Below are 56,090 nucleotides of genomic sequence, written 5' to 3'. Positions count from 1 at the left end.
GACCGGCGCGATGATGATCTCGCCGCTGCCCGGGGTCACCCACACCAAGCCCGGTTCGGCCATGCGTCCGTTGCCCGGCATCAGCGCGAAGATCGTCGACGACGACGCCAACCCGGTGGCGCCCGGCGAGCAGGGCTACCTCGTCCTCGACAAGCCGTGGCCGTCGATGCTGCGCGGGGTGTGGGGTGACGACGACCGCTTCCGCGAGACCTACTGGTCGCGTTTCGCCGACCAGGGCTGGTACTTCGCGGGCGACGGCGCCCGCTACGACGACGACGGCGCCCTGTGGGTGCTCGGACGTATCGACGACGTCATGAACGTGTCCGGACACCGCATCTCGACCTCGGAGGTCGAGTCCGCCCTCGTCGGACACTCCGGTGTCGCCGAGGCCGCCGTCATCGGCGCCGCCGACGACACCACCGGTCAGGGCATCGTCGCGTTCGTCATCCTGCGCAGCGGCGTCGCCGACCGTGGCGACGAACTGATCGACGAGCTCAAAGCACATGTGTCGAAGGACATCTCGCCGATCGCGAAGCCACGCGAGATCATCGTCGTACCCGAACTGCCGAAGACCCGCAGCGGGAAGATCATGCGGCGCCTGCTGAAGGACGTCGCGGAGGGACGTGAACTCGGGGACACCTCGACACTCGTCGACCCGACGGTGTTCGAGAACATCCGCCGCCGCAACGGCTGATCCGGCGGCCGCCGGGGAGTCAGCGCACGCGTACAGACGACGTTAAGATGGGTCCCGGTGTGCCGGGAAGTCTGGTCGGCGTCCATGCCGTCGACCCCGGAAGACCTCCATGACACTCCCCACCGCTCTCTCACGCCTGTCGCCGCCAGGCCCCGGCGAGTTCGCCCGGTATCTCCGCACCGAGACGTTCGGCGGTGTGGTGCTCCTCATCGCCGCCGCGGCGGCACTGTTGTGGGCCAACTCGCCGTGGTCACAGGCGTATGTGGACCTACGCGACGCCCACATCGGCATCGAGGCGATCGGTCTCGACCTCACCGTCGGACACTGGGCGCAGGAGGCGGTGCTGGCCGTCTTCTTCTTCGTCGCCGGGCTCGAGCTCAAGCGTGAGATCGTGGTGGGCGAGCTGTCGAGCGCACGTCAGGCCGCGCTCCCGGTGCTCGCGGCGGCCGGCGGGGTCATCGTTCCCATCGGGATCTTCCTCGCGATCGCGCACGGGGCCCCGGGCGCCGACCGCGCGTGGGCGATCCCGGCCGCCACCGACATCGCTTTCGCGCTCGGTGTGCTGGCCCTCGTCGGGTCGCGGATCCCCTCGAGTGCACGGGTGTTCCTGCTCGCGCTGGCCGTCGTGGACGACCTGATCGCGATCGTCATCATCGCCGCGGTGTTCACCGACTCGATCAACTGGGTCGCCCTCGGCATCGCCGTGATCGTCTGCGCCGCCTACGCATTCGCACAGCGGTCCCGCATCACCACACCACTGCTCTACGTCCCGCTGGCAATCGCCGCGTGGATCGCGGTGTACGAGGCCGGCATCCACGCGACCATCGCGGGCGTCGCGCTGGGGCTGCTCACCCGCGTGCGTCGCGATCCCGACGAGCACGCCGCCCCCGGTGAGCGACTCGAACACCGGGTGCAACCGTTCTCGGCTGCCGTCTGCGTCCCCCTCTTCGCCCTGTTCGCCGCGGGCGTCCCCCTCACCGCATCCGCCCTCGGCGACCTCGCGGGCGATCGCATCGCGATCGGGATCATGGTCGGTCTGGTCGTCGGCAAGACCCTCGGCATCTTCGGTATCTCGTTCGTCGCCATCCGGATGCGCTGGGTGGCGCGGCCCGACGGCCTGTCGCTGCGGGACATGTTGGCGGTGTCCGTCCTCGGCGGCATCGGCTTCACGGTGAGCCTCCTGATCTCCGAACTGGCACTCCCGCCCGGTGAGGCCGACGCGGCGAAGGCAGCGGTGCTGATCTCGTCGATGGCGGCATCACTGCTCGGTGCGGCGGCCCTCGTCCGTCGTGGGCGTGTCCGTGCGGCGTCGGCGCAGGACCAGCAGGATGCCGATCCCGACGACCAGAGCCCAGAACGCGGCGCCGACGCCGAGGAACGTCGCGCCTGACGCGGCGGTGAGGACCGTGGCCACCGCCGCGGTCGTCTCGTGCGGGCGGGCGGCGCCGGTGTCGCCGCCGGGACCGATCGCGGCCGTGAGTGCGGCACCGAGCGTCCCGAGCAGGGCGACACCGGCAACGGCCTGCACGACACCGTCCGGCGCGAGGGCGACCAGCGTCGCCGCCGCGGCGGACGCCACCCCGAGGACGAGGTAGACGCCGCCGGCACTGACCGACGCGACCCAGCGACGCGACCGGTCCGGGTGCACGTCCGGACCGGCCGCGAGCGCCGCGGAGATGGCGGCGAGGTTCAGCGCGTGCACCCCGACGGTCGCTCCGATCACCGTCGCCCCGCCGGTCACGCCCATCGCCGGTCGCCACGGCACCTGGTAGCCGAACGCGCGCATGATCGCGACACCCGGGATGTTCTGCGCCGCCATGGTCGCGACGAACAGCGGCAGCGCGATGCCGGTGATCGCGGCGAGCGAGAAGTGCGGCGCCACCCACTCCAGGCGGGGGACGAGGGCATCCGCGTCGACGGCGGTACCGGTGCGCGCGATCTGCACGCCGATCACCACCGCGGCGGCGAGGAACGCCGTCGGGACCGCCCACCGCGGTGCGAACCGCATCAGCACGAGCCACACGGCCAGGACGGGCGCCACGGCCAGGGGGTGGTCCGCGAGCGCCCGGACCGGCGCGAGACACAGCGGTACCAGGACACCGGCGAGCATCGCCTGGGCGATCCGGGTCGGGATCGCGCGGACGAGTGCGGCGAGAGCGGGCACGAATCCCGTCGCGGCCAGCAACACCCCGGACACCAGGAACGCCCCGACGGCAGCCGGCCACCCGCCGACCGCTCCCCCAGCGCCCGCGAGGACCGCCGCGCCGGGTGTCGACCAGGCGAACGTCAGCGGGATCCGGTGGCGCAGACCCATGCCGATCATCACCAGTCCCTGTAGGACACATGCGGCGACGAGACCCGAGGCCGCCTGTGCGGGCGAGGCACCGACCGCACGCAGACCGGTGAGGACCACGGCGAACGAACTCGAGAACCCGACCAACGCGCACACCACACCCGCCGCGACCAGCCCGGCCTGGTCGCGACGTACGCCCGTACTCCCTGTCACACCCCACACCGTTCCGCAAACAGAACGTTCCGTCAACAGAACGACTGTGACAGGGTGGTCCGGGTGAGCGGGAGTCCGGCGTCGGCGGCCGACGTGGGGCGGCGGGTCCGAGACCTGCGCGTCCGACGTGGCCTCAGCCTGTCCGAACTGGCGCGCCGGGCGGGGATCGGCAAGGGGTCGCTCTCCGAGATCGAGTCCGGCCGACGCAACCCGACGATCGAGACCCTCTACGCACTGTGCGGCCCGATGGCGGTCCCGATGACCGCCCTCGTCGGCGACGACCCCGCGCCGCCCGGCCGACATCCGCGGACGCGCAGCGGCGGGATGACGTCGGTGACCCTCGACGTGCGGCATCACCACGGGCGCACCGTCGAGGTCTTCCGGCTGGAGTTCGCCGCCGGCGCCGACCACGCCTCGCCGGCGCACGGGCCCGGGGTGACCGAACACATCACCGTGGTCGCCGGCACCGTGACCGTCGGTCCGGTCGATTCCCCGACGACCGTCGGCGTCGGCGAATCGGCCTCGTTCCCGAGCGACACCACGCACCGCTACCGCGCCGGTGACGACCCCGCCGAGGCCGTCCTCGTCATCGTGACCCCTGGCGACCACGAACTGCCCGGGGCGGACATGGCACGATGAGCACTGCCCGGCGGTACGACCCCGCCGACGGACGACACCGATGAAGGGATCCCCGTGAGCCTGGACGACCGCGCACCCCATGCCGGCGATCGAGCCGTGTCCTCCATCCCGCTGAGCGATCCGCACGATCCCGCGACGCAGTCGATCGGCGGCCTGGTCAAGGACGCGACGTCACACATGTCGACGCTGGTCCGCGCCGAGGTGGAGCTCGCGAAGGCCGAGATCGTCGGGGAGGCGAAGAAGGCCGCCATCGGTGCCGCGCTGTTCATCGTCGCCGCGGTCATCGCCCTGTACTCGAGCTTCTTCCTGTTCTTCTTCCTGGCCGAGCTGCTCGACGTGTGGCTCCCGCGGTGGGCCGCGTTCGCCATCGTGTTCGGCATCCTCGTCGTGATCACCGTGATCGCCGCGATCGTCGGCTGGGTCTTCTTCAAGCGGGTCCGTGGACCGAAGAAGACGATCGAGACGGTGAAGGCCGTCCCGTCGGTGGTCCCCGGCGCCGGCAAGGGCGCCCCGGCAGATCTGCCCGGCGGGACGGGCGTCGCCCCGCGTCGCTGACCGCGACACCTGCGCTCCACCCGACGACATGCCCGCTCCCGACCCGTCCAGCGTGCGGATCGAGGGTCCGTGGATCGACCTCGACGTCCGGGCGAACGGCATCCGTTTCCACGCCGTCGAATGCGGTCCGTCGCGACTCGACCGCCCGCTGGTCCTCCTCCTGCACGGCTTCGGCGAGTTCTGGTGGAGCTGGCGCCACCAGCTCGCCGCACTCGACGCCGCCGGCTACCGAGCCGTCGCCGTCGACCTGCGCGGCTACGGCGACTCCGACAAGCCGCCGCGCGGGTACGACGGCTGGACACTCGCCGGCGACACCAACGCCCTGATCCGCGCCCTCGGCCACACCCGCGCATCCCTCGTCGGACACGCCGACGGCGGACTGGTCTGCTGGGCGACCGCCACGCTGCACCCCCGTGCGGTCGACTCCATCGCCACGCTGTCCTCACCGCACCCGCGGGCACTGCGTCGCGCCGTGCTCCGGGACAGCGCGCAGCGCAGCGCGTTCCTCGTCGACTTCCTCGGCAACCAGTTGCCCCGTCGAGCCGAGAAGACGCTCACCCGGGACGACGGCGCGTTCATCGCACGCATGTTCACCGAACGCTCGACGAGCGCGTGGCAGCGCACGCCGGAGTTCGTCGACGTGGTGCGGCGCAACCGGTCCGCGATCCAGATCCCCGGTGCGGCGCACTGCAGCCTCGAGTACCGACGGTGGGCGTTCCGCTCGCAGTTCCGCCGCGACGGGGTGACCTTCATGCACCTGATGAACCGGCGGCTCGGCATCCCGGTGCTGGCGCTGCGCGGTCAGGAGGACCACTACATCGGGGCGGACGCCGTCGCGACGGCGCGGTACTACGCGTCCCGACTCAGCTACGTCGAGGTCCCCGACGCCGCGCACTACGCCCACCAGGAGAACCCGACGGGCTGCTCGGAGCTGCTGGTCGATCACCTCGCGTCCGTCGACCGCTGACCGCGGTCGTCAGGAGTGGACGCAGGACTCCGTGTCGACCGGTGCGGTGAGGTCCTCCGAGCGCGCGAGGTCGTCGGAGACCTGCTTCGCGGTCAGCACGAACCCGGTCTCGCTGGTGGTGTCCTCCGCCGCACCGAACACGACGCCGAGCACCTTCCCGCCGGTGTCGATCAGCGGTCCGCCGGAGTTGCCCTGCCGGATGGAGCCGCGGACGGTGTAGACCTCACGACGCACCTGGCTCTCGCGGTAGATGTCGGGCCCGGAGAGGTCGACGACCTCCCGCACCCGCTCCGGGCTCGCGGTGAACGGGCCGGCCTCGGGGTAGCCGAGCGCGATCGCGTCGTCGCCGCTGGACGCCGGACGATCGGCGAACTGCAGTGCCGGCGCGGTCAACCCGGGGACGTCGAGGATGGCGATGTCGGTGGACGGGTCGAAGAGGACGACCGTCGCGTCGAGGGTCCCGTCGTCCTCGGACTCCACGCGCAGGGTGCGTGTACCGGCGACGACGTGCGCGTTGGTCATCACCCGTTCCGGGGACACGACGAAACCGCTGCCCTCCAACGCCTGGTTGCAGCTCGGCGCGACACCCTCGATCTTCACGACACTCGGCCGTACGGACGCGACGACGGGCAGTGTGGTGAGCCCCTGGTCCGGGGGGTCGACGGAGACGATCGGGGTGCGCCCGAACGGCCCGATGACCTGCGGGAGACCGGAGTCGTCGAGAAGTGCGCTGAAGTCGCTGGGCAGATTCCGCAGCCATTGCGGGGCCACGTCGTCGACGCCGCCGAGGACCTGCGATCCCCGCACCGCCGAGGCGATGGCCGGTTCCGCGGAACTGCTCACCGGGATGGCGAGCAGCCACGCGGCGACGAGGACGGCGACCGCCTGCAGCACGGACCCGATGACGCTGTCGATGCGGCGGACACCGACCGACCGGATCACCCCGCGCGCCGCCCGACCGAGCACCATCCCCGCGGCCTCACCGATCAGCACCAGCACGACGAGCAGCACCACTCCGACGAGCAGTCGCCACCGGCGATCGTCGATGTGCCCGATGATGCTGGGTGCCAACATGATCCCGGCGACCGCACCGAGTACGACGCCGACGAACGCGAGCGCGGACGCGACCGCCCCCTGACGGAACCCGGACCCGGCGGCGAGCAGGGCGATGACGACGACGACGATGTCGACCCAGGTGGAGCCGCTCATCCCTGCCCCGCCTTCGCCAGTTCGTCGTTGAGGTCACGGATGTCGTCGAGGTCCCAGGGCCGGGTCCATCCGGCGGCGTCGAACAGCGCGGCGAGCAGTCCGCCGGTGAACCCCCAGACGAGCATGCCCTCCACGGCGAACGCCGGACCCCGGTAGACGCGCCCACCCATGACCGAGCGCTGCACCTGGAAGCGGTTCGCCGGGTCGAGCAGGTCGGCGATCGACACGTGGATCACCCGGGTGGTCTCCGCGGTGTCGACGACACGGACGGATGTCGGTGTGGGGGTCCACGCGAGCACCGGGACGACGTCGAACCCCGACGGCGGGACGGGGAACGACCGCAGCCGCGCGACCGGTGTGACCTCCGCGGGCACGAGCCCGGTCTCCTCGGTCGCCTCCCGCAGCGCGGTGCCGATCGGGTAGTCGTCACCGGGATCCCGGGCTCCCCCGGGGAACGCGACCTGGCCGGCGTGGTTGCGCAGCGTGGTCGCGCGCTGGGTGAGCAGGACCGTCGCGTCGGAGGGCGGCATCCCGCCCGCGCCGTCGGATCCGGTCACGACGATGAGCACGGCCGCCGGCCTGCGGGCCGGCTTCAGTGCGGCGAGCAGTCGGGTGCGGTCACCGCCGCGGTTCTCGACCGCGGACGTCACGGCGTCGACATCCGCGGCGAGCGGTCGCAGCCAGGACGGAACGGTCTCCAGGGGGACGAGGGGGCCCGGGACGTCCCCCGCCCCGCCGACCGGTGACCCGGTCGGCGTCGTCGGGCCGCTCACACGCGCACACCGAGGTCGTCGGCGACGGCGTCGGCGACGGCCTGTTCGTTCTCGAACACCGTCGGCAGGACCTTCGCGACCGTGCCGTCGGCGCGGACCAGCACCGTCACCGGGAAGACGCGGGGGATGCCCAGTGCGGCCGCGACCCGCGCCTGCGAGTCGACGACGGAGGGCAGTCGCACCCCGATCTCGGTGAGCAGGGCGAGCGCCAGCACCGGGTTCTCCGACCCCTCCTTGGCCTGCACGGCCAGGACGGACACCGCGGAGCCGGCGCGGTTCGCGAACGACTCGATGGTCGGCAGTTCCCGTCGACACGGCAGGCACCACGGGGCCCAGAAGTTGACCAGCATCGGCCGGCCGGCGGTGGCCGCACCGAGATCGACCTCGCCGGGTGCGCCGAGGCAGGGGACGGTGACCCCCCGCAGCACCGACGACGCCGGCGCGGGTCCGGTACCCGTCGGGCAGGGTGCGAGCCCGGCCCGCTGCCGTGCCTCGTCGAGGTCGTCCGGGCTGATCGACGCCGTCGCGCCGGGGATCGGACCGGCGGACTGCGCGGTCCCGCCGGCGTCGAGAGCGGTGTCCGAGCCGCCGCGCGGCCAGATGGCGACGATGAGTGCGACGACCACGACGAGCAGGACCGCCGACCATCGAGCCGACGCGGGGATCCGCGACAAGCGTGAGGACACGGGGCTCACACCCCGGCCAGGGCGAGCAGGTGCTCGGTCTCGGGGCCCTTCACCAGTGCCGACGCGACCTGTGGGTCGGTGGGACCCTCCCCGAACGACGGGCAGTCGGCGGCCAGGACGCAGACACCGCACGCCGGCTTCTTCGCATGGCACACCCGACGCCCGTGGAAGATCACGCGGTGCGACAGGTCGGTCCACTGCTTGCGCTCGATGAGGTCCCCGACGGCGTGCTCGACCTTCACCGGGTCGGTCTCCTCGGTCCACCGCCACCGCCGGACGAGACGACCGAAGTGCGTGTCGACGGTGATACCGGGGACGCCGAACGCGTTGCCCAGCACGACGTTCGCCGTCTTGCGACCAAAGCCCGGCAGCGTGACGAGATCCTCGAGGCGTCCGGGCACCTCACCGTCGAAGCGTTCGAGGAGAGCCTGGGCCAGGCCCTGGATCGACGCGGCCTTGTTCCGGTAGAAGCCGGTGCTGCGGATCATCTCCTCCAGCTCGGTGCGATCGGCGGAGGCATACGCGGCCGCGTCCGGGTACCGCTGGAAGAGTGCCGGGGTGACCATGTTGACCCGCACGTCGGTGCACTGCGCGGAGAGGATGGTCGCCACCGACAGTTCGAGCGGCGTCGTGAAGTCCAACTCGCAGTAGACGTGCGGGAAGGCGACCTGCAGGGCCCTGTCCATGCGGCGGGCCCGGCGCACGAGTCCCGTGCGCGTCTCGGTGCCACGATCGGCCGCGGTACGACGCCGGGGTCGTCCCCCGCGTGCGGGCGCAGGGATCTGACCGTCCGGCTCGTTCACGGCGACCAGCGTACTGAGGGCTCCTGAAGTGGTCTTCAGGAGCGCACCGCGAGGTAACACTTGTGTTCCGGCGACCGTTTTCGTTGCGCCGCCGAGACCTGCGTCGTGTTCACTGCAAGCCATGCACGGACTGGCCGTACTGCTCTTCCCGGCGGTGCTCATGCTGTTCGCCCTCGCCATGGAGCGCATGGAGAACGAGGTCGACCAGCACAGCGTGCACCGCGAGGAGGTGGAGGAGTTCCTCGCCGGAGCCGCCACCCCCGACGCCCTGCCCACGCCCGCCGACGACGAACTCGCGGGTCGCCGCGACACCATCGAGTTCGACGTCCCGTCGTCGTTCGGACACGCCGTCGAGGTCCCGGTCCACCGCGCGGGCTGATCGCCACACACCCACCGCGTCGGGTTCACCGCCTCCCCGGGCTGTTTGGTCGTAGACTTCACATGCCCGCGAGTGACACAGTCAACACTTCGCGGCGACGGGCGTGCGACGACACCGCCGCCGAACGCGATGAAAGGGACGTACGTGGAGGAAGTACTCGCCAGGGCCGGCATCTTCCAAGGGGTCGAGCCCAGTGCGGTGGCCGCGCTCACCAAGCAGCTGCAGCCCGTCGACTTCCCGCGCGGCCACGTCATCTTCAACGAGGGCGAGCCGGGTGACCGGCTCTACATCATCCTCAGCGGCAAGGTGAAGGTCGGACGCCGTTCCGCCGACGGTCGCGAGAACCTGCTGACGATCATGGGCCCGTCGGACATGTTCGGTGAGCTGTCGATCTTCGACCCCGGCCCCCGGACGTCGTCGGCGACGACGGTCACCGAGGTGCGCACCGTGTCGATGGACCGCGACGCGCTGCGAGCGTGGATCGCGGATCGCCCCGAGATCGCGGAGCAGCTGCTGCGCGTCCTGGCGCGGCGCCTGCGTCGCACCAACAACAACCTCGCCGATCTCATCTTCACCGACGTCCCGGGTCGCGTGGCCAAGCAGCTGTTGCAGCTCGCGCAGCGTTTCGGCACGCAGGAGGCGGGCGCCCTGCGCGTCACGCACGACCTCACCCAGGAGGAGATCGCCCAGCTGGTCGGCGCCTCCCGCGAGACCGTGAACAAGGCACTGGCGGACTTCGCCCAGCGCGGATGGCTGCGACTCGAGGGCAAGAGCGTCCTCATCGCCGACTCCGAGCGTCTGGCCCGTCGCGCCCGCTGACGCCACGCCGGACCGGGTGACAGCGGTGTCCGGCGTGTGGATCCGTGACGCCTCGGCCACGGAGATCGCCGCGGCGATCCGTGCCGGTGAGGTCACCTCGCGGCAGGTGGTGCGGTTCCACGTCGACCGGCTGCGCGCCGGCTCGGCACTCACCTCCGTCGTCGCCGATCGGTACGACGCCGCTCTCGACGAGGCCGACGCCGTCGACGCTCGGATCGCGGCCGGCGAGTCACCCGGCGGTCCGTTGGCCGGGGTGCCGTGCACGGTCAAGGAGTCGATCCCGGTCGTCGGGATGCCGCACACCGCGGGGCTCGCGAGCCGTCGGTGCATCGTCACGACCGACGACGCACTCGCGGTGCGTCGACTACGCGACGCCGGGGCGATCGTCCTCGGCGTCACCAACACCGCCGAACTGTGCCTGGGCATCGAGAGCACCAACAGCGTCCACGGACGGACCCGTAATCCGTACGACGAGCGTCGGGTGTCGGGAGGGTCGTCGGGCGGCGAGGGCGCCGCGATCGGCAGTGGCGGCAGCCCGTTCGGACTCGGTGGCGACACCGGCGGGTCGATCCGGATCCCGTCGTTCTACTGCGGGGTGTTCGGGCACAAGCCCTCCCCCGGCCTGGTGCCCGCGAACGAGAGCGTGCCGTCGCTCGCCGGTGACGCCGAGCTCGACACCCTGGAGACGTTGGGGCCCATGGCCCGTCGCGCGACCGACCTCATGCCGCTGCTGCGGATCCTCGCCGACGACGACGGGACCCGCTGCGGTGACGTCGATTCCGTCGACCTCGCCGGTCTGACGGTGGTGGTCCCGACGCGCTCGTCGTTCGTGCGGCCGATGAACCGCGCCGTGCGCGACGCGCGGGATTCCGCAGGCCGCAGCCTCGCCGACGTCGGGGCCGACGTGCGATGGCAGCCGATGACGGCGATGCGGCGGGTGATCGCGAGCTACCTGATGGAACTGCGGCGCCACGCAGGCATGCCGGTGATGTCGCTGTTCGATTCGCTGTCGGAGACACCGGGTCGCCACCTCACCCCGGCGGTCCTCCGCGCCGACAGCCTCCAGCTGCGATTGGCGATGATCGGCGATCGCATCCCGGAGCTGCTGCCCAAGCCCGGTCGTGACCTCCTCGACCGGTTCGCGCGCGACCTGAAGGACGAGGTGTTCGGCGCCGTCGGCGACGGCGTCATGCTGCACCCGCCGCTCCCGGCCCCCGCGCCGCTGCACCACGGGACCCTGGCGCGCCCATGGCTGTTCGGCGGGGCAGCCATGTTCAACATGCTCGGGATGGCCGTCACCGAGGTACCCCTCGGCTTCGACCACCGCGGTCTGCCCGTCGGCGTGCAGGTGGCCGCCGCGCCCGGCAACGACCACGTCACCATCGCCGTCGCCCACCACCTCGAGTCGGTCTTCGGCGGCTGGGTCGCACCCGAGGACGTCACCCGCGCCTGAGATCTGTCCCGACAGCACCCTCCGACGGCACAACGTCATCGGACCGGCCTGTGGGGACAGATCTCGGCAGCGTCAGGCCTGATCGACGACGGCGACGTCGGAGGCGCGGAACGAATAGCCGTCCTGATGCGCCGGCTCCCAGTCGAACTCGACGCGCTGGTCGCGGACCAGTGAGCGGTAGCCGTCGCCGCGGATCTCGCTGAAGTGGGTCCATGCGCCACCCGGGGTCTCGGGCGCCTCGACGACTCCCCATCCCTCCTCCGGCCGCCACACGACGACGACTCCCGTCGAGCGCCGTAGCGGAGGCCGGGGTGGAACGGGCGGCAGATCGTTCGGGTCGACCTCACGCATGATCGCGACGCCGTCCTCGCGCGTGGCACTCATCCACAGCGCGGACCGGAAGGCACCCGTGGACGGAGAGTCCGGACCGTCACACCGGCACGGCCACACGTCGGTGACCTCGTACCCGTCGCCGTCGTCGTCTCGCCGCCAGTAGAAGTCGACGGGCTCGCCCGCCTCGAGGCCGTGCATCCCCATACCGTCTGGGGAGTCGACGGTGATCGCCTCGCACCGGATCGACCACCCGGACACCACGACTCCGCCCGGGATGTCGGACGAGTCGATGATGCCCTGGCCCTCCTCGAAGTCCCAGGAGCGGATGGTGCCGGTGCTCCTCATGCGGCAGAACCTTAGACGGAGACGGTTGCATCGTCGCCGGGTTTTTCCGAAAGGGGTCGGCGTCAGCCCGCGCCGGGGGTCCATCGGCGTTCGATGTCACCGAAGCGCCAGATCGCGGCGGCGAGAAGCCAACTGGCGACGAACAACCCGACGACGATGTAGCCGACGTACTCCAGATCGATCGCACCGATCCAGGCGAGCGGACCCGATGTGACGCCCAACTTCTCGGCAAGCAGGCCGATCAGCTCGATGCCGCCGATGCCCAGTGCGACCGCCACCGACAGCGCCGTGACGGTGACGTTGTAGAAGATGCGGCGGGCGGGCCGCGCGTGCGCCCAACCGTAGGCGTAGTGCATGACCGCGCCGTCGATGCTGTCGAACAACGACATCCCGGCCGTGAACAGCACCGGCAGCGTGAGGATCGCGTACCAGGGCAGACTGACCGCGGCCGTACCGGCGAGCACGAGCAGCGACACCTCGGTGGCGGTGTCGAACCCCAGCCCGAACAGCAGCCCGACGGGGTACATCTGCCACGGTGCGCGGATCACCCCGAGGAACCGGCCGACGACCCGGTTGATCGCGCCGCGCTCGTTCAGTCGGGCGTCGAGCTGCGCCTCGTCGAACGCGCCGTGCCGCATGTCGCGCACGATCTGCCGGATCCGCAGCAGCACGACGAGATTGAGCACGCCGATCACGATGAGGAACACGCCCGACACGCTCGTGCCGAAAACACCGGTCACCGACTGCAGCGTCGACGACTCGTCGTCGACCTGCGACGCGAGGGCGCGCACTCCGGCTGCCAGCAGCACGCAGAGGCCGAACACGATCGTCGAATGGCCGAGAGAGAACCAGAACCCGACCGTCAGCGGCCGACGCCCGTCGACGACGAGCTTGCGGGTGGTGTTGTCGATGGCGGCGATGTGGTCCGCGTCGAACGCGTGACGCATCCCGAGCGTGTACGCCGTGATCCCCAGCCCGATCCCGAACACCGCACCGCCGGTCATCCGGTGATCCCCCGACGCCACCGCCACCAACGAGGCGAACCCGACGACATGCAACGCGACCACGACCACCGCCATGCCGATCAGCGGCCGCAGATCCGACCGCAGGAACCCGCCTAGGGGTGGGACCGGCGTCTGCACGGTCGTCGTCATGGTTCTCGCTTCCGTCGTCGGCCTGCGAGATTCGTAGCACCTCACGCGTCGTGACGCATGCCGGACGCGGCCACCGCGGCGATACGCTCGGCGCATGCGTATCGCCGTCGTGGGCGCCGGCCCCTGGGCGCTCGAGACCCACTACCCGGCCCTCCTCGCACATCCTGACGTGGAGGTGGTCGGCGGATGGACCCGACGACCGGAGGCTGCGGCCGACCTGCCCGTCGATCGGTTCGACACCGTGGAGGCCATGCTCGACGCGACCGACGCCGTGAGCCTCGCCGTGCCGCCCGACGCGCAGGCGGGGATCGCGCTGCAGGCCATACGAGCGGGCAAGCACGTCATCCTCGACAAGCCGATCGCCGGCTCGGTCGAGCAGGCCGCGGAACTCGCGGACGCCGTCGACACCGCAGGCGTCGCGTCGATCGTCACGTTCACGCGTCGCTTCGCACCCGAGACCCGTGCGTTCCTCACGGCGGCACAGGCCGGTTCGTACGGCGGCGGTCTCGGCCGGTGGGTGTCGGGCGCACTGCTGGGCGGCCGCTACTCGTCGTCGCAGTGGCGCAAGGACGGCGGGGCGCTGCTCGACGTCGGACCGCACGTCGTCGATCTTCTCGACGCGGCACTCGGCGAGATCGTCGAGGTGATCGACGCCCGGCTCGTCCCGGACGATCTGTGGCACATCACGTTCCGACACGAGACCGGTGCGACGTCGGCGGTACAGCTGTCGCTGCGTGTCCCGGCCCGCCCGACGGTGACGGAGTTCTCGGTCCACGGACGCGACGGCGTGGTGACGCTCACCGACCGGTCGACGTCGTCGGTCGACTGCTTCACGACCCTGATCGACGAGTTCCTCGCGTCGGCGCGTGACGGCTCGCGACATGAGTGCGACGTCCACCGCGGCCTGCACATCCAGCGCATCCTGGGCCGCGTCCTCGACGCGGTCGGATGACGACGGACCCCCTGACGGCCTGGGCGCGTCAGGAGGTCCGTCGGTCCGTTGACGCCGACCCGCTCCGGTCGGGGGTCGAGAGCGGGGCGATGTCACCGGCTGTCCGCTGGTGCGAACGAGGACGAACGTATGGTCCGACCCTGACGATCGGATGCGACGAGCCTGTACGGCCGCTGTGCGTTCGGGCGGACGTCACGCCAGATGGTCTCGCGCCGCGCCGAACGCCACCCCGATGCGCCGGATGGCGTCGTCGCGGCCGCGCGTGTTGCGTTGCGACGGATGCGGGGCGGACACCACCGGCAGGAGGGGTCGCCCGGGCGCGGCGGTCAGATACGCCATGTACCCGGCGAGCGCAGGACGCCCGAGGGTGAGCACGACCTCGACAGCCGTCGCGACGGACAGGACCTCCTGCAGCATCGCACCCGCCTCGGCCAGCTCACCGGCGTCGGGAGTGCGGGCCCGGCCGGCGTCGTCGAGCACCGCCCAGGGCACGATGTTCCACTTCAGGCAGTCCGCCCGCGCCGGACCGTGCTCGTCGCGCAGCGACGAGAGCAGGCGGTTGCTGGAGTCCGGGTTATCCTCCGAGCAGAACCCCGTGCCCCCGACCCGCATCGTCCTGGGCGCCGGCGACTCCATCAGGATCAACACCCGCGCGAGGACGCCGCCGTCATCAGGATCGAACCAGGGCACTGCGGGATGAACGCCACGCCAGTCGTCGACCAAGGCGTTCAGGGGTGCGACGTGCCGATCGCGGACACGGGCTCGTTTGTCCTCGATGCGGCCCCTCGCCGCGGCGTCGTCGACCATCCGTCGATGCTGCCACGCGGCATGATCGCTGGCGTGCGCGACGGCACTGCGGCGAGAATGACGGGGTGAACTCCGATGGGCCCACGGAACTTGAGCGGACGTGACGTCGTATGAACGGCAGCGGCGGCCCGTCCCGCTGCTGAAGAAGCGGCTGCCGTCCGGACAGGGGTCCACGGTCCAGCCGAACGTGACCAGCGACGGAGATACGCCCCTCACCGTCCGGTTCTGGGTTCTCGTCGCTCTGGTCGGGGTCGTGTCCGGTGTCGTCGGTAGCGCGCTCATGAAGCTGCTGTTCGCCGTGGAGCATCTGGCGTTCGGTGTCGGCAGCGACGGCCAGGGATTCACTGCAGCGGTCGAACGCGCGAGCGGATGGGAGCGTGCGACCCCGGTCCTCATCGCCGGGGTGATCGGTGGTGTCGGCTGGTATCTGCTGCGGCGATTCACACCCGGGATGTCATCGGAGGCCGATGCCGTGTTGTGGGCCGGCACCGACCGCCTCTCCTTCCGCCGCAGCGCGGGGACATCCGTGCTGTCCGAGGTCGTCATCGGCCTCGGCGCATCTCTGGGTCGCGAGGCCGCCCCGAAGTTGATGGGTGCGGTGGCGGGCGGTCTCATCGGCGAATGGGCTCGACTGACAGACCCCCAACGCCGCCTGCTCATCGCCTGCGGAGGCGGCGCGGGTCTGGCTGCCGTCTACAACGTGCCGCTCGGCGCCGCCCTGTTCACCGCAGAGGTGTTGATCGGATCGGTGACACTGACCACGGTGATGCCCGCGGTGGGATGCTCGGCCGTCGCAGCTGCGGTTGCGTGGGTTTTCCTGTCCGACGAGCCGATCTATCCCGGTGTCGTCGACCACGCCGTCGATGGCCGGCTGCTCGTGTGGGCGGTGATCGGGGGTCCCGTCATCGGCGTGTTGGCTGCCCTCTACATCCGCGTGATCGGCTGGATCTCCTTCCATCAGGCCCGTGGGGCGTGGGTGATCGTGGCGATGCCGGTGGTGTTCGCCGGACTGGCGGGTCTGGCGGTCGTCTATCCGCAGCTCTACGGCAACGGTCGGTCGATCGCTCACGACGCGTTTCTCGGCCTCGGAAGCCTAGGCGTCCTCGCAGCCCTCGCCGTGCTCAAGCCGGTCGTGACAGCCCTCTGCCTCGGGGCGGGCGCGTCCGGTGGCCTGTTCACCCCGGTGCTGTGCACCGGTGCCGCGATCGGCGCGGTCGGTGGGGTGCTGTTCGGACATCTGTGGCCCGGGAGTCCGATGGGCGCCTACGCGATGATCGGGGCGGCCGCCATGATCGGAGCTGCCATGCAGGCACCCTTGGCGGGGCTGGTGCTGGTGGTCGAACTCACCCACAGCGGGTTGCCCATCATGGTGCCCATGATCATCGCGACAGTGCTGGCGACGGCGGTCACCCGCCGCATCGACGGCTACTCGATCTACTCTGCGCGCATCGCGGGTCAGGCGCCCGTCGACCCCGTGCTGTCTCGCCCGTCCGGTGGTGACCCGCGGTGACCGAGGACCGTCGGCTGAGCCCCCGCATGCCCGATCTCGCCGCGCTCGAACTGCTCGCCGCCGTCGCCCGCACCGGCAGTCTCGGTGCTGCCGGACGCGAGTTCGGGATGACGCAGCAGGCGGCCTCGGCACGAGTTCGGTCGATGGAGGCCCAGACCGGCGTCGTACTGGTGCGGCGATCTCCTCGGGGATCGACCCTCACCGAGCACGGGGCCCTGGTCGCCGAGTGGGGCACCGCGGTGCTCGCCGCCGCCCATCGCGTCGACACCGGCCTGGCCGGCATCCGCGGGGAGTCGCGTGACCACCTCACCGTGGTCGCCAGCCAGACGATCGCCGAGCAGCTCCTGCCGCGATGGTTGGTGTCCTCACGCGCGGCCGCCGTCGATGCGGGCCTGACCCCGCCCGAGGTGACCCTCACCGCGAGCAACAGCGACGGCGCCGTCGACGCGGTTCGTGGCGGTCGAGCCGACCTCGGCTTCGTCGAGGCACCGGACGTGCCGTCGGACGTGCGCGACCGGGTGGTCGCCCACGACGAATTGGTGGTGGTCGTCGCGCCGACGCATCCATGGGCCGCGCCCGAGACCACCGTCGACGCGGCGACCCTCGCTCGCACACCCCTCATCACCCGCGAGGCCGGGTCGGGGACTCGGCTGTTCCTCGACGCCGCGCTGCGGACCGTGAACGGCCCGGACCGCACGCCCGTCGCCCCCGCCGCCGAGATGCCGACCGCGTCGGGGGTGCGCGCTGCCGCCGCGGCCGGGACCGGGCCCGCGGTGATCAGTCGACTGGCCGTCGAGGACGACCTCGCGATGGGTCGCCTCGTGTGTGTCCGGACGGCGGGACTCGACCTGCACCGGCCGTTGCGTGCGATCTGGCTGGGAGGGGCGACCCCACCCGCCGGTCCCGCCCGCGATCTCGTGGAGCACATCGGCCACAGCACGCACACGATCCGCAGAACGGGGAGATGATCTGACCATGTGGAACAAGCGCGCCGACACGGTCGTACACGAGACCGAGCCCTACAACGCCGAACCGACGCCCACCGCGCTCGCCGAGGGATTCCTCACCGACGAGGACGTGTTCTACAGCCGCAACCACGGCCCGATCCCCGACATCGATCCGGCCGGGTGGCGGCTCACGGTGGCCGACGGCCACGGGATGAGCCGCTCGTTCTCGCTCGTCGAGCTCCGAGAGGAGTTCGACGAGATCTCCGTCGTCGCGACGTTGCAGTGCGCCGGCAACCGGCGCGCCGGACTCATGGCGGTACGCGAGATCCCCGGCGAGGACCCGTGGACCCAGTGCGCGACGTCGACCGCACGGTGGAACGGCGTGGCCCTGGCCGATCTACTCCGATCGTGCGGCGTCGAGGAGAACACCCCGGGCCACGTCGAGTTCGTCGGCCCCGACGTCTCCGATCTGGCGACACCGCCACAGCGGTACGGCAGCTCGATCGAGCTGACCAAGGCGATGTCGGCGGAGACGCTGCTGGCGTGGGGTATGAACGGGCAACCGCTCCCCCGGGTGCACGGCGGCCCCGTACGCGTGGTCGTGCCCGGTTACATCGGAGCGCGATCCGTCAAGTGGGTCGACGAGATCACGCTGCGAGACAGCCCGTCCGACAACTGGTTCCAACGTGTCGCCTATCGGGTGCTCCCCTCCGACGCCGACCCCGACTCGGCGGGACCGGGCGACGGGATCTCACTCTCGTCGGTCGCGCTCAACTGCGACTTCCTCCATCCCGACCCGACGACGACCATCCACGGGGACGAGGTGCGGGTCGGTGGGTACGCGTTCGCCGGCGACGACCGAGCGGTCTCGCGCGTGCAGGTGTCCACCGACGACGGCGCGACGTGGATCGAGGCGGAACTCGCGGAGTCGCAGGGCCGGTGGGCGTGGCGCCATTGGTCGGCGGTCGTACCGCTCGACGCGCCCGAGGTGGAGCTGTGTGTCCGCGCCTGGGACGGCGCCGCGGCCACGCAACCGGCCTCGGCGGCCGAGCTGTGGAACCCCAAGGGGTACGTGAACAACTCGTGGGGCCGGCTCACCCTGCACCGGCCCCCAGCCACAACCTGAGTTTGTGACCTGACAACGCCGCGGTCTCTACCTGCGCGGATGGCGCGCGCCGAGACTTGTTGCATGACCACCGCCACACGCTCCCATCTGCTGACGACGGCCCGTCCCGCACGCCGAGCCGCGTCCGCGCCGCAGCGGCTGCCCCGCGTGTTCGGCGATCTCGGTCGACCCGGCCAGATGCTCGAGCACATCACCCCCAATTGGTACGCCTCGGTGATGGGGACCGGCATCGTCGCGAACGCGGCCGCCACCCTGCCGCTGCAGGTCACCGGCCTGCACACCTTCGCCACCGTGGTGTGGCTCATCGCCTCGACCGCGCTGGTCGCGCTGACCGTCGCCTTCGCCGCGCACTGGACGCTGCACCGCGGTCACGCCCGCGCCCACGCCGCACACCCGGTGATGTCGCAGTTCTACGGCGCGCCACCCATGGCGATGCTCACCGTCGGGGCCGGGGCCATCACTCTGGGACCGCCACTCATCGGCTCGAGTGCCGCGGTGTGGATCGACGCGGTCCTGTGGACCGCGGGCACACTCACCGGCCTGGCGACCAGCGTGTGGATCCCCTTCCGCATGATCACCACCCACGACCACGACTCGGCCATGGCCCTGCCGGCCTGGCTGATGCCGATCGTCCCCCCGATGGTCTCGGCGTCGACCGGTGCGCTCCTGCTCGACCACGTCCCCGCAGGCCAGCCGCGACTGGCCCTGATCGCGGCCTGCTACGCCATGTTCGGCCTGAGCCTGTTCCTCGGGATGATCACCATGACGATGATCTACTCACGGCTCGTCCACGGCGGGATGCCCGCAGTCCAGGCCGCCCCGACCGTGTGGATCACCCTCGGGATGATCGGCCAGTCGATCACCGCCACCAACCTGCTCGGCACCCACGCGGCAACGGTGTTCGTCGGGAAGCAGGCCATCGTCGCGACCGGACTGCACGTGTTCGGCATCGCCTACGGATTCGCCATGGGCGGCTTCGGGATCCTGATGTTCGCACTCGCCACCATGCTCACCGTGCACGCAGCACGCCGCGGCCTGAGCTTCTCGCTCACCTGGTGGAGCTTCACCTTCCCCGTCGGCACCTGCGTCACCGGCGCGACCGCCCTCGGCACCGCAGCCGGCATCTCGGTGATCCACGCGATGGCGGTCGCCCTGTACGTGGTCCTGCTCGGCGCCTGGGCAACAGTCGCCACCCACACCATCCGCGGGACGATCACAGGACGAGTCTTCCTGCCCGCCTGAGCGGGCATACTGACCGGATCCACAGCGACACCCTGTCGAGAGGACACAGCCATGAGCGAGACCCAGCGTCGCCTCCAGCGTGAGCGGCGGACCGTCCCGGTGATGTGGGCGGCCATCACGATGGCAATGGCCGGGATGGTGACGTCCTGCCTGGCGCTGATGGCCCTGGCGGGCGGCGAGACGGTCTTCTGGGTGGTCATGGCGATCGTCACGGTCGGGCTCTTCGGAGGCGCTTACGGGTTCTACCGCTTCGACCGGAAGACCACGGAGGACCCATCGACCCGTCGCGACATCGTCCGCGCGCGCAGGGCGAAGTATCTCAGCGCGTACGGCCGCGGCAGGAGGGGCAAGGAATCGCGCTAAGGTGTTCACCACGGCGATGGATCCCGCCGGAGCACATGCTCGACCCGCCGGACGGCTGATGGTTCCTACCCAGGTCGATGACGGGTGGGCAGATGGTTCGAGATGACCCCGGGCGGTTCGATTCTCTTCCGATCGATCCCGACTCCGAGGCTCCGCCGGGTCGGCGATTCCACCTGACGGGCGAGGCACTGCTCCTCGTCCTGGTGGGCGGCGCGGTGGGCACAGCTTCGCGCTACGGGGTAGAGCTGCTTCTCCCGCACAGGGGAGTCGGTTGGCCCACCGGCACCTTCGTGATCAACCTGGTCGGCGCTGCCCTCCTGGGCGCCCTGCTGGAATCCCTCACCCGGCTGGGTCCCGATTCCGGATGGCGACGACGAGCGCGCGTGCTCGTCGGGACCGGCGGGTGTGGCGCCTTCACCACCTACAGCACACTGGCTCTCGAGACATCGCTTCTCGCCCGTGACGGTGCGACGGCCACTGCTGCCGGGTATGCGATCGGCAGTGTCATCGGGGGCATCGTCGCCGCCTGGCTCGGCATCGTCCTCGCCGCCTCCGTGGCCCGACGATCGGAGGCCGGGTCGTGACCGTCGTGCTCACCGTCCTCGCCGGCGCCGTCGGTGCGGTCGCACGCTTCGTCGTCGATGCCGAGATGAAATCGCGGTGGAAGTCGACCGTGCCGTGGGCGACGATCGGCATCAACGTCAGCGGATCGTTCGTCCTGGGTGTCCTGGCGGGGGTCGCGATGTTCCACGCCGCGGCACCCGCGTGGCAGACCGTGCTCGGTACCGGTTTCTGCGGCGGCTACACGACATTCAGCACAGCCAGTTTCGAGAGCGTCCGGCTCGTGCAACAGCGGGAGCATTCCGCTGCCGCGATCAACATCGTCCTGACGCTCGGCGCATCGCTGGTCTCCTGCGCAGCAGGCCTGTTCGCGGCGTCCGCGCTGTGAGGACCGATTGGGCATCAGGAAGGACCGCACTGTGAACGGCAACCCACCTCTCGACATCGAACGCCATCGAACCGTGACGAGCGGAACCGGACACGAGAGCACCACGACGTCGTTGGTGGTCGGATGGGACCACGAGTCCGCCAGCGGGTCGGCACTCACGTTCGCGATCGACCTCGCCGCCCGGCTCGACGCCCACCTGCACGTCGTGCACATCGTCGACATCGACGACCTCCCCGTCGACCCTGACTCACCGGATTGGGAGGACGAGGTCCGCCGAGCACTGGACCGACAGGCGCACGACGCGATATCCGCACTCGCCGGCGTCACCAGAGGGTGGACCTATCACTGCGCCCACGGCGACCCCGCACGGCTTCTCACGGAAGTCGCACACGACAGCGCCGCGCTGATGGTCGTCGTGGGATCACCGCACAGTGGCCTGCGCTCCTTCCTGGAGTCGCTCGGGTCTCCGTCGGTCATGCACGACCTGATAGGTCGCCACGACCTCCCCACCCTCGTGGTGCCACGCGACACCGACGAGGATGATCGATGACCCGGCTCATCTTGGTCCGGCACGGACGCACCGTCCTCAACGCCGAGGACAGGCTCCGCGGTCTCGCCGACCCCGAACTCGACGATGTCGGTGTGGCACAGGCGCAATCCGCGGCAGAGCTGATCGTCCGCGCGGCCCCCTCCGCCGTGTGGACGAGTCCGCTGGACCGCGCGGTGCGGACCGGACACATCGTCGCCACGGTGTGTGGCGTCGAGCAGCATTCCGACGCACGGTTGAACGACCGTGACTACGGCCGCTGGACCGGTGTGCTGCGTTCGGAGGTCATCGAACGGTTCGGACAGATCGACTCCGCACCGGGGGTCGAGCCGCGGGCAGACGTCCTCGCGCGGTCATGGCCCGCGGTGGAGGACGCCGCGAGGAGTTCGGACGACGGACCCGTGGTCCTGGTCAGCCACGACGCCGTGTTGCGTCCGATCCTGGAAGCGATTGCCGGCACAGCGATTCCGGAACCGATAGCGCCTGGGTCCTGCCACATCATCGCAGTCGACGGCGGTCGATGGTCGATCGAGGCGTTCGACTGGGGCAGCCCTAGCGGCCACTGAGAGGGCGACCGCTCAGAGGACGACACCACGATCCCCGGCGTGTTCGGCGCCGCCGATGAGCCGACCTCCGCGAACAACAGGCCGCATGTCGGCGTCGAAGTCGTACACCAGCGGAACGCCTGTTGCCACACGGCATCGCGAGAGTTCGGTCTGATCGAGCGTGTCGATGGTGACCATCAGCGCACGCAGCGAATTGCCATGGCCGACGACAACGACAGTCCTGCCCGCCTCGAGGTCGGAGCGCACCTCGTGCTCCCACACACGTCGCGTCCTGACCACGACGTCACCGAGGCTCTCGCTGAGAACCCCCAGTGTGGACAGGCGATCGCACGGCCATCGATCACGTGTCAGGCGGGCGAGATCCACCGCAGTCAACGGTGGTGGTGGCGTGGACAGGGAGTTGCAGAACTCCCCGAACAGCGTGTCCCCGACCTCCGCGTGCACCTGCGACTTCGATCTCCCCGTGAGCGAGCCGTAGTGCCTCTCGTCGAGATCGCGGCGGTGCTCGATCGTGACACCCCCGCCGACCCGGCCGATCTCGCCCACGACCGACGCCGCGGTCTCCGAGCACCTCGCCAGAGTCGACGTGTACACGACCTCGGGGATGATCCCGGCGTCGACCAACGTCCGCCCGAGGTGGCCGGCGTCGACGCGCCCGCGAGCGGAGAGCGACACGTCGAGCCATCCGGTGAACACCCCAGCCGCATTCGCGACACTCTCGCCGTGTCGCGCCAGCACCAACCGAGCGCGCGAACTCCTCAGGAGAGGCACCCGTAGCCGAATGACGGTTCCGACGCGGCGATCTCGAGCAGGCGGTTGTACTTGGACACACGCTCCCCCCTGGCCGGCGCGCCCGACTTCAGCTGGCCGCATCCGCTCGCCACCGCCAGGTCGGCGATGAACGCGTCCGGGGTCTCGCCGGACCGGTGACTGATCATGGCCGCGAAGCCGCGGTCTCGGCACACGGCCAACGCAGCTGACGTCTCGGAGACGGTCCCGATCTGGTTGACCTTGATGAGGGCCGCGTTCGCCACACCCGCGTCGGCTGCGGCAGCGATGGTCTCCGCGTCGGTCACGAAGATGTCGTCACCGACGATCTGGACCGAGTTCCCCAGGCGCTCGGTGAGCAACTTCCAGCCGTCATCATCGCCCTCCGCGCATCCGTCCTCGATCGACCAGATCGGAAAGGCGTCGACCAGATCCGCGTAGAGATCGACGAGGTCGGACGAGGACAACCTCTGTCCGGCCACCTCGTAGGTGTCACCGTCGTGGAAGCCGTTCGCCGCGGGATCGATCGCGATGCACACACCGTCGCGGCCGACCGACAGTCCGGCGGACTCGACGGCTCCCACGAGAAGCCCGCACGCCTCGAGGGGGTCGTCGATCGCCGGCGCGAAACCGCCCTCGTCCCCGAGACCCGAGGACAGCCCGGCACGGCGAAGTTCGGACCGCAACGCCGCGTACACCTCCGCACCCCACCGCAGCCCCTCCGAGTAGTCGGTCGCACCCAGAGGGGCGATCATGAACTCCTGGAAGGCCAGTCCGTTGTCGGCGTGGGCGCCGCCGTTCAGGACGTTGAAGTGGGGGACCGGCAGACAGGGCTGGGTGTCGTCCGGCGAGAGGAACCGGTAGAGCGGGACAGACGCATCACGCGCGAACGCTCTGGCCGCAGCCATCGACACCCCGACGATCGCGTTGGCACCGAGACGCGACTTGTTCGGCGTACCGTCCAACCTGCACAGGGCGCGGTCCACCTGCTGCAGGTCCGACCACTCGCGACTGGTCAGCAGATCGCGGATCTCCGTCTGGACATTTCTCACCGCTGTCGTCACACCGCGGCCTCCGAAACGGTCAAGGTCGCCGTCGCGGACCTCCACGGCCTCTCGCGACCCGGTCGACGCACCGGCGGGCACACCCGCGACGAATCGTCGCCCCGACCCGTCCGTCACCGACACGCTGACGGTGGGTGCCCCACGAGAATCCAGGATCTCGGCTGCGTCGACATGCGTCAGTCTCACGACACGGTCCGATATTCATGCTCGAAGCTGCGCCGCTCGGCGTCGTGGCGCGACCGCTCGTGCGACGTCATCAGATCCGACGGGAGTCCGTGCGCCCTCAGCCGCCCCTCTCGTTGCGGCTTCATGTACGCGACGGTGTAGAAGGTGCCGAGGATGGCACCGAGCGCCAACGTCGCGAGGCGGAGCACCCACGGCCCCGGGAGGAACAACGCCGCGACGAAGAACGGCGAGAACACCAATTCATTCCGCAGTATGTGTCGAACGGCGGCGTGCGGTCCCGTCAGATCGTTGCGCACCCAGTCGATCTGCTCCGGCGGGAGAGTCCTGCCGACGACGTAACCGAGCCACTGCGCGACGCCGGGCCGGTTCATGGTTCCCACGTCGCTCACCTCCTCCTCGACAACGGATGTGCTGACCTCTCGATGGTGCGCGTCGTGCTCGCCTCAGCGGAAGTGGCAAACCGTTGTGCACTGACAAGGTGAGGTTGTGGCCCTGTGACACAGACATTCCCCGACCGATCGGAGGTACGCTCCGGCGAATGGGCACATCGCAGCATCCCGCCTATGGGATCCGCCGCGCAGTATCCGATTTCGCCTCGGTGATCCTGTGCGACAACCCGGGGATGATGGAACTCGACGGCACCAACACGTGGATACTGCAGGCCCCCGGGAGCCGGGAATGTGTCGTCGTCGATCCCGGGCCCCGCCGCCATCGCGACCACCTCTCCGCCGTCGCCGACGCCGGAGAAATCGCACTCGTACTGATCACACACCGCCACGGCGACCACACCGACGCCGTGAAGCGGTTCCGGAAGATGACGAAGGCACCGGTGCGCGCACGCACCGCCGAGTTCTGCCGCGGTGCCGCGCCACTCTCGGACAGGGAGATCATCGAGGTTGCAGGTCTACGGATCACCGTTCTCCTCACACCCGGCCACACGGCCGACTCGACGAGCTTTCTCGTCGAACACATGGCACACGGCGATCCGTCCGTGATCGTCGCCGAGCCACCGAGAGTGCTCGGACGAGCGATGGTCACCGGCGACACCATCCTGGGCGCCGGGACGACCGTCCTCGACCCGACGGACGGGACACTGGAGGATTACCTCCATTCCCTGAACCGACTCATCGTGGAGGGCGACGGTTGCGCCCTCCTCCCCGGCCACGGACCCGATCACCCTGAGCTGATCCCGATCGCCCGCTACTACAAGAAGCATCGGGAGGACCGTCTCGACGAGATCCGCCGTGCGCTGACCGAGATGGGTACGACCCCGGACGCGGCCAAGCCGATGCGGGTCGTGCGCAAGGTCTATCGCGACGTGGACAAGAAGCTCTGGCCTGCGGCCCGCATGTCGGTCAAGGTGCAGCTGACCTATCTGCGCTCGAACTGATCGACGGTGTTCAGTCGGCCGCGACCTCGACGATCAGTTCCACCTCGACGGGTGCGCCGAGGGGCAGTTCGGCGACACCGACAGCCGACCGCGCGTGATGGCCGGCGGTCCCGAAGATCTCGCCGATCAGGTCCGATGCGCCGTTGAGCACACCGGGCTGCCCGGTGAACCCGGGCGCCGACGCGACGAAGCCGACTACCTTGACGACGCGCACGACCGAATCGATGCCGACGAGTCCATGGACCGCGGCGAGTGCGTTCAGCGCGCACAGCCGAGCGGCCTCGGTCGCCTGCTCGGGACGGATGACGCCCTCGGCGCCGTCGGACACCTTGCCGTGCAGGGTCAGCTCACCGTCGGCCATCGGGAGCTGACCGGAGGTGTAGACGAGCGACCCCGTCTGCACCGCGGGGTAGTAGACCCCGAGCGGCGCGACGACCTTGGGCAGCTCGATGCCGAGCTCGGACAGCCGCTGCGACCAGCTCACCGCTCAGCCCTTCGGGCGCTTGAGGTAGGCGACGTGCTGCTCACCGGTCGGGCCGGGAAGAACACTCACCAGTTCCCACCCGTCGGTGCCCCACGTGTCGAGGATCTGCTTCGTGGCGTGGGTCAGCAGGGGGACGGTCGCGTACTCCCAGCGGGTGAGCTCACTCATGGCGCTCACCCTATCCGGCGGGCGTGCCCCGCATCACCCGCCGATCGGTGATCAGCGCACCTCCCGCGTCGATATCCTCGGGGACGTGGTCCCACAACCCGCGACCGATCCGCAACGAGGCGTGACCGATCTCCACAAGGACGTCACCGCGTCCGGTGACGCCTGGCCCGAGAGCGCGCGCACCGCACGTCTGCACTTCGTGTCGGGGAAGGGTGGCACGGGCAAGACGACGCTCGCGTCGGCGCTCGCCCTGGCGCTCGCGAACGAGGGCAAGAAGGTGCTTCTCGTCGAGTGCGAGGGCCGTCAGGGCATCGCCCAACTCTTCGACCTGCCGCCGCTGCCGCCGACCGAGACCAAGATCGCGACCGCCGAGGGCGGAGGACAGGTCCACGGCCTCGCCCTCGACATCGAGCACGCCCTGCTCGAGTACCTCGACATGTTCTACAACCTCGGTTTCGCCGGCCGCGCGATGCGGCGGATCGGCGCGATCGACTTCGTCACCACGGTGGCGCCGGGCCTGCGCGACGTCCTCATCACCGGCAAGGTGAAGGAGTGCGTCATCCGCGTCGACGACCGCGGACGCCCCGTGTACGACGCGGTCGTGGTCGACGCGCCACCGACCGGCCGCATCGGCAACTTCCTCGACGTCACCACCGCCATGCGCGATCTGACGAAGACCGGACCCATCCGGAACCAGAGCGAGGGCGTCGCCCAACTGCTGCACTCGGAGAACACCGTCGTCCACCTCGTGACGCTTCTCGAGGCGATGCCGATCCAGGAGACGGTCGAGGCCGTCGCCGAGCTGCGCGGCAAGGACCTCCCGGTCGGGGCGCTCATCGTCAACCGCGTCGCGCCGCCGCACCTGTCGGAGGACCAGATCGACGCGGTCGCCGAGGGCGACGTCGACGGCCCCGCACTCGCCGACGCGCTCACGGCGTCCGGGCTGACCGTCACCGACGCGGATCTGCAGGGTCTGCTGACCGAGTCCATCGAGCACGCCAGCCGGGTGCAGGCCCAGCAGGTGGCCAAGGCCCAACTCGACGAGATCGACATCGCCGCGGTCGAGATCCCCTCCTTCGACGACGGCGTCGACCTCGGCCGCGTCTACGAGATCGCGGCACTGCTGCGACAGGCAGGTGCGTGACATGGCAACCCAGAAGCTCCGGATGGGCAGCGTCCTCGCCGACAGCGCGACCCGCGTCGTAGTGTGCTGCGGCGCCGGCGGCGTCGGCAAGACGACCACCGCGGCCGCGATGGCCGTGCACGCTGCCGAGCAGGGACGCCGCGTCGTCGTGCTCACCATCGACCCGGCGCGCCGCCTCGCGCAGTCGCTCGGGATGACGGAGCTGACGAACACCCCGCAGCCCGTCAGCATCGAGGGCGCGGGCTCGCTCGACGCGATGATGCTCGACATGCGGCGGACCTTCGACGAGATGGTGACGCAGTACTCGTCGCCCGATCGCGCCGAGGCGATCATGAACAACCCCTTCTACCAAACGGTGGCCACGTCGTTCTCCGGCACGCAGGAGTACATGGCGATGGAGAAGCTGGGGCAGCTGATCGCGCTCGACAAGTGGGATCTGATCGTCGTCGACACCCCGCCGTCGCGGAACGCACTCGACTTCCTCGACGCACCGGCACGGCTCGGGTCGTTCCTCAGCGGGCGTCTGATGAAGGTGTTGCTCGGCGGCGGTCGCGGCGTCGGCCGTGTGGTCACCGGAGTCGTCAGCCTGGCGATGCGAGGCGTCTCGACGATCGTCGGCGGCGACACCCTGCGCGACGTGTCGACGTTCGTGCAGTCGCTCGACGCGATGTTCGGTGGGTTCCAGGACCGCGCGACGACGACCTACAACCTGCTCAAGCGCCCCGGCACCCAGTTCGTGGTGGTGGCCTCGGCCGAACCCGACGCGCTGCGGGAGGCCGCGTTCTTCGTCGAGCGGCTGTCCGAGGAGTCGATGCCGCTGGCCGGTCTCATCCTCAACCGCACGCACCCGAACCTGACGTCGGTCAGCGCCGATGCGGCCCGATCAGCGCTGGAGTCGGCGACCGATCCGCTCGCGCGCGCGGTGCTCGCGATACACGCGGAGCGGACCACCACCGGTCGGCGCGAACTCCAACTCCTCCAGCGGTTCACCTCGTCGCACCCGGGGGTGCCGATCGTCGGTGTGCCGTCGCTGCCGTTCGAGGTGGCCGACATGACCGCCCTGAAGGCGGTCGTCGAGCAGATCGTCGCGGAGTAGCGGTCGGTCAGACGGCGTCGGCGTGACGCCGACGCTGCAGCTCGAAGAACTCGCCCCACGAGGTGACCTCGGGGTGCTGACGCAGGAGCGCGCGACGCTGACGTTCCGTCATGCCGCCCCAGACGCCGAACTCGACGCGATTGTCGAGGGCGTCGGCGCCGCACTCGAGCTGCACGGGGCAGTGGCGGCAGATGGTCGCGGCCTTGCGCTGGGCGGCGCCGCGCACGAACAGTTCGTCGGGGTTGCCTCCGCGGCATCGCGCCTGGGACACCCACGCCAACCGAGCTTCCGCTTCTCCGGTGGTAACTGCCGCGTTGGCCATCATCGAACCCCTGTCTGCGGTGGTCGAACACGTTGCCGTCGTCCGTGCGTCACTTTCGGTGGCAACTGTTACGTGAGTCACATTCGGTACATCAATCTAGGTATTGCCGTCCGCTAGCGTCAAGTCCAGAGGCGGTACGAAATGGGACCGCCGTGCAACCCCGATCGAGACGGGCGTGCCGCGCGGCCGTGATCGTCGCGTCGGACGGGTCTCTCAGGGCAGACCCGTATCCTGTGCTCGTGTCCGATGCCACCCGACGCCCCGAGCGTTCCCGTGCGCTGTGGGTGCTCCTCGGCTGCTGTGTGCTCGCCGGCGTGCTCGTCGCCGCGTTGATCTTCCCGTTCGCAGGCGGTCTGGGGCTGCTCACCACCAAGGCCGCGACGACGGTCGAGAACTCGTCGTCGGAGCTGCTCGACGGGACCGTCCCCGAGGTCACCACGATGACCGACTCCACGGGCCGTCCCATCGCCTACCTGTACGACCAGCGCCGCCAGCAGGTCGCCTACGACGACATCTCGCCGGACATGATCCGCGCGATCATCTCGATCGAGGACCGTCGCTTCCTCGAGCACGACGGCGTCGACTGGAAGGGCACCATCCGCGCCTTCCTGAAGAACTCGTCGTCGGGCGAGGTGCAGCAGGGTGCGTCGACCCTCGACCAGCAATACGTGAAGAACTACCAACTGCTGGTGCTCGCCCGCAGCGAGGCCGATCGCGAGGCCGCGACGGCGACCACCCCCGCGCGCAAGCTCCGCGAGGCCCGCATGGCGCTCACGCTCGAGCAGACGCTGACCGATCAGGCCATGCGCGACAAGAACATCGACCGCGCGGCCGCCAAGCAGGAGGCGAAGAAGGAGATCGTCACCCGCTACCTGAACATCGTCCCGTTCGGCAACGGCGCGTACGGGATCGAGGCCGCGGCGCAGACGTACTTCGGCAAGCCCGCCAAGGACCTCACCGTCACCGAGTCGGCGATGCTCGCCGGCATGGTGCAGTCGAGTTCGGCGCTGAACCCCTACACCAACCCCTCCGGCGTCACCGACCGCCGGAACCTGGTGCTGGAGACGATGAAGGAGAACTTCCCCGATCGGGCGGCGGAGTTTGAGGCCGACAAGGCGAAGCCGCTCGGTGTGCTGCCCCAGCCGCGGTCGCTGCCCCAGGGCTGCATCGCCGCCGGCGACAGCGGGTTCTTCTGCGACTACGCCCTGCAGTTCCTGGCCGAGAACGGGATCAGCCGTGACGCGGTCCTGCGCGGCGGCTACACCATCCGCACCACACTGGATCCGCAGGTCCAGCAGGCGACGAAGTCCGCCGTGCAAGCCGTCGCCGCGCCCGACCTGAACGGCATCGCCGACGTCATGAACGTGATCAAGCCGGGCAAGAACTCCCACGACCTGCTCGCCATGACGTCCAGCCGCGAGTACGGCCTCGACACGAACCGCGACCAGACCGTCCAGCCGCAGCCGTACTCGATGGTCGGCGACGGCGCCGGGTCGATCTTCAAGATCTTCACCGTGGCCGCGGCCATGGAGAAGGGTCTGGGCACCTCCGCGACCCTCGACGTCCCGACCACGTTCCAAGCCAAGGGCATGGGCTCGTCGGGCGGCGTGAACGGGTGCCCCGAGAACACCTACTGCGTGAAGAACGACGGCCGGTACCCGCGCACCATGTCCATCACGAACGCCCTCGCGCAGTCGCCCAACACGGCGTTCGTCAAGCTGCTTCAGCAGGTCGGGGTACCCGCCGCCGTCGACATGGCGGTCAAGCTGGGCATGCGGTCCTATGCGCAGCCGGGCACCTCCGGTCAGGGGGACCTGAGCCTTGCCGACTACGTCAAGCAGGGGAACTTCGGCTCGTTCACGCTCGGCCCGAACGCGGTGAACCCGCTCGAACTCGCCAACGTCGCGGCGACACTCTCCTCGGGCGGTGTGTGGTGCCCGCCGAACCCGATCGCCTCGATCACCCAGAAGAAGCGGGATCGCTACGGCAACACGGTCGTCGGCTCGAACGGCGAGCCGGAGATGACGCAGGTCGCCTTCACCCCACCCAAGTGCGAGCAGGTGGTGCCGGAGGGTCTGGCGAACTCGCTCGCGAACGCGCTCTCCTCCGACGACAAGAGCGGCGGCACGTCGGCCGGTTCGGCACGCGCGGCCGGCTGGAACCTGCCGGTCGCGGCCAAGACCGGCACCACGGAGGCGCACCGCTCGTCGGCGTTCCTCGGGTTCACCAACCACTTCGCCGGTGCCAGCTACATCTACGGCGACTCGACCAGCCCCGAGGACATCTGCTCCTCCCCGCTGCGCCAGTGCTACGGCGGTGACCTCTACGGCGGTCTGGAGCCAGCGCGCACCTGGTACAACGCGATCCTGCCGGTGGCGGACAAGTTCGGTCCGACCCAGCTGCCGCCCACCGACCCGCGGTACGTGCAGGGCAGCAGTCAGGGACGCGTGCCGAACGTCGTCGGTCTGACCGCGAGCGCCGCGACGGAGCGCCTGCAGGACAACGGCTTCACCGTCGACCAGCAGACGACGACGAGTTCGGAGAGCTCGGGCACGGTGGTCAGCACGACGCCGACCGGGGCCGCGGTACCGGGCAGCACGGTGACGATCTACGTGAGCAACGGACAGGGGCGGCCCTCGACACCCGACCCCGGTCCGCGGCTGCCGCCGACGACGATCCAGATCCCCGGGATCGGGCCGATCGTCATCCCGGGCGGGTAGTCGACGCTCTCAGGCGAGGGCTGCCCGGACCGCGTCCGAGAGTCGTTTGCCGTCGGCGCGTCCGGCTGCCTTGGTCTTGGCGATCCCCATGACCTGACCCATCTGGCGCATGCCCGGCGTCTCGCCGAGGTCGGCGGCGACCTCGTCGACGGCCTCCTGAACGAGCGTCTGCAGACCTGCGTCGTCGAGCGGCTCCGGGAGGTAGCGCCCGATGATGGCCGCCTCGGCGCGTTCGGCGTCGGCGAGTTCCCCGCGGCCGTTCTCGTCGTAGATCGCCGCGGACTCGCCGCGCTTCTTCGACTCGCGCATCAGGACCGCGAGAACCTGCTCGTCGGTCAGCTCGGTGGCCGTCGACCCGGACACCTCCTCGGCTCCGATCGCGGCGACGAGCATCCGGAGTGTCGCGGTGGTCGCGGAGTCACGCGCTTTCATCGACGCGGTCAGGTCACCGCGGATTCGTTGCTTGAGGGGTGCGTCAGCCATGCGGCAACCGTAGTGCGGGCGCGCCTGGGGGAGCACGTCACCGAACGATTCGTCCTCCCCCGGCGGCGCGGTCGCTATCCTGGCCAGATGGACGCGTTCGATCCGGTGCGGCGAGCTGTCGGGGCCTCGCCTGAGCGCCTCACCCGCATACAGCAGACAGTGGCGGTCACCGCCGGCGCCGCCGCGGCGGGCCTCGCCTACGCGACGCTCGTCGAACGCAACGCGTTCGTCCTGCGGCACCAGACGATGAACGTGCTCGAGCCCGGCTCCAGCACGTTGCGCGTGCTGCACATCAGCGACATCCACATGCTGCCGGGCCAGCGGCTCAAGCAGGCGTGGATCTCCGAGCTGGAGGCGCTCGAGCCGGACCTCGTCGTCAACACCGGCGACAACCTCGCCCACCCGCAGGCCGTTCCCGCGGTGATCCAGTCCCTCGGCGGGCTGCTGTCACGTCCGGGCCTGTTCGTGTTCGGCTCGAACGACTACTTCGGCCCGACGCCGAAGAACCCGATGAAGTACTTCAAGACCGACCACAAGCGCAGCCACGGCGCACCGCTGCCCTGGCAGGACCTGCGCGCCGCGTTCACCGAACGCGGCTGGCTCGACGCGACCCACACCATCCGTGAGCTGGAGGTCGCAGGCGTCCGCGTCGCGGCCGCGGGTGTCGACGACCCGCACATCGGGCGCGATCGCTACGAGACCGTCGCCGGTCGGCCGAATCCGCTGGCGCATCTGCGTCTGGGTCTCACCCACTCACCCGAGCCGCGTGTCCTCGACCAGTTCGCCGACGACGGCTACGACCTCGTGATGGCGGGCCACACCCACGGCGGTCAGCTCTGCCTGCCGTTCTTCGGTGCGCTGGTGACGAACTGCCACATCGACCGGTCGCGGGTGAAGGGGCCGTCCAGCTGGGGTGCGTCGATGAAGCTGCACGTCAGCGCCGGACTCGGGACGTCGCCCTACGCGCCGGCTCGCTTCTGCTGCCGCCCGGAAGCGACGCTTCTCACCCTCACGCCGGTGTCGCATGGCGATGCGGAGTACGACGAGGAGCAGTCGGTGCCGCCTCTCGCGGAGACGCGTCGGGGCTGAGCCCCTCGTCGTAACCGATCGCCTCGTCGAGTTCCCGCTCGGCGACGTCGTCGGTGGTCGCGCCGCTCACCGCACGACGGCACAGGGTCGAGAAGGCCGGCCATCCGTACCCTCACCCGCGTGGACCTTCTGAGGCGAGCGCCGCTCATTCACTTCACGATCGTCGGTGCGCTCGTCGGCGTGATCGGGGCAGTCGGCTGGCGACACGGGACACGACGGACCGTTTTTGTGGAGAACCTTCCACCGGCGAATCCCGGCGACAAAGGTGTCTTGTTCACCTTCGACCACCTACAACACCTGAGTGGTCCACGCTGGTGGCCCGAGCTGCTCGTCCTGCCGATGACGGGGATCGTCGTCGCGCTCACCGCGGGTCTTGTCTGCACTGCGGTACGACGGTCGGCGGAGCACCGACCAGCGGACTGGCTCGGGTCGACCGTCCCCGCCGCCATCGCTGGGGCGGCCGTCGCACTCGCCGCGATCCTGTTGACGCACATCGACCGCCCGTCCGAGCTCGTGCGCATCGTGCCGTACTCGTCCTCCGCATCGACGACGAGCAGTGGCGCGATCACGGGCGAGCCGTGGAGCCACGAACTTGTCCCGGCCGCCATCTGGTTCCCGGCGATCGGGATCGTGACCGCGATCGCGCTCTCTGCACTTCTCCGCGTCCGCCATCACACCACTCGGTGGCGGATCGGGCACACGAGGAGGCGTCACGGATAGGAGTCGTCTGCTCGACGGCAGACGGCCTGGTGGGCGATTTAGTCCGACGCCGGTTCGGGCGGTAGTCTGTGCGAGGCCGTCCGCGAGGACGACCACGGGGTGTGGCGCAGCTTGGTAGCGTGCCTCGTTCGGGACGAGGAGGTCGTGGGTTCGAATCCCGCCACCCCGACAGGACATCAGTCCGCAGATGTGTTGGTTGAGACACAGCAGATGAGGCCCCGGCCGCAGAGATGCGACCGGGGCCTCCTCGTCTCACGGGCCCGACGCGCGGACAGTCGGCGAGATGGTCAGCGCACGAGTTCCCTGCCGTCGCCCGGCGCGAGATCCTCGGCCCGCGACCGGCGCCGCCGGGCGACGACGATCACCGCCGTGAGGACCCAGATCACGACCACCGCGATCGCGAGCGACAGGGCGTAGGGACGGTCGAGAAGGGTGCCGGCCTCGTTGCCACCGGGCGCCTCGAGCGCCGCGGAACGCGGGAGCAGCACGGGCAGTGAGAGCACCACCATGATCAGCGTCGCCGATGCGGCGGCGAGGACCGGTGGCCACCACTGCTGCGGCAGAATTCTTCTCACGCCATACCCCGCCGCGATGCACGCCGGGGCGAACACCGCGTCGTGGGCGACAAGACCACCCACGAGCCACACGACGATCGAGATCTTGTCGGCACCGGTCATGTCCCACAGCAGCGACAGGCCGTACCACCCCACCGGCAGGGCCGCGAGGACCAGGACGACGCGGATCAGTCGGACGGTCACAGGACCTCGATCCGCGAGAGCCACTTCGTCTGCAGGACTCCGGGGCGGTTGGGTGTGATCAAGCGGCACGGGAATCCGTGGTCCACGGACAGGGGGTCGCCGTTCAGTTCGAGCGCGACCATCGACGAGGGATTCCGCGCGAAGTTCGCCGGCAACACACTGACCCCGTACGGCCCACGCTCGAGCGACACGAACCGCACGTCCCGGTCCGGGTCGCCGCCGACGAGGGACACGAGGTCGGCCACGCGCACCCCGCGCCAGGTGCCGGTGGCGCTCCACCCCTCGACACAGGCGATGGGCAGATCCACGGTGTGCTGCGGCAGGGAGCGGAGTCGGTCGGCGCTGAGCTGCATGGACTTTCCGGACGCGGTCAGCGTCAACCGATAGTCGGCCGATCGGGCGCTGTCGGTCACCCCGGCCGCAGCGGCCGTGCGGTTGATCGGCATCCCCTGCGGCCCCTCCCCGGACCGTGGCGCGAGGAATGACACCTCCCGCAGGAACGGGACGCTCTGCCCCGCGAACGCCAGCGCCGTCACACCCGCCGCGGCCCACGCCCCGCGAAGGATCGCCCGACGTGATACCCCCGACGACGTGCCCGACGACCGGTCGCTCATCGGACGACCTCCGGTGTCTCGATCGGCTCGGTCGACTCGATCGGGGTGCGGAAGGCGGCCTGGATGATGGGCAGCTTGACCGCGATGTGCACCATCAGCGCGGCGACGATGACGAAGGACATCGCGTAGTGCGTCGTGGTGAAGAAGAACTTCCACGGATAGAACTGCGCGGTGTTCATCAGGCCGGTCACGAGCTGGAAGATCATCGAGCTCACCAGCACCGCGATCGACAGCCGCTCGAGCGCCCGCAGCGGCGTCCCCACCACAGGGCGCGCGAACAGTCGGGGGTAGACCAACTGCAGCTTGATCAGCAGCAGGGGGATGGCGACGGTACCGGTGAGCACGTGCAGGCCCTGACTGACCCGGTAGAGCCACGGCGGGTCCGACGGGAACCAGAACCACCCCGGTGGGTGCTGGATCCAGTGACTGAGGAGACCAGTCGCGAAGCAGATCGCGACGCACACGCCGAGCAGGAGACCCACCCGGGCCGTGATCCGCGGGCTGCGGGGACCGATGTCGCGCGCAGGCGGTGACCCCTTCGAGAAGCCGATCGCCGCCAGCACCGCGGACAGCTCGGCGATGCGTCCTCGCCGGTCCGGGCGCCGACGCACCGGCACCTCGGTCGGCGCCACGCGCATCACCCGCCGGGCGACCGTCGTCCCTGTCTCCAGCAGCTCGTCCACGCGATCGGATCGCTGCTCGACGCGGCCCATGTCTGCTCCCCCAGGGTGTGGACCCGGACCTGGCCGGGCGACCTCCAACGATGTGCAGCAATGCTGAACGAAAGAAACTGGATTGTCCACTCCAGAATGGGTCGAGCGCGTTCAGTCGATGATCACGTCGAGCCCGCGCTCGCGCAGGCCGGCGAGCCCCGCCGTCATCGCGTCGATCTGGTCGGGGCTGTGACCGGTCCAGTCGGTCAGCTCCCCGACGACGCGTACGGGATCCAGACTGCGGTAGGACCGAGTGGGGTTACCGGGGAACTTCTTGTCGGTGACGTTCGGGTCGTCCTCGATCTCGCCGCACGGCTCCACCATGTAGATCCGCGGCGGCCCGTCGCCGCCCGCGAGCTCCGCGCCCCACGCGGCAGCGTCGAGGGTCAGCGTCATGTAGACGTGGCGTAGCGGTTCGGTGCGGAAGTTCGACGAGTGCCCGGGCACCAGCAGGTCACCGACGGTCAGATCGGCCCGGGTGCCGTGCAGGTACGCCCCCGACTCGTGCGGCTCGAAGGGTGTCGGCGGTGTGGTCGTCATCAGGTCTCCCCATCGGCGTGTCGTGATGTGCGGGGAGCAGTCTGGGGCATCCACGGGGTCTTGCGGCAAGCCCCCTGCGCACCCATACTCTGAGATGGGAAGGGGTCAGCTGACGATGTCCTTGCGGCCGAACCACCACCACGACGCCCCGAACAGGATCGCCGCGTAGATCAGCGATATCCCCACGCCGCGGGCCATGTCCTCCCACACCACAGTCGGATTGAGGGCGTCGAGCCACGCGAACTGGTAGTGCGTCGGCAGGAACTGTCGGTACGGGTCGAGCGCGGAGATCGAGTCCAGGATGTTCGACAGGATCACCAACATCGTCGCGCCGCCGACAGCACCGAGTGGCGCGTCGGTCACCACGCTCAGCAGGAACGCGAACCCCGCGACCACCAACGACTGGATCAGTGTGTAGCCCACCACGATCGCCAACCGTTGCACCGTCTCCGCGCTGGTGAACTCCCCACCCAGCGGCGACCGGGCGGGACCCCACCCGAAGAACAACCCGCCCACGACGTACGCCCACACCGGGAGCAGGATCAGGACGAACGCGCTCGACGCGAGTCCGACAATCAGCTTCTGCCGCAACAGATGTGAGCGTCGCACCGGGATGACGAGCAGGTAGCGCAGCGAGGCCCACCCCGCCTCGCTCGCCACGGTGTCACCGCAGAACAGCGCGACCAGCACGGTCAGCAGGAACGAGCCCGCGGCGAACTCGGTGAACAGGGCGAAGTTCGCGCCGCCCGCCGTCGCGAGCGAGTACAGCGCAGACGTCTGTCGCCCACCGGAATCCGACCCGCCGCCCGTCGACGGGTCGTCGGAGCTGAGCGAGAACGCGATCGCGATGATCGGCGGCAGGATCACCAGCAGCAGTGCGGCCACCTGCGTCCGACGACGGCGCAGCTGACGCACCGCCTCGACCCGCAGGCTCAGGGTCCGGCGTGGGCGCAGCTCCACGGGCTGTACGGCACCCATTCCGTCGAGGCGGTCATGCACGCCCTTGCGGGTCGCCGCCACCCGTCCCGCTGGTTGCTCGTCGGTCATCGCGACTCCTCTCCGATGAGGTCGAGGAACGCCTCTTCCAGGTGACGACGGGATTCGACGACGTCGGAGTCGATACCGGCGTCGGCCAGGACACGCTGCGCCGCATCGACATCCGCCACCGCGAGCGTCGACGACGACGCACCCGCCAACTCGCCCACCGATCCCGCCGTGATCAGCCGCCCCTTGTGCATCACGACGACGTGACTACAGGTCTGCTCCACCTCCGACAACAGGTGACTGGAGACGACGACGGTGCGCCCGGTGGCGGCGTACCGCCGCATCACCTCGCGCATCTCGGCGATCTGCGGCGGGTCGAGACCGTTGGTCGGTTCATCGAGGATGAGCAGCTCCGGCAGTCCGAGCATGGCCTGTGCGATCGCCAGCCGCTGCCGCATGCCCTGGCTGTACTTGCGTACCTTGCGGTCCACCGACGCACCGAGACCCGCGATCTCGAGTGCCGTCTCGACCTCGGCCTCCGCACGCGGACGGCCGGTCGCGGCCCAGAACAGGTCCAGGTTCTCGCGGCCCGACAGGTGCGGCAGCAGTCCGGGGCCCTCGATGAACGCACCGACACGGGCGAGGACATCGGAGCCGGGACCCACTGTCTCGCCGAAAAGTCGGATCGAGCCGGCCGTCGGCGCGATGAGGCCCACCATCATCCGCAGCACGGTGGTCTTGCCGGCGCCGTTGGGACCCAACAGTCCGACCACCTGCCCACGCTCGACCGTGAACGACACCCCGTCGACGGCTCGGTAGGAGTCGCCGTACTCCTTCACAAGCGACTCGACGACGATCGGCGTGCTGTCCCCGACCGCCAGAGCCCGATCGGCGCGACGACGGCGCCATCCCGCGAGCAGGATGCCCGCGACCAGCAGCAGTATCGCGACGACACCCGCGACGGGCCAGCCCCAGGGGAACGGCGCGGCCTGCGCCCGCCCGGTGAGTGTGGTGAGCGACAGGGTCGGCGAGTCCAGCGCGACGGAGTAGGTCCGGGCGTCGGTCGGCAGGCGGTAGCCCAGGTCGGTCGTCGAGACCTGCACTGCCACGCGATGTCCGGCGGCGACGGTCCGCACCACGGTCGGCAGCGGCACCGTCACCGTGGTCGGCCGCCCTGGGCTCAGACCCGTCAGACGAACCGGCGTGACGAGACCCGACGGTTGGGTCCGCTGCCCGTCGGGCGCGACGTCGACGAGGGACACGAAGAGCGTCGCATCGGTGGTGGTCGCCGGTGTGACCCGCAGGCGGACCGTCGACGAACCCCCGACGAGGGTGTCGGAACCCAGTGGGGCCGAGACGAACCCGCCGGCCTGACCCGGGATCGCCGAGAGAGCCGACCCACCCGTGACCGACGCCGCGGTGGCCAGCAGGCTCCCGATCCCGGGGACGGCGGTGATGGCAGTCGGGGTACCGCCGGCGGGGGCGTTGATCGTCTGGGCGGGACCGATCAACCGCACCGGGCGGACGTCCTGGACGTCGGCGAGCGATCCGCCGGTCAGCTGTCGTGGCGTCGACCGGCCGGTCTGGGTCGACAGGGCGGCGTCGGGCACCGTCGCGGCGAACCCGTCGCTCGGCGTGCGGCGTTCCTGCAGCACCTCGCGGAACCAGTCCCGCACCTGCGCCGTCGGGTCACCACCGGATTGATCGTGTCCGCCGGAACGCCACTCCATCCGGACCGGCGTTCCCGTCGCGCGGATACCCGCGGCGTTGCGCACGGCCTGGTCGAGCGGGAACAGCGAGTCCTGTTGTCCCTGTGTGAGCAGCGTCGGTACCCGGATGCGCGACAGAACCGTCGCCGGGCTGGACGCCGCCATCAGCGTCCGCAGCTCGGCCGTCGGCTCACCGGCCGCGGCGGACGCCTGGTACGCCGCGCAGACGTCGGGCGCGAACGATCCGCAGCCGCTCGCGGTCGCCATCCGGGTCGCCTGCGAGAACAGCTGCCCTGCCCATGCCTGCTTGAACACACCCGTGGTGCCGGCGCCCGCGGTCGGGAAGAGCGCCTGCGACAGCTCGTTCCACGTGATGTCGGCCGCGACGGCGTCGACGCGGCGGTCGTACCCGGCGGCGAGCAACGCCAACGCGCCCCCGTACGACGCCCCGGCGACACCGACGCGCGGATCACCCGGGCCGTCCTGCTGCACCTGTGGCATCCCGGCGAGGAGGTCGATGACCCGTCGGGCGTCGGCGACCTCGTACTGCGGACTGTCGAGGTGGATGAGACCACCGGACGAACCGAAACCGCGCGCCGAATAGGTGACGACGACGAAGCCGCGTGACGCCAGATCACGTGCCTGCGAACGGACGTCGTCCTTCGATCCGCCGAACCCGTGGGCGAGCACCACCGCCGGCGCCGGTGTGGTCGCCGGGAGGAACAGCGAGGCGTCGAGGGACACCGGGGTCGAACCCTCGGGCACACCCGACACCGTGATGGCGCGCTCGGAGACGCCGGAGTCGTCGTCACCGGAGGCGGTGACGGCTGCGATAACGGCGGCCACGACCGCGACGACGAGGACGACGGCACCGAGGATCAACCACCGTCGGCGACCGGCCAGGCGTGCAGCGATGCTGGCGATGGTCCGGCCTCTCGTCGGCGGCCGACTGACTACTCGACCGTGGACCACCGATGGTATGCGGACCTGACGGTCGGGATGTCGATCGAGAGCGGGCTGGTCCTACCGGCCGACCGTGACCTGTCGGCGGCGCGACCACCGCGCGCCGACGATGCCCCAGACGCTGCACACCAGCGCGAGCTGCTCCCTGTTGAGAACCGCGTAGCCCATCCGGCCCACCTCCACTCGATTGTGACGGAGGTTACACAAGCAAGTGCTTGGTCGTGGGATTTCGACGACCGACCGTCCGGACATCTGCCGGGTCAGCGGTACGCCTCGACGATCGGTTCCAGCTCGGACGGTGTGGACCCGTGCAGGATGACGGCGTCGCAGCCGAGGTCGAGCTGACCGCGGATGGCGTCGACGCACTGCTGCGGGCTGCCGACCGCCGCGTTCTCGAGCCACTCGTCGGGCAGCAGTCCGGCCGCGTGCTCCAGCTGGTCCGGTGTCGCCGCGATGTCGAGGCCCGCGATCGACGACACGACCGGGTCGGACAGGAACCGCTGCAGCACAGCAGGATCCCAGCCGTTGGTCCGCACCAGCAGATCTCCGTAGCCCTGCAGATATGTGCCGAGCCTCCCGACGGTCTTGCGTAGCCTCACGTTGTTCGGCAGGTGGTCGCCGACGGTGGCGAGGCACGACCAGACGCGCACCGAGGCCGGGTCTCGCCCGGCCTGCTCTGCGGCCTCCTTCACCGTCCGGACGGCCCGCTGCGTCGTCTCGGGGGTGAAGTAGGTGTGCAGGACGACCTCGTCGAAACACCGGCCGCCGAGGGCGAGGGTCTGCGGCCCGAAGGCGACGAGCGCGAGCGGTAGGTGGTCATCCAGTGCCGAGTCCAGATGCAGCACAGGGAACGCCCCCGCAGGGCCGTCGTGGCCGACGACGACCTCACCCCGGAACAGTCGTCGGAGCAGCCCGACGGTGTCCTCGAGCGCGGCCGTGGTGACCGGCGGGAGGCCGTACATCGACTGCAGGATCGGGATCCCGCGGCCGAGCCCGAGGACGAAGCGCCCGCCCGACAGGTCCCGCAGTGTGCGGGTCATCCCCGCGGTGACCATGAGGTGTCGCGTGTTGTGGTTCGTCGCCGCCGTGGCGACGGTGATGCTGTCGGTGACGGCCACGGCGGCCCCGGCCAGCGCGACGGCCTCCTTGCGGTTGTAGCGCTCCGAGATCCACGCCGTGCCGAATCCGAGCTGCTCCGCCCTGCGTGCCTCGTCGAGGATGTCGCGGCTCGACTCCGGTTGCCCTGCCAGCAGATAGCAGCCGAGCTCGGGGAACGCGGCGGTCATGTCAGTGCTGCGACGAGGTCGAGCGTCTCGAGGTCACGGATGGCCGCGCAGCCGCGTGTCAGCATCGCGGCGGCCATCTCATCCCCTCGATCCGTCGACGCCGAGAAGGCGAACCCCAGGGTGGTGATGAGAGGCACCTGCAGCATGGCCAGCCGGTGGTCGCGTCGGCACGTCTCGAGGTCGTAGCCGGTGACGCCGTGCCGGCGCAGGGCGTCGTGATACGCCCGGACGGTGTCGTCCTCGATGTCCGCGCGGGCCTCGGGGTCGACGGCGGTCGCGACGAAGTAGGCCAGGTCGCGGGCGGGAAGCCCGACCGCGAGGGTCTGCCAGTCGACCACCGTCACCGTGGAGTGGTCGGGGGCGAACATCAGGTTGTCGAGGCGGTAGTCGCCGTGGAGGACGCTGAAGCGACCCGGTTCGGCCAGGAGCCACGGAGCGATCGCCGGCGTCACCGCCCGCAGCGTCGCGATGTCGGCATCGACGAGACGATCACCGATGCGGTCGATCGTCGTGTCCACGGCGATCGACACGATGTCGGCCAGACCCTGCGCACCGTCAGGGTCGGGACGACCCAGGACGATGCCGGAGAGCGCATCCCATTCCGGGTCACACCATCGCGGCCCGTGGAGTCCCGCAAGCGCCTCCGCCGCCGACACCGCGTCGTCCCGCGAGCATCCCCGGAGTTGGTCCCCCTGCACCGCAGGCGCGAGATCGTCCATGAGCAACACGAACTCGGCTCCCTCACCGGCGATCGCGACGTGATGGCAGGTCGGTGTCGGGACCGCGACGGTGTCGGCGACACGGGTGTAGAACGTGTGCTCCGACCGATACCCGAGCGCCACCCGCTCGCGGACCTCCGGGTCGACCGACGGCAACTTCACCGCGAACGACGCGGGAAGGCCCTCACCGCCGTCCCGATAGGTGACGTCCAGCCGATACGTCGACCCCGTCTGTCCGGTCCCCACGACGGTGTGGTCCGCCGATTCGACCGTCACCGCGCGTTCCGGTCGGGACAGCACCCGGCCCAGCCACTCGGGGGTCACGTCCTCGACGAGACCGGGAATCACTGCGTCGCCCACTGTCACCGTCCACGTCCCGGATGCGCGCGCCGATCGCACCATCACACCGAGGATAGGCAAGCATGTGGACAGCTGTCCAGACTGTCGTCCGGACTGGTACCCCGGCGTCGACGACGTCGACCCCCGGCCCCGTCGTGATGCGTTCGTTATCTGCACCACGACCGCGTACCGGTTCAACCGCTGCGCTTGTACAGCGTCGGGCGCCGTCGCACAGTCATTGCGAGGACAGGAAGGGGCAACCATGACATCGACAGCCGGGTTGCACAGCCCACAGGCAGCAGGGATCGACGCGACGGCCCACGTCGCCCCGATCGCATCCTCGGAGGGCTGATCGCCATGTCATCACTGATGGACGATCACGAGACACCCACCGACCCGTCGCCACCCCACTCACATCCGGCCGACGTGCACGGCGCGATCGCCGAGATGGTGCGCGACCTCGCCGGGGCCGGGCAGCGGGAGTTGTCGCAGGTTCTCGACGACCTCGTCGCCGGCGCCGTGCACAACATCGACGACGCCGAGGAGGTGAGCATCTCGATCGGCGGCCGTAAACGCTCCCTGATGAGCGAGGCGGCGACCGGGGAACTCGGTGAGCTCCACAGCGAGATCCAGAACAGCACGGGACAGGGTCCGTGTCTCGCGGCCATCTGGGACGAACCCGTCGTGCGCGTGCGGGACCTGCGTACCGAGACCCGGTGGCCGCGATACGCATCCGCCGCGCGGGCAGCGATCCCGTTCCGCTCGATCCTGTCGATACGCATGTACACCTCGACCGACTCGTTCGGTTCCCTGACGTTGTTCGCGACACCGCCGGACGCGTTCGCGCCCGAGACCGAGGAGACCGCGTCGATCTTCGCCGCCCACGCGACCGCAGCATGGGCGTCGGCGGTACGGGGCGCGCAGTACGCAGACGCCTTGGCGAGCCGCGACATCATCGCGCAGGCGAAGGGGATGGTGATGGAGCGCTTCCACGTCGATGCCGTGGCCGCCTTCGCCCTGTTGAGCCGCCTCTCCCAGGACACCAACACGCGCGTGATCGACGTGGCCCGGCAACTGATCGACGCGGAGATCCCCGGTCCGTCACCCTCCTGAGGTCCCGCGCGGAACGGGAACATGTTCTCGTTCCGGTGCTACCGTTCCGACATGGCGCGAATCGGCGACTTCGCACCCGACGATCTCGTCGGGTGGATGGGGTTGTCCCCGACCATCGGCGGCGCACTCGGCGGGTACGCCGATGCCGTCTACCGACACGGTCGACTGACTCCGCGGGTGCGGGAGATCGCGCGGATGGTGATCGCGCTCGACAACGAATGCGAGGTCTGCCGGAACACGCGGACCATCGACGGCGACACCCACGGTCTCGACGAGGCGTTCTACGACAACGTCGAGAACTGGAGAACCTTCGTCGGCTACTCCGAGACCGAGCGTCTCGCCGCCGAGTTCGCCGAGCGGTTCGCCCGCGACCACACCGACCTCCGCGAGGACGACGACCTCTGGGCGCGTGCACACGCGGTGCTGACCGACGAGGAGATCACCGACCTCACCCTGTCGTGCGCGCTGTGGCTCGGGCAGGGTCGGGCACTGCGGGTCCTCGACGTCGGGCAGGCATGCCGACTCACCCTCTGATCGGGGGGCGGTAGTCGATCACCCGGATGATCACCGGATCCGGTGATCTCGAGTGGTGTTCGGCCAGGATCAGTTCGAGGCGGTGTTCGATGTCGGACCAGTCCGGGTCGGGTGGTGCGTGGTCGTCGAGGATCTGGTCGGGCCGGTGGAGGTGGTTGGTTCTGGGTGGGTCGGTGGTGCCGTTGGCGACCCACCCGAACCTGCCACGATCCGGGCCGGTGGTGATTTTTTCTGTCTGCCAGCCGCCGGGCCGGTCGTGTACGGCCCGGTTGTGCGGTCCACACGCCGGCGCGAGATCAGTGCTGTCGGTGTTCCCGCCTTGGGCCCAGTCCTGGTGCGCGTGGTGCATCTCGGTGTGGGTGAACGGTGCCGGACATCCTGGCATGGAGCAGCCGCCGTACTGGGCGAACAACAGAAACCGTTGCACCTCCGAGGCGAGGCGGCGGGTGCGTCCGTAGAACAGTGGTTCCCCGGTCACATCGTCGAACACCGCCAGATGCATCTGCGCCCGCGCAGCCAACGTGAGGATGTGCGACATGGGGAGGTCGGTGCCGGTGGCGGTGTGCCCGACCCCCGCCCGCTCCCGCAGTTGGCTCTCGGTGATGGAGATGATGATGTGCGGCGGCAACCCCCGATGCGACACCCCATACACCCCGCCATCAGCCGCCGCCCGCAACAACGCCTGCAGGGCGTCGTGATTGCGCTGCGGTTGTGTCCGTGAGTCCCGTTCGGCGGCTGCGGTGAGTGCCTCCTAGTCGACACCGTTGTCGTCGCAGCCGCCGCGGGGTGACTTGTCGTCGGGATTGTTCATCCCCGGCTTCGCCCACTTCGACAACATCACCTCGAACAAGGCTCGGGTGGTGGGGTCGAGTTTCCCACCCAACCGCGACATCAAGTCACTGCCCTGCACACCCAACGACAAGGATCGTTGGCGGGCCCGGTCACGGTCGGATGGTTCGGCACCATCAGGATCCAGATGCGACAACAGGCGGGCACCGGCGCGGTGAATCTCTTTCGGGCTGAAGTTGCGGGCGATGTCGGCGATCTGCTCCTCGGCCTTCTCCCGCACCTCCGGCGACGTCGCGGCGGGGACCTTGTCCATCACCGACAACACCGCATCCACATGCTCATGCGACAGCTCACCCTCAGCCATCGCCGCCGCGGTCTCCGGACACCGCGCCGGCAACCTCTCCCCGGTCATCGCATGCATCTGCGACAACGCGAGCACCTGCTTCAACCGGCGTTTCGGGTTCGGCACCCGCAACCGGTCACCCACGAACTGCGTCACCGCCGCGCACTGCACCGCACCGAACGCATCCCGATCCGACACATCCATGATCCGACGCAACCCGATCGACCCGAGTTTGCGGACGATCCGCTCATGATCGATCGCGAGTTGCGCCACCTCCGACTCGGAGCACGCATCCGACGACGTGGCCGCGATCCGATCCAAAAGCTGTTCCAGGGCAGCGTAATCGGCGACCAGTGATGTCTCGACGGTGTCGTCCACGATGCACCTCCCCCGGGATGTAGCGCGAACCGGGTTTGGGTGGATGCCCTGCGTGGAATGCCGCGTGCGTGACCGCCGACGCCGAGAATCCGACGAAGCCCGAGTCCCCCACCGACCTGACCGCCCGATCGATGGTCTTCGTGATCCGGAAGACCGCCCGAGAATTCTCTCGAGACCAGTGCACCGACATCGCGGCGAGCCTCACGTTCTACGCAGTGCTGTCACTCTTCCCCGCTCTCGTGGCGCTGGTCTCGCTGCTCGGGGTGTTCGGACAGGGACAGCGGACGGTGGATGCGGTCGTCGATCTCATCGGCGACGTGGGCACGCCGTCGTCGGTCGTCGACACACTGCGGGGCCCCGTCCGACAACTGGTCGACGCACCCGGCGCCGGGCTGACGCTGATCGTGGGGATCCTGGGCGCGCTGTGGACCGCATCCGGATACATCGGCGCGTTCGGCCGGGCCATGAACCGGATGTACGAGATCGACGAGGGGCGGCCGCTCTGGAAGCTCCGACCCGCCATGCTGCTCGTGACCGTCCTCGCCATCCTGATGACCGCCGCCGTCGCACTCATGCTCGCCGTGAGCGGACCGATCGCCCGGTCGATCGGCGAACGGGTCGGTCTGGGCGACACCGCGCTGCAGGTGTGGGCCATCGCGCGCTGGCCCGTCATCCTCGCGTTCGTCGTGGCACTGGTCGCGATGCTCTACTGGGCCACACCGAATCTCCGCCAACCACGCATCCGCTGGATCAGCGGCGGTGCGACGTTGGCGATAGTGGTGTGGATCGCGGCGTCCACCCTCTTCGCGCTCTACGTCTCACACTTCGGCAGCTACAACGAGACCTACGGTGCGCTCGGCGGCGTCATCGTCTTCCTGCTGTGGCTGTGGATCACGAACCTGGCGTTGCTGTTCGGCGCGGAGTTCGACGCCGAGCTCGAGCGTGCGCGGGAGCTGCAGGCCGGACTGCCCGCCGAGAAGCACGTGCAGTTGCCTCGCCGCGACACCACCGCGTCGGTCAAGGGCCGCATCAAGGACAGGAAGTTCGTCGTCCGTGCCCGCAGCCTGCGGATCTCGCGAGGCGGTCGGCGCTGATCAGACCGCGTCGATGACGGCCGTTGCACCGCTGTCGATCTCGGCGCGTGAGGTGTCCTTGAGGGAGACACCCGATCGCCCGAGGCGACGAGCACCGTCGACGAGCGCAGCGGTGATGCGCGCCGCCGTCTCGTAGCCCTGCCCGTCGGGCGGGTGGATGTTCGAGATGCAGTTGCGGTCGGCGTCGCTGAGCCCCGGACGGGGACGGTGGGTGAGGTAGATGCCGAGACTGTCGGCGACGGACAGGCCCGGGCGTTCCCCGATCACCACGATCACGGTCTGCACACCGAGCGCCTCGCCGATGTGGTCTCCGAGCGCCACCCTGGCCTGCGTGGCGATCACCGGCGGGGCGATCGAGAGATGTTCGGAGAGAGCATCTCCGAGAGCCGCGACGAGTCCTGCCGCGTGGTCGACGAGTGCCCGAGGTGACAGTCCGTCGGCGAGGACGATCCCGATGTCGGCACCGCTGTCGGGTACCCCGTCGAGGTCCGCGGGAACCCGACCGAGGTCCGGGCGGCGCAGGTACTCCCCGCGTGACGACGCCTTGCTGGTGACGGCGACCGGTTCGCCCAGCCCGCAGTCGGCGATGGTCGTCGCGAACGTGTCGACGTCGAGCGGATCGTGGACGGCGTCCCGGGCAGCGGCGTGCGCCGCACGGAACTCGAGGACCCGGTGCGACGGGAGCGAGTTGCCCGCGCGACCCAGCCCGATCCGCGCCTGGGTCGTGAGGCGGAGGTCGGCCCATGCGTCGGTGGTGCGCGGCGCGGTCATCGGGCGACCGTCAGTGATCGCAGCGGCGAGGTGCCCATGTCGACGGGCAGGATCCGCCCCTCGGTGTCGGCCATGCCGAGCCCGGCGAGCCATGCCTCGAACTCCGGAGCGGGTCTGAGCCCCAACGCCTGTCGGACATACAGCGCGTCGTGGAACGACAGACTCTGGTAGCCGAGCATGATGTCGTCGGCGCCCGGGACGGCGATGACGAACGCCGCGCCGGCAACCCCGAGCAACGTCAGCAGGGTGTCCATGTCGTCCTGGTCGGCCTCGGCGTGGTTGGTGTAGCAGACGTCGACGCCCATCGGCAGCCCGAGGAGCTTGCCGCAGAAGTGGTCCTCGAGTCCGGCGCGGATGATCTGTTTGCCGTCGTAGAGGTACTCGGGGCCGATGAAACCGACGACGGTGTTGATGAGCAGCGGATCCAGCGCTCGCGCAACCGCATACGCGCGGGTCTCCAACGTCTGCTGATCGACCGGCTTCCCGCCTGTCCCGAGATGCGCGTTCGCCGACAGCGCCGATCCCTGGCCGGTCTCGAGGTACATCACGTTGTCCCCGACGGTTCCACGTCCGAGCGAACGTCCCGCCTCGTTCGCCTCGAGGAGGATCGCGAGGTCGACGCCGAAACTCGTGTTGGCGCCCTGCGTCCCGGCGATCGACTGGAACACCAGGTCGACGGGGACACCCTTCTCGATCAGTTCGACGGTGGTGGTCACATGCGACAGCACGCAGGACTGCATCGGGATGGCGAACCGCTGCCGGATGTCGTCGAGGAGATGCAGCAGGTCCGCGGTGGCCTGGGGTGAATCGGTGGCCGGGTTGATCCCGATGACCGCGTCCCCGCACCCCATCAGCAGACCGTCGAGGGTCGCCGCGGCGATCCCCCGCGGGTCGTCGGTCGGGTGGTTCGGCTGCAGTCGCGTCGCGATCCGACCCGGCAGTCCGATGGTGGTCCGGAATCCGGAGACGACGGAGGTCGCCGCCGCCACCAGGATCAGATCCTGGTTGCGCATGATCTTCGAGGTGGCCGCCACCATCTCCGGCGTCAACCCCGGGGCGACCGCTGCGAGCCGCTCGGCGGCGTCGTCGCGGGTGGACGTCTCGAGCAGCCAGTCGCGGAACCCACCCACCGTCAGATGTGCGATCGCCTCGAACGCGGCACGATCGTGACCGTCGACGATGAGACGCGTCACCTCGTCGGTCTCGTACGGCACGACGAGTTCACTCAGGAACGTCGACAGCTCGACGTCGGCGAGTTGCCATGCGGCCGCCGCCCGTTCGGCATCCGACTCCGCCGCGCAGCCTGCCAGCTCGTCGCCGGAGCGCGTGGGCGTCGCCTTCGCCATGAGGTCGACGAGACCGTCGAACTCGTAGGTCGTGCCCGCCAGCGACTGGGTGAACCTCACCGCAGGTCCTCCTCCGCCCGTGCCAGGGCGGCGAACTCCTCGTCGGGTGAGGCGGCGACCAGGCGGTGCCGACTGTAGAGGCCGAAGTACGCCATGAACACGGCGAACACCCCGAGGCAGCACAGCGCGGCGACCGTGTCGACGAGGAAGGTGGCGATGACGGCGATGACCGCGACCACCAACGCGAAGCCGGTGGTGACGACGCCACCGGGGGTGCGGTAGGGCCGAGGCATGTCCGGCTCGCGCCGGCGCAGGACGATGTGGCTCACCATGATCAGGACATAGCTCAGTGCGGCGCCGAACACGGCCATGTTGAGCAGAAGGGCGCCCTCCCCGGTCAGCGAGAGGAGGAACCCGACGATGCCCGGGACGATCAGTGCGAGCGTCGGCGTCTTGCGGGAGTTCGTCACCGACAGCGCCGTCGGCAGGTAGCCCGCCCGGGAGAGAGCGAACAGCTGACGCGAGTAGGCGTAGATGATCGAGAAGAAGCTGGCGATGAGACCGGCCAGCCCGATGTAGTTGACGACCGTCGCCATCGAGGACCCGCCGAGTGCTTCGACGAGCGGGTTCCCCGACTCCGACATCGCGTCCGCACCACCGGCGCCGGTGGTCAGGATGAGTACGACGACGCAGGTGACGACGAGGACACCGATGGCCGCGATGATCCCGCGCGGCACGTTGCGCTCGGGGTTCGCGGTCTCCTCCGCGGCGAGCGGGACGCCCTCGATGGCGAGGAAGAACCAGATCGCGAACGGGATCGCGGCCCAGATACCGATGTAGCCGAAGGGCAGGAAGTCGGATGCGCCGGCGGCGTCGGTGGGGACGATGTCGGTGAGGTTGGCGACGTCGAACTGGCCGACGGCGCTGATCGCGAACACGACGAGACCGACGAGGGCGACGCCGGTGATCACGAACATCACCTTCAGCGCCTCGCCCGCCCCGGACAGGTGGATGGCGATGAAGATCGCATAGACGGCGAGGTACACCCACCAGCCGTCGGTGATGCCGAAGAGGTTCAGCGACTCGACATAGGCGCCGATGAACGTGGCGATCGCGGCCGGCGCGATCGAGTACTCGATGAGGATGGCGGTGCCGGTGGCGAAGCCGCCCCACGGCCCGAGCGCCCGTCGGGCGAAGGTGTACCCACCGCCCGCCGCGGGCAGCGCCGACGACAGCTCGGCCATGCCCAACACCAGGCAGACGTACATCGCGGCGATGAGGACCGCAGCGATCGCCAGGCCGCCGAACCCGCCTTCGGCGAGACCGAAGTTCCACCCGGAGTAGTCACCGGAGACGACGTAGCTGACGCCGAGCCCCGCGAGCAGCAGCCATCCCGCTGTGCCGCCTTTGAGCTGCCGTTTCTCCAGGTAGTCGTCGCCCGCGGTCGCGGGGGTGGGCGTCTGCGTGCGGATCGGTTCGTCGACGGACACTGCGTCTCCTGTCCTGGGGTGCGACGCCGGATATGGGCGGTGTGCACGATGCGTCAGACAGTAGGACCGAGACGTTGCAGTGACGTTGCGACGACGAGTCGGACATCGGTCGCCGGACGGGCACCGTCCGGGTCAGGGCCAGTCGGGAAGCGGACGTGTCGTCAGGCGGTCGATCTCGTCCTCGTCGACGCCGAGCGCGCGCAGGACATGCGCGGTGACGGCGTCGGTCGTGGCGGCGTCGTCGCGGTCGGGCTGCTCCTGCAGCAGCACCGCCAGCGACAGCGTCGCCCCGGACACCACGGCCAGGGCGGCGTCGACGTCGGGGGCCCGGAACCGTCCGGCGGCGACCGCCGCGACGATGTCCCGTCGCGCTCTCGGCAGCAGGCCCGCGTCGGCGGTGAGCATCCCCAGCCCCCGGTTCACGACGACCTTGCTGAGCTCGGGGAACCGCCGGTGCAGGCGACCGGTGAGCCGGAAGCTCTGCGTGAACGCCTCGGCGGGGTCGTCGATGCCGTCGGTGAGACCGTCCATCAGGGCGCCGTGGTCGTCGACGACGGCGATCACGGCGGTCTCGAAGAGTTCTTCCTTGGTCGTGAAGTGGTTGTAGAACGACCCGGTGCCGACGTCGGCGGCCGTCGTGATGTCGAGGACGGAGACCGTCGTGCGTCCTTCGGCGAGGAACTGCTGCGCAGCCCGGATCAGCGCCTGACGGGTCTGCTGTTTCCGGCGCTCCGATCGGGTCGGGACGTGGCGATCGCCCTCGCCCGTCCCGGGACTGTCCTCTGACACGTCGTCATCATCGCACGGATGTCATCACTGACGATCTCGTCACCCACGCTTGACCGAACCGACGTTCGTGAGTGACGATATCGTCAGAAATCGATCCGGGAGGTGCGATGAGCGTCGGCCATGACGTGCACGACGGCCTGCACGCCGACGAGGGTGCGTTGCCGGGCGAGCACCCGGGTCGCCGGGCTGATCCCGTGGTGAAGGTCCACGACATCGCCTGGCTGGAGTTCGACAAGCCGGACCTCGCGAGGACCGCGGCGTTCGCCGTGGACTTCGGGTTCGCCCCCACGCTGCAGACCCCCGACGAACTGCACCTGCGCGGTGCACTGCCGGGTGCGCCGTGCGTGATCGTGCGGCGCGCACCGCGCACGGCGTTCACCGGCGTGGCGTTCCGTGCGGCCGCCGACGCCGACCTGGACCGGCTCGCCGCGGAATGGGGGCAGCCGATCGCACCGCTCGGCGAGGCTCTCGGCGGTCGCGCGGTGACCACCCGGGATCCGAGCGGCTGCCGTGTGCGCGTGGTGTCGGGCGTGACCGAGTGGCCGACGTTGCCGCTGCAGGACATGCGCAACCCGCTCAACGTCGCGCGTGACCTCCGCCGGGTCAACACCACCCAACGCCCCGCGCGTACCCCTGCCGTGGTCGAACGTCTGGGACACGTGGTGCTGCAGTCGACGCGGTACCTGGAATCGCTGAACTGGTACCTGCACAACCTGGGCATGATCGTCAGCGATTTCCTCTACTACCCCGGCCAGCGCGAGCGGGGTCCTGTCATGAGTTTCATCCGCTGCGACCGCGGGTCCGAACCCGCCGACCACCACACCCTGGCGATGACGTTGGGGCCGGCGGATCGCTACGTCCACTCGGCCTATCAGGTCTGCGACCTCGACGCCCTCGCCGCCGGTGGTGAGTTCCTCATCGAACGCGGCCACCACAGGTCCTGGGGCATCGGCCGACACATCCAGGGCAGCCAGCTCTTCGACTACTGGCGTGACCCGGACGGGTTCCTCGTCGAACACTTCACCGACGGTGACCATTTCGACTCCACCATCACACCCGGGTGGGCACCGATGACCGCCTCGGGACTCAACCAGTGGGGACCACCGGCCACCGCGGACTTCCTCGGTGTGAAGCCCGGCCGCGCCGCGCTGCGCGAGTTCACCGAGATCCTGACCTCCCTCCGCGAGAACGACAACGAGTTCGACGTCCACCGCCTTCTCGGCCTGTTGAAAGTTGCCCGCACATGAGCCTGTCCGTCCTGCGCACCTCCGACGCCTGGTGGGTCGCCGTCGCCGACGGCGTCCGCCGTGTCGACACCGCCGCGACCACCACCGCCGAGCTGATCGCCGACCGTACCGCCGTCGAGAGTGCCGCCGCGGGTACCGGCGAGGTCGTCGACCCCGCCACGTTGTCGGTGATCTCACCGGTGACCGCGCCCTGCCGGGTCGTCGCGCAGATGACGAACTACGCCTCCCACGTCCGCGATTCGGGTATGAACCCCGACAGGATCCCGCTCACGTTCTTTCGCAAGTCGTCGGGATCCATCACCGGCCCCTACGACGATATCGTCAAACCCGCCCACGTGACGCTGCTGGACTACGAGGTCGAGATCGGCATCGTCTTCGGTGCGACGATCTCCGTGGGGACCGACGTCGACCACGACCTGCTCGCCGAGTCCGTCGCCGGTCTCGTGGTCACGAACGATGTGTCGGCTCGCGATGTCCAGCTGCCCAAAACACAGTTCTACGAAGCGAAGTCCTATCCGACGTTCACCCCCGTCGGTCCGGCCCTGGTGTTGTTGGAACCCGGCGACTGGGAGAAGTTCTCCACGTTGACACTGCAGTTGCGCGTCAACGGAGTCACCCGCCAGAACAGCACCGTCGCCGACATGATCTACAGCCCGCTGGACGCGGTGCGCACACTGAGTCGCTTCCAGCGCGTCGATCCCGGCGACCTCATGCTCACCGGCACGCCCGGGGGGACCGCGCTGACCGCACCGCCCAAGCCGATCGAGATGATCGGCGCGCTCCTCCCGCCGCACGTCAAGTGGAAGGCGTTCTTCCGGCGTCAGGGCGGCAACCCGAAGTATCTGCTCGACGGCGACGTCGTCGAGGCCACTGTGCGGTCCGGCGACGGCACCATCGATCTCGGCACCCAGCACTCCACCGTGCGGTACGCGTGACGCGCAACGGATCTCGGGAGGTGTGATGGGGCAGTCGCCCGTGATCATCGTCGGCGCAGGGCCCACCGGGTTGACAGCCGCCGCGGTGCTCGCCGATCACGGTGTCGCGTCGATCGTGCTCGAGCGGTGGGACGGTGTCTACCCGCAACCGCGGGCGGTGCACCTCGACGACGAGGTGTACCGGATCCTCGGCCGTGTCGGGGTCGCCGACGAGTTCGCGCAGATCTCACGCCCGGCGCGGGGACTCCGCCTGGTGACCTCGTCGCTGGGAGTCATCGCCGAGTTCCGCCGCGACCCGGACGCGGGGCCCCACGGGTTTCCCGCCGCATCGATGTTCGACCAGCCCGAACTCGAGGGACTGCTCCGCACCGCCGTGGCCCGGCGGAGCGACATGATCACGATGCGATCCGGCGTCGAGGTCGTCGACATGGGTCAGAACGACCACGGCGTGACCGTCACGGCGACCGACCGCGACACCGGTGACGCGATCAGCGTCACGGGCTCGTACCTCCTGGGCTGCGACGGTGCGGGCAGCCGGACACGATCGGCGATCGGATCCGACTGGCGTGACCTCGGTTTCAGCCAGCGATGGCTGGTGATCGACGTGGAGACCACCGCCGATCTCCGCCAGTGGGAGGGTGTCCACCAGGTGTGCGACACCCGCCGCGCAGCCACCTACATGCGCATCGGCGACACCCGGTACCGGTGGGAGTTCCAACTCCTCGACGACGAGAGCGCCGACGACTTCTCCGACATCGCGTCCGTCACCCCCCTGCTGCGGCCGTGGCTGGGCGAGGCCGCCGAGTCGGAGCTGACGTTGATCCGGGCCGCGGAGTACACATTTCGTGCCCGTGTCGCCGACCGGTGGCGCGATCGACGGATGTTCCTGCTCGGCGACGCCGCGCACCTGACCCCACCGTTCATCGGCCAGGGCATGGGTGCGGGACTGCGCGACGCCGCCAACCTCGGGTGGAAACTGGCCGCCGTCCTCGCGGGCGAGGTGCCCGCCGAGACTCTGGACTCGTACGCGCAGGAACGTATCCCGCATGTCACCCACCTCGTCCGACTCGCGGTCGCCACCGGCGCGGCCATGACCGGCGGCGGCCGTGGCGGCGACGTGATCCGCGGTGTCGCCGCACCCCTGTTCGCGCGACTGCCCGCGCTCTCGTCGCGACTCACCGACAGCGCGACACCACCCCTGCACCGATCGGCCTACGTCCGGCGCGGGCGGCTCGCGGGCAGGCTGGCTCCCAATGCGGTGGTGACAGCGGACGGGAGGAGACTCGACGAGGTCGGCCGCGGGTTCCGCGTCGTCACCGCCGACGCCCCGACCGACGAGCAGGAATTCGAGATCACCCGCCGCGGCGCGCGCACCGTCGTCGTCGAGCCGCGCAGCCCGCTGGGACGGTGGCTGGCCACCGCGCGGGTCCGCGCGGCCATCGTCCGACCGGACGGGACGGTGATGGTCGCCGGCCCGTCGGTCGCCGCGGTCTACACGGTCCTGCCGACCATCGCATCCCCGGCGAGCACGGACACGACCGGGTAGGGAACGGCCCTCATCGATCGGTGCGGTGCTTGCCCAGTTCGAGGCGAGCGACCATGCCCAGATGTACCTCGTCGGGGCCGTCGGCCAGCCGGATGGCCCGCGCCGCGGTCCACGCGGCAGCCAACGGGGTGTCGCTGCTCAGTCCACCGCCCCCGTGGATCTGCATCGCGACGTCGATGACCTGCTGGGCCATGGTCGGAACCGCGACCTTGATCTGCGACACCTCCGACAAGGCGTTCATCGGACCGCCCTCGTCGAGTCGCCATGCGGCGTTCAGCACCAGCAGACGTGCGGAGTCGATCTGGATGCGGGCCCACGCGATCCGCTCACGATTGCCGCCGAGATCGATCAACCGTTTCCCGAATGCACTGCGCTCCAGGCCGCGGCGGATCGCGAGCTCGAGCGACTTCTCGGCGAGCCCGATCAGACGCATGCAGTGGTGCACCCGCCCGGGACCCAGGCGGCCCTGGGCGATCTCGAACGCCCGTCCCGCGCCGGCGATGACGTTCTCGGCCGGGACGCGCACGTCGGTGAAACTCACCTCGCCGTGTCCGTAGGGCTCGTCCTTGAACCCCATGGTGTCCAGCAGACGTTCGACGACGACACCGGTGGCGTCCCGGGGGACCAGGATCATCGAGTGGCGGTGGTGACGGTCGGCGTCGGCGGCGGTGACCGCCATGACGATGAGGATGCGGCAGTCGGGGTGGCCGACTCCGGTCGACCACCACTTGCGGCCGTTCAGCACGTAGTCGGCGCCGTCGCGCACCGCGGTCAGTTCCATGTTGGTGGCGTCCGACGACGCGACCGCGGGCTCGGTCATGCAGAACGCACTGCGGATGTCACCGGCGAGGAGCGGCGCGAGCCACTGTTCCTGTTGCTGGTCCGAGCCGTACTTCAGCAGCACCTCGGCGTTGCCGGTGTCCGGTGCGTTGCAGTTGAACGCATAGGGCGCCATCGCCGACCGCCCCATGACCTCGGCCACCGGCGCATAGTCGACGTTGCTCAGCCCCGCGCCCCCGCGCGTGCCGTACCTCTCCCCCCACGGACCCTCGTGCCCGGCCGGGAGGAAGAGGTTCCACAGACCCTGCGCGCGCGCCTTCTCCCGCAGTTCGGCCAGCACCGGGAGCGGCTG

General features: G+C 69.8%; 57 protein-coding genes, 1 tRNA gene, 2 pseudogenes and 1 riboswitch (2 of these 61 cut by a window edge). Of the genes and pseudogenes, 31 read left to right on the top strand and 29 right to left on the bottom strand.

The window, feature by feature from the left end:
* Both acs and nhaA read left to right on the top strand, forming a co-directional pair.
* Positions 1 to 694, top strand: the final stretch of a protein-coding gene (acs, locus tag ACXVUM_RS10120) for an acetate--CoA ligase (protein ID WP_458521659.1). Its footprint begins 1,286 nt before the window's first position; only the last 694 of its 1,980 coding nucleotides appear in the window; the start codon falls outside the window, past its left edge; its stop codon occupies positions 692 to 694.
* A 136-nt stretch (positions 695 to 830) separates the two neighbouring features.
* Positions 831 to 2,084 carry a Na+/H+ antiporter NhaA gene (nhaA, locus tag ACXVUM_RS10115; protein WP_458522843.1) on the top strand — a complete coding sequence of 418 codons (1,254 nt, stop codon included), beginning with the start codon at positions 831 to 833 and terminating at the stop codon, positions 2,082 to 2,084.
* Here nhaA and ACXVUM_RS10110 read toward each other — a convergent pair.
* Positions 1,998 to 3,200, bottom strand: a pseudogene (locus ACXVUM_RS10110) (benzoate/H(+) symporter BenE family transporter); the annotation flags it as partial. The gene nhaA and the pseudogene ACXVUM_RS10110 overlap by 87 nt on opposite strands.
* A 63-nt stretch (positions 3,201 to 3,263) precedes the next feature.
* On the opposite strand from ACXVUM_RS10110, the gene ACXVUM_RS10105 reads away from it, so the two are divergent.
* The 3 genes from ACXVUM_RS10105 to ACXVUM_RS10095 are packed head-to-tail and all read left to right on the top strand — an operon-like array spanning position 3,264 to position 5,361.
* Complete coding sequence (locus ACXVUM_RS10105; RefSeq protein WP_458521658.1) at positions 3,264 to 3,839, top strand: helix-turn-helix domain-containing protein; 576 nt, start codon at positions 3,264 to 3,266, stop codon at positions 3,837 to 3,839.
* A 54-nt stretch (positions 3,840 to 3,893) separates the two neighbouring features.
* Entirely contained in the window at positions 3,894 to 4,394 is a 501-nt protein-coding gene (locus ACXVUM_RS10100) for a phage holin family protein (RefSeq protein ID WP_458521657.1), read from the top strand.
* A gap of 28 nt (positions 4,395 to 4,422) precedes the next feature.
* Positions 4,423 to 5,361, top strand: a complete 939-nt coding sequence (locus ACXVUM_RS10095) for an alpha/beta fold hydrolase (RefSeq protein ID WP_458521656.1) — start codon at positions 4,423 to 4,425, stop codon at positions 5,359 to 5,361.
* Between the two features lie 9 nt (positions 5,362 to 5,370).
* Here ACXVUM_RS10095 and ACXVUM_RS10090 read toward each other — a convergent pair whose 3' ends face one another.
* The 4 genes from ACXVUM_RS10090 to nth are packed head-to-tail and all read right to left on the bottom strand — an operon-like array spanning position 5,371 to position 8,715.
* Positions 5,371 to 6,570, bottom strand: coding sequence for a MarP family serine protease (locus ACXVUM_RS10090; protein WP_458521655.1), 1,200 nt, complete (start codon positions 6,568 to 6,570; stop codon positions 5,371 to 5,373).
* Complete coding sequence (locus tag ACXVUM_RS10085) at positions 6,567 to 7,343, bottom strand: NUDIX hydrolase (RefSeq protein WP_458521654.1); 777 nt, start codon at positions 7,341 to 7,343, stop codon at positions 6,567 to 6,569. The genes ACXVUM_RS10090 and ACXVUM_RS10085 overlap by 4 nt, the downstream gene beginning before the upstream one ends.
* Positions 7,340 to 8,029, bottom strand: a complete 690-nt coding sequence (locus ACXVUM_RS10080; protein WP_458521653.1) for a TlpA family protein disulfide reductase — start codon at positions 8,027 to 8,029, stop codon at positions 7,340 to 7,342. The genes ACXVUM_RS10085 and ACXVUM_RS10080 overlap by 4 nt, the downstream gene beginning before the upstream one ends.
* A 5-nt stretch (positions 8,030 to 8,034) precedes the next feature.
* Positions 8,035 to 8,715, bottom strand: coding sequence for an endonuclease III (gene nth, locus ACXVUM_RS10075; protein ID WP_458522842.1), 681 nt, complete (start codon positions 8,713 to 8,715; stop codon positions 8,035 to 8,037).
* Between the two features lie 238 nt (positions 8,716 to 8,953).
* Here nth and ACXVUM_RS10070 point away from each other — a divergent pair, with 238 nt between their 5' ends.
* The 3 genes from ACXVUM_RS10070 (at position 8,954) to ACXVUM_RS10060 (ending at position 11,483) form a co-directional block, all read left to right on the top strand.
* Positions 8,954 to 9,211, top strand: a complete 258-nt coding sequence (locus ACXVUM_RS10070; RefSeq protein WP_458521652.1) for a hypothetical protein — start codon at positions 8,954 to 8,956, stop codon at positions 9,209 to 9,211.
* Between the two features lie 144 nt (positions 9,212 to 9,355).
* Entirely contained in the window at positions 9,356 to 10,030 is a 675-nt protein-coding gene (locus ACXVUM_RS10065; RefSeq protein WP_253655800.1) for a Crp/Fnr family transcriptional regulator, read from the top strand.
* A 25-nt stretch (positions 10,031 to 10,055) separates the two neighbouring features.
* Entirely contained in the window at positions 10,056 to 11,483 is a 1,428-nt protein-coding gene (locus ACXVUM_RS10060) for an amidase (RefSeq protein WP_253655801.1), read from the top strand.
* Positions 11,484 to 11,555: 72 nt separating this feature from the next.
* Here the strand turns inward: ACXVUM_RS10060 and ACXVUM_RS10055 are convergent, their stop codons facing one another.
* Entirely contained in the window at positions 11,556 to 12,161 is a 606-nt protein-coding gene (locus ACXVUM_RS10055; protein WP_253655802.1) for a cold-shock protein, read from the bottom strand.
* Between the two features lie 62 nt (positions 12,162 to 12,223).
* Positions 12,224 to 13,315, bottom strand: coding sequence for a Nickel transporter NicT (gene nicT, locus ACXVUM_RS10050; protein WP_253655803.1), 1,092 nt, complete (start codon positions 13,313 to 13,315; stop codon positions 12,224 to 12,226).
* Positions 13,316 to 13,409: 94 nt separating this feature from the next.
* Here nicT and ACXVUM_RS10045 point away from each other — a divergent pair, with 94 nt between their 5' ends.
* Positions 13,410 to 14,267: a Gfo/Idh/MocA family protein gene (locus ACXVUM_RS10045; RefSeq protein WP_253655804.1), complete on the top strand. Its 858-nt coding sequence runs from the start codon at positions 13,410 to 13,412 to the stop codon at positions 14,265 to 14,267.
* Positions 14,268 to 14,459: 192 nt separating this feature from the next.
* On the opposite strand, the gene ACXVUM_RS10040 is transcribed toward ACXVUM_RS10045, so the two are convergent.
* On the bottom strand, positions 14,460 to 15,074 hold the full coding sequence (locus ACXVUM_RS10040) for a uracil-DNA glycosylase (protein ID WP_253655805.1): 615 nt from the start codon (positions 15,072 to 15,074) through the stop codon (positions 14,460 to 14,462).
* A 100-nt stretch (positions 15,075 to 15,174) separates the two neighbouring features.
* Between ACXVUM_RS10040 and ACXVUM_RS10035 the strand changes: the two genes are divergently transcribed.
* From ACXVUM_RS10035 to ACXVUM_RS09995, 9 genes are all read left to right on the top strand, one after another.
* A complete protein-coding gene (locus ACXVUM_RS10035) occupies positions 15,175 to 16,584 on the top strand; it encodes a chloride channel protein (protein WP_253655806.1) in 1,410 nt (469 codons plus the stop codon).
* Positions 16,585 to 16,610: 26 nt separating this feature from the next.
* Positions 16,611 to 17,552, top strand: coding sequence for a LysR family transcriptional regulator (locus ACXVUM_RS10030; protein WP_253655969.1), 942 nt, complete (start codon positions 16,611 to 16,613; stop codon positions 17,550 to 17,552).
* 7 nt (positions 17,553 to 17,559) lie between these two features.
* Positions 17,560 to 18,657 (top strand): sulfite oxidase, encoded by a 1,098-nt coding sequence (locus ACXVUM_RS10025; RefSeq protein WP_253655807.1) that lies wholly within the window; start codon positions 17,560 to 17,562, stop codon positions 18,655 to 18,657.
* A 63-nt stretch (positions 18,658 to 18,720) separates the two neighbouring features.
* Positions 18,721 to 19,899 (top strand): TDT family transporter, encoded by a 1,179-nt coding sequence (locus tag ACXVUM_RS10020; RefSeq protein ID WP_458521651.1) that lies wholly within the window; start codon positions 18,721 to 18,723, stop codon positions 19,897 to 19,899.
* 51 nt (positions 19,900 to 19,950) lie between these two features.
* Positions 19,951 to 20,262, top strand: a complete 312-nt coding sequence (locus ACXVUM_RS10015) for a hypothetical protein (RefSeq protein WP_253655809.1) — start codon at positions 19,951 to 19,953, stop codon at positions 20,260 to 20,262.
* A gap of 3 nt (positions 20,263 to 20,265) precedes the next feature.
* Positions 20,266 to 20,337: riboswitch (Fluoride riboswitch) on the top strand.
* Between the two features lie 17 nt (positions 20,338 to 20,354).
* The gene (locus ACXVUM_RS10010; RefSeq protein WP_253655810.1) at positions 20,355 to 20,846 is read left to right on the top strand and encodes a fluoride efflux transporter FluC; all 492 of its coding nucleotides are present in this window, start codon (positions 20,355 to 20,357) and stop codon (positions 20,844 to 20,846) included.
* On the top strand, positions 20,843 to 21,211 hold the full coding sequence (gene crcB / locus ACXVUM_RS10005; protein WP_253655811.1) for a fluoride efflux transporter CrcB: 369 nt from the start codon (positions 20,843 to 20,845) through the stop codon (positions 21,209 to 21,211). Before ACXVUM_RS10010 ends, crcB begins: the two co-directional genes overlap by 4 nt.
* A 73-nt stretch (positions 21,212 to 21,284) precedes the next feature.
* Positions 21,285 to 21,761 (top strand): universal stress protein, encoded by a 477-nt coding sequence (locus ACXVUM_RS10000; RefSeq protein ID WP_253655812.1) that lies wholly within the window; start codon positions 21,285 to 21,287, stop codon positions 21,759 to 21,761.
* Entirely contained in the window at positions 21,758 to 22,324 is a 567-nt protein-coding gene (locus ACXVUM_RS09995; RefSeq protein ID WP_253655813.1) for a histidine phosphatase family protein, read from the top strand. The genes ACXVUM_RS10000 and ACXVUM_RS09995 overlap by 4 nt, the downstream gene beginning before the upstream one ends.
* A gap of 12 nt (positions 22,325 to 22,336) precedes the next feature.
* Here the strand turns inward: ACXVUM_RS09995 and ACXVUM_RS09990 are convergent, their stop codons facing one another.
* From ACXVUM_RS09990 to ACXVUM_RS09980, 3 genes are read right to left on the bottom strand one after another with little or no spacing between them, the layout of a single operon-like run.
* A complete protein-coding gene (locus ACXVUM_RS09990; RefSeq protein ID WP_301284723.1) occupies positions 22,337 to 23,197 on the bottom strand; it encodes a 2,3-bisphosphoglycerate-dependent phosphoglycerate mutase in 861 nt (286 codons plus the stop codon).
* Complete coding sequence (gene eno, locus ACXVUM_RS09985; protein WP_253655815.1) at positions 23,083 to 24,342, bottom strand: phosphopyruvate hydratase; 1,260 nt, start codon at positions 24,340 to 24,342, stop codon at positions 23,083 to 23,085. The genes ACXVUM_RS09990 and eno overlap by 115 nt, the downstream gene beginning before the upstream one ends.
* On the bottom strand, positions 24,339 to 24,731 hold the full coding sequence (locus ACXVUM_RS09980) for a DUF5313 family protein (protein ID WP_253655816.1): 393 nt from the start codon (positions 24,729 to 24,731) through the stop codon (positions 24,339 to 24,341). Before ACXVUM_RS09980 ends, eno begins: the two co-directional genes overlap by 4 nt.
* Positions 24,732 to 24,880: 149 nt before the next feature.
* Here ACXVUM_RS09980 and ACXVUM_RS09975 point away from each other — a divergent pair, with 149 nt between their 5' ends.
* A complete protein-coding gene (locus ACXVUM_RS09975; protein ID WP_253655817.1) occupies positions 24,881 to 25,732 on the top strand; it encodes an MBL fold metallo-hydrolase in 852 nt (283 codons plus the stop codon).
* Positions 25,733 to 25,742: 10 nt separating this feature from the next.
* On the opposite strand, the gene ACXVUM_RS09970 is transcribed toward ACXVUM_RS09975, so the two are convergent.
* Positions 25,743 to 26,216, bottom strand: coding sequence for a RidA family protein (locus ACXVUM_RS09970; RefSeq protein ID WP_253655818.1), 474 nt, complete (start codon positions 26,214 to 26,216; stop codon positions 25,743 to 25,745).
* A gap of 3 nt (positions 26,217 to 26,219) precedes the next feature.
* Complete coding sequence (locus tag ACXVUM_RS09965; RefSeq protein ID WP_253655819.1) at positions 26,220 to 26,384, bottom strand: DUF4177 domain-containing protein; 165 nt, start codon at positions 26,382 to 26,384, stop codon at positions 26,220 to 26,222.
* Positions 26,385 to 26,505: 121 nt separating this feature from the next.
* Between ACXVUM_RS09965 and ACXVUM_RS09960 the strand changes: the two genes are divergently transcribed.
* A complete protein-coding gene (locus ACXVUM_RS09960; RefSeq protein ID WP_253655820.1) occupies positions 26,506 to 27,528 on the top strand; it encodes an ArsA family ATPase in 1,023 nt (340 codons plus the stop codon).
* Between the two features lies 1 nt (position 27,529).
* The gene (locus ACXVUM_RS09955; RefSeq protein ID WP_253655821.1) at positions 27,530 to 28,624 is read left to right on the top strand and encodes an ArsA family ATPase; all 1,095 of its coding nucleotides are present in this window, start codon (positions 27,530 to 27,532) and stop codon (positions 28,622 to 28,624) included.
* 7 nt (positions 28,625 to 28,631) lie between these two features.
* Here ACXVUM_RS09955 and ACXVUM_RS09950 read toward each other — a convergent pair whose 3' ends face one another.
* Complete coding sequence (locus tag ACXVUM_RS09950; RefSeq protein WP_458521650.1) at positions 28,632 to 28,946, bottom strand: WhiB family transcriptional regulator; 315 nt, start codon at positions 28,944 to 28,946, stop codon at positions 28,632 to 28,634.
* Between the two features lie 239 nt (positions 28,947 to 29,185).
* Here ACXVUM_RS09950 and ACXVUM_RS09945 point away from each other — a divergent pair, with 239 nt between their 5' ends.
* Complete coding sequence (locus ACXVUM_RS09945; protein WP_458521649.1) at positions 29,186 to 31,666, top strand: penicillin-binding protein; 2,481 nt, start codon at positions 29,186 to 29,188, stop codon at positions 31,664 to 31,666.
* Between the two features lie 9 nt (positions 31,667 to 31,675).
* Here the strand turns inward: ACXVUM_RS09945 and ACXVUM_RS09940 are convergent, their stop codons facing one another.
* Positions 31,676 to 32,149 (bottom strand): GatB/YqeY domain-containing protein, encoded by a 474-nt coding sequence (locus ACXVUM_RS09940; protein WP_458521648.1) that lies wholly within the window; start codon positions 32,147 to 32,149, stop codon positions 31,676 to 31,678.
* Between the two features lie 87 nt (positions 32,150 to 32,236).
* Between ACXVUM_RS09940 and ACXVUM_RS09935 the strand changes: the two genes are divergently transcribed.
* From ACXVUM_RS09935 to ACXVUM_RS09925, 3 genes are all read left to right on the top strand, one after another.
* The gene (locus ACXVUM_RS09935) at positions 32,237 to 33,238 is read left to right on the top strand and encodes a metallophosphoesterase (RefSeq protein ID WP_458521647.1); all 1,002 of its coding nucleotides are present in this window, start codon (positions 32,237 to 32,239) and stop codon (positions 33,236 to 33,238) included.
* A gap of 120 nt (positions 33,239 to 33,358) precedes the next feature.
* The gene (locus ACXVUM_RS09930; RefSeq protein WP_458521646.1) at positions 33,359 to 33,958 is read left to right on the top strand and encodes a hypothetical protein; all 600 of its coding nucleotides are present in this window, start codon (positions 33,359 to 33,361) and stop codon (positions 33,956 to 33,958) included.
* Between the two features lie 95 nt (positions 33,959 to 34,053).
* Positions 34,054 to 34,127, top strand: a tRNA-Pro gene (locus ACXVUM_RS09925).
* Positions 34,128 to 34,245: 118 nt separating this feature from the next.
* On the opposite strand, the gene ACXVUM_RS09920 is transcribed toward ACXVUM_RS09925, so the two are convergent.
* The 8 genes from ACXVUM_RS09920 to ACXVUM_RS09885 all read right to left on the bottom strand — a co-directional run bounded on the left by ACXVUM_RS09920 (position 34,246) and on the right by ACXVUM_RS09885 (position 42,646).
* Positions 34,246 to 34,716, bottom strand: a complete 471-nt coding sequence (locus tag ACXVUM_RS09920; RefSeq protein ID WP_458521645.1) for a hypothetical protein — start codon at positions 34,714 to 34,716, stop codon at positions 34,246 to 34,248.
* Positions 34,713 to 35,330: a molybdopterin-dependent oxidoreductase gene (locus tag ACXVUM_RS09915; protein WP_458521644.1), complete on the bottom strand. Its 618-nt coding sequence runs from the start codon at positions 35,328 to 35,330 to the stop codon at positions 34,713 to 34,715. The genes ACXVUM_RS09920 and ACXVUM_RS09915 overlap by 4 nt, the downstream gene beginning before the upstream one ends.
* Positions 35,327 to 36,043, bottom strand: coding sequence for a hypothetical protein (locus ACXVUM_RS09910; RefSeq protein WP_458521643.1), 717 nt, complete (start codon positions 36,041 to 36,043; stop codon positions 35,327 to 35,329). Before ACXVUM_RS09910 ends, ACXVUM_RS09915 begins: the two co-directional genes overlap by 4 nt.
* 111 nt (positions 36,044 to 36,154) lie before the next feature.
* Positions 36,155 to 36,583, bottom strand: a complete 429-nt coding sequence (gene arr / locus ACXVUM_RS09905; RefSeq protein ID WP_458521642.1) for an NAD(+)--rifampin ADP-ribosyltransferase — start codon at positions 36,581 to 36,583, stop codon at positions 36,155 to 36,157.
* Positions 36,584 to 36,688: 105 nt separating this feature from the next.
* On the bottom strand, positions 36,689 to 37,630 hold the full coding sequence (locus ACXVUM_RS09900; RefSeq protein WP_458521641.1) for an ABC transporter permease: 942 nt from the start codon (positions 37,628 to 37,630) through the stop codon (positions 36,689 to 36,691).
* Positions 37,627 to 40,158, bottom strand: coding sequence for an alpha/beta fold hydrolase (locus ACXVUM_RS09895; RefSeq protein ID WP_458521640.1), 2,532 nt, complete (start codon positions 40,156 to 40,158; stop codon positions 37,627 to 37,629). The genes ACXVUM_RS09900 and ACXVUM_RS09895 overlap by 4 nt, the downstream gene beginning before the upstream one ends.
* A gap of 341 nt (positions 40,159 to 40,499) precedes the next feature.
* Positions 40,500 to 41,525, bottom strand: coding sequence for a TIGR03857 family LLM class F420-dependent oxidoreductase (locus tag ACXVUM_RS09890; protein WP_458521639.1), 1,026 nt, complete (start codon positions 41,523 to 41,525; stop codon positions 40,500 to 40,502).
* Positions 41,522 to 42,646, bottom strand: a complete 1,125-nt coding sequence (locus ACXVUM_RS09885) for a phosphotransferase family protein (RefSeq protein ID WP_458521638.1) — start codon at positions 42,644 to 42,646, stop codon at positions 41,522 to 41,524. The genes ACXVUM_RS09890 and ACXVUM_RS09885 overlap by 4 nt, the downstream gene beginning before the upstream one ends.
* Positions 42,647 to 42,940: 294 nt before the next feature.
* Between ACXVUM_RS09885 and ACXVUM_RS09880 the strand changes: the two genes are divergently transcribed.
* Both ACXVUM_RS09880 and ACXVUM_RS09875 read left to right on the top strand, forming a co-directional pair.
* Entirely contained in the window at positions 42,941 to 43,696 is a 756-nt protein-coding gene (locus ACXVUM_RS09880) for an ANTAR domain-containing protein (RefSeq protein ID WP_458521637.1), read from the top strand.
* 51 nt (positions 43,697 to 43,747) lie between these two features.
* Positions 43,748 to 44,230, top strand: coding sequence for a carboxymuconolactone decarboxylase family protein (locus tag ACXVUM_RS09875; RefSeq protein ID WP_458521636.1), 483 nt, complete (start codon positions 43,748 to 43,750; stop codon positions 44,228 to 44,230).
* On the opposite strand, the pseudogene ACXVUM_RS09870 reads toward ACXVUM_RS09875, so the two are convergent.
* Positions 44,220 to 45,635: pseudogene (locus tag ACXVUM_RS09870) on the bottom strand (DUF222 domain-containing protein). The gene ACXVUM_RS09875 and the pseudogene ACXVUM_RS09870 overlap by 11 nt on opposite strands.
* Before the next feature lie 173 nt (positions 45,636 to 45,808).
* Here ACXVUM_RS09870 and ACXVUM_RS09865 point away from each other — a divergent pair.
* Complete coding sequence (locus tag ACXVUM_RS09865; protein WP_458521635.1) at positions 45,809 to 46,834, top strand: YihY/virulence factor BrkB family protein; 1,026 nt, start codon at positions 45,809 to 45,811, stop codon at positions 46,832 to 46,834.
* Here the strand turns inward: ACXVUM_RS09865 and eutC are convergent, their stop codons facing one another.
* The 4 genes from eutC to ACXVUM_RS09845 form a co-directional block, all read right to left on the bottom strand.
* Positions 46,835 to 47,605, bottom strand: a complete 771-nt coding sequence (eutC, locus tag ACXVUM_RS09860) for an ethanolamine ammonia-lyase subunit EutC (RefSeq protein ID WP_458521634.1) — start codon at positions 47,603 to 47,605, stop codon at positions 46,835 to 46,837.
* Complete coding sequence (locus ACXVUM_RS09855; RefSeq protein ID WP_458521633.1) at positions 47,602 to 49,011, bottom strand: ethanolamine ammonia-lyase subunit EutB; 1,410 nt, start codon at positions 49,009 to 49,011, stop codon at positions 47,602 to 47,604. The genes eutC and ACXVUM_RS09855 overlap by 4 nt, the downstream gene beginning before the upstream one ends.
* Positions 49,008 to 50,441 carry an ethanolamine permease gene (eat, locus tag ACXVUM_RS09850; RefSeq protein WP_458521632.1) on the bottom strand — a complete coding sequence of 478 codons (1,434 nt, stop codon included), beginning with the start codon at positions 50,439 to 50,441 and terminating at the stop codon, positions 49,008 to 49,010. The genes ACXVUM_RS09855 and eat overlap by 4 nt, the downstream gene beginning before the upstream one ends.
* A 132-nt stretch (positions 50,442 to 50,573) precedes the next feature.
* On the bottom strand, positions 50,574 to 51,230 hold the full coding sequence (locus ACXVUM_RS09845; RefSeq protein ID WP_458521631.1) for a TetR/AcrR family transcriptional regulator: 657 nt from the start codon (positions 51,228 to 51,230) through the stop codon (positions 50,574 to 50,576).
* A 107-nt stretch (positions 51,231 to 51,337) separates the two neighbouring features.
* Between ACXVUM_RS09845 and ACXVUM_RS09840 the strand changes: the two genes are divergently transcribed.
* Genes ACXVUM_RS09840 through mhpA form a run of 3 tightly spaced genes read left to right on the top strand, consistent with a single transcriptional unit; the run spans position 51,338 to position 54,958 of the window.
* Entirely contained in the window at positions 51,338 to 52,477 is a 1,140-nt protein-coding gene (locus ACXVUM_RS09840) for a VOC family protein (RefSeq protein ID WP_458521630.1), read from the top strand.
* On the top strand, positions 52,474 to 53,412 hold the full coding sequence (locus ACXVUM_RS09835) for a fumarylacetoacetate hydrolase family protein (RefSeq protein WP_458521629.1): 939 nt from the start codon (positions 52,474 to 52,476) through the stop codon (positions 53,410 to 53,412). The genes ACXVUM_RS09840 and ACXVUM_RS09835 overlap by 4 nt, the downstream gene beginning before the upstream one ends.
* 25 nt (positions 53,413 to 53,437) lie before the next feature.
* A complete protein-coding gene (mhpA, locus tag ACXVUM_RS09830; protein ID WP_458521628.1) occupies positions 53,438 to 54,958 on the top strand; it encodes a bifunctional 3-(3-hydroxy-phenyl)propionate/3-hydroxycinnamic acid hydroxylase MhpA in 1,521 nt (506 codons plus the stop codon).
* A 10-nt stretch (positions 54,959 to 54,968) separates the two neighbouring features.
* Here the strand turns inward: mhpA and ACXVUM_RS09825 are convergent, their stop codons facing one another.
* Positions 54,969 to 56,090, bottom strand: the 3' portion of a protein-coding gene (locus tag ACXVUM_RS09825) for an acyl-CoA dehydrogenase family protein (protein ID WP_458521627.1). The gene runs 138 nt beyond the window's last position; 1,122 of the gene's 1,260 nt are visible here — the last part of the coding sequence; its start codon lies beyond the right edge, outside the window; it ends in the stop codon at positions 54,969 to 54,971.

The organism is Williamsia sp. SKLECPSW1 (assembly GCF_054332755.1).
This window is presented reverse-complemented; position numbering and strand designations above follow the sequence as displayed.

Coding starts and splice junctions, on each gene's coding strand:
- ACXVUM_RS10095 (WP_458521656.1), top strand. CDS start 4,423: ATGCCCGCTCCCGACCCGTCCAGCGTGCGGATCGAGGGTCCGTGGATC.
- ACXVUM_RS10090 (WP_458521655.1), bottom strand. CDS start 6,570: ATGAGCGGCTCCACCTGGGTCGACATCGTCGTCGTCGTCATCGCCCTG.
- nth (WP_458522842.1), bottom strand. CDS start 8,715: ATGGACAGGGCCCTGCAGGTCGCCTTCCCGCACGTCTACTGCGAGTTG.
- ACXVUM_RS10070 (WP_458521652.1), top strand. CDS start 8,954: ATGCACGGACTGGCCGTACTGCTCTTCCCGGCGGTGCTCATGCTGTTC.
- ACXVUM_RS10055 (WP_253655802.1), bottom strand. CDS start 12,161: ATGAGGAGCACCGGCACCATCCGCTCCTGGGACTTCGAGGAGGGCCAG.
- nicT (WP_253655803.1), bottom strand. CDS start 13,315: ATGACGACGACCGTGCAGACGCCGGTCCCACCCCTAGGCGGGTTCCTG.
- ACXVUM_RS10045 (WP_253655804.1), top strand. CDS start 13,410: ATGCGTATCGCCGTCGTGGGCGCCGGCCCCTGGGCGCTCGAGACCCAC.
- ACXVUM_RS10040 (WP_253655805.1), bottom strand. CDS start 15,074: ATGGTCGACGACGCCGCGGCGAGGGGCCGCATCGAGGACAAACGAGCC.
- ACXVUM_RS10030 (WP_253655969.1), top strand. CDS start 16,611: ATGCCCGATCTCGCCGCGCTCGAACTGCTCGCCGCCGTCGCCCGCACC.
- ACXVUM_RS10025 (WP_253655807.1), top strand. CDS start 17,560: ATGTGGAACAAGCGCGCCGACACGGTCGTACACGAGACCGAGCCCTAC.
- ACXVUM_RS10020 (WP_458521651.1), top strand. CDS start 18,721: ATGACCACCGCCACACGCTCCCATCTGCTGACGACGGCCCGTCCCGCA.
- ACXVUM_RS10015 (WP_253655809.1), top strand. CDS start 19,951: ATGAGCGAGACCCAGCGTCGCCTCCAGCGTGAGCGGCGGACCGTCCCG.
- ACXVUM_RS10010 (WP_253655810.1), top strand. CDS start 20,355: ATGGTTCGAGATGACCCCGGGCGGTTCGATTCTCTTCCGATCGATCCC.
- ACXVUM_RS09995 (WP_253655813.1), top strand. CDS start 21,758: ATGACCCGGCTCATCTTGGTCCGGCACGGACGCACCGTCCTCAACGCC.
- ACXVUM_RS09990 (WP_301284723.1), bottom strand. CDS start 23,197: ATGCGGCCAGCTGAAGTCGGGCGCGCCGGCCAGGGGGGAGCGTGTGTC.
- ACXVUM_RS09975 (WP_253655817.1), top strand. CDS start 24,881: ATGGGCACATCGCAGCATCCCGCCTATGGGATCCGCCGCGCAGTATCC.
- ACXVUM_RS09965 (WP_253655819.1), bottom strand. CDS start 26,384: ATGAGTGAGCTCACCCGCTGGGAGTACGCGACCGTCCCCCTGCTGACC.
- ACXVUM_RS09955 (WP_253655821.1), top strand. CDS start 27,530: ATGGCAACCCAGAAGCTCCGGATGGGCAGCGTCCTCGCCGACAGCGCG.
- ACXVUM_RS09950 (WP_458521650.1), bottom strand. CDS start 28,946: ATGGCCAACGCGGCAGTTACCACCGGAGAAGCGGAAGCTCGGTTGGCG.
- ACXVUM_RS09940 (WP_458521648.1), bottom strand. CDS start 32,149: ATGGCTGACGCACCCCTCAAGCAACGAATCCGCGGTGACCTGACCGCG.
- ACXVUM_RS09935 (WP_458521647.1), top strand. CDS start 32,237: ATGGACGCGTTCGATCCGGTGCGGCGAGCTGTCGGGGCCTCGCCTGAG.
- ACXVUM_RS09915 (WP_458521644.1), bottom strand. CDS start 35,330: ATGAGCGACCGGTCGTCGGGCACGTCGTCGGGGGTATCACGTCGGGCG.
- ACXVUM_RS09910 (WP_458521643.1), bottom strand. CDS start 36,043: ATGGGCCGCGTCGAGCAGCGATCCGATCGCGTGGACGAGCTGCTGGAG.
- arr (WP_458521642.1), bottom strand. CDS start 36,583: ATGACGACCACACCGCCGACACCCTTCGAGCCGCACGAGTCGGGGGCG.
- ACXVUM_RS09900 (WP_458521641.1), bottom strand. CDS start 37,630: ATGACCGACGAGCAACCAGCGGGACGGGTGGCGGCGACCCGCAAGGGC.
- ACXVUM_RS09890 (WP_458521639.1), bottom strand. CDS start 41,525: ATGACCGCCGCGTTCCCCGAGCTCGGCTGCTATCTGCTGGCAGGGCAA.
- ACXVUM_RS09885 (WP_458521638.1), bottom strand. CDS start 42,646: ATGGTGCGATCGGCGCGCGCATCCGGGACGTGGACGGTGACAGTGGGC.
- ACXVUM_RS09880 (WP_458521637.1), top strand. CDS start 42,941: ATGTCATCACTGATGGACGATCACGAGACACCCACCGACCCGTCGCCA.
- ACXVUM_RS09875 (WP_458521636.1), top strand. CDS start 43,748: ATGGCGCGAATCGGCGACTTCGCACCCGACGATCTCGTCGGGTGGATG.
- eutC (WP_458521634.1), bottom strand. CDS start 47,605: ATGACCGCGCCGCGCACCACCGACGCATGGGCCGACCTCCGCCTCACG.
- ACXVUM_RS09840 (WP_458521630.1), top strand. CDS start 51,338: ATGAGCGTCGGCCATGACGTGCACGACGGCCTGCACGCCGACGAGGGT.
- ACXVUM_RS09835 (WP_458521629.1), top strand. CDS start 52,474: ATGAGCCTGTCCGTCCTGCGCACCTCCGACGCCTGGTGGGTCGCCGTC.
- mhpA (WP_458521628.1), top strand. CDS start 53,438: ATGGGGCAGTCGCCCGTGATCATCGTCGGCGCAGGGCCCACCGGGTTG.